The sequence below is a fragment of the Roseomonas gilardii subsp. gilardii genome (assembly GCF_023078375.1).
GTDB classification, from domain to species: domain Bacteria; phylum Pseudomonadota; class Alphaproteobacteria; order Acetobacterales; family Acetobacteraceae; genus Roseomonas; species Roseomonas gilardii.
The window spans coordinates 285,466-341,082 of the sequence record NZ_CP095554.1; the positions used below are offsets into that span (position 1 = coordinate 285,466).

A 55,617-nucleotide genomic window follows, 5' to 3' on the forward strand; every position below is an offset into this window, starting at 1 on the left:
GGCGCAGCGCGGTGCCGGGGCCCACGGCCTCCACCACGCCCGCGAATTCCATGCCCAGGCCAGGCCCGGCGAAACCGTCGCGCAGGGTTTCCTCCGGCAGCAGACCCTGGGCCCACATCAGGTCGCGGAAGTTCAGCCCGGCGGCCTCGACACGCACGGCGATCTCGCCCTGGACGAGTCCCTGGTCGAGCGGGGCATGCCGGTCCGGCGGCAGAGGTTCCCAGGCCAGGGTGCCGAGCTGCCCCGGCTGGCGCACGGCGAGGCGGGCCGGGGCGCCGGGCGGGTGCGGATCGGCGGCGCCGGGGCGCAGGCGCGGGGCACGGCGGGCAGCGGGCTCGATCAGCAGCTCGGGCTCCGCGCCCGGGGCGAGAAGTTCCGGCAGCAGGCGGGCCGCCGCCGCGCCTGGTTCCAGGGCGGTGTCCAGCAGGATGCGGCGCGGGGCGAGGTCCGGCATCTCGTTGGCCAGGGCGCGGGCGAAGGCGCGCAGGGCCTCGGCGGCCGGATGGGCCGGGCCACCGGCGATGACCAGGGTGAAGCGCCGGACCGCGCCCTGGGCCGCCTCGGCCAGCCGGGCCAGGGAAGCCAGGGTGGTGGGCAGGGCGGCCTCGCCGGGGGCGGCCAGGAGCAGCAGATCGGTCCCGCGCAGTTCGCGGGCCGGCAGGGCGGCGGAATCCTCCAGCCGCCCGCCGTCGCGGAGGGCGTCCGGCAGGGCGGCGGCGAGTTCCCCGGCGAGGACGTCGCGCAGCGGGGCGGCGCCGGCATCGGCCAGGAGCAGCAGGCGTGCGGTATCCTCCGCGGGCTGGCGTGGCGGCGCCAGATGGGGAGCGGGACGGGTGGCGAGCAGCAGCAGGGCGGGCCAGGGCGCGGCGCGCAGTGGCTCGGCCCGGCTGTGCCGCCATCCGGCCTCCGGGGCCAGGGCGGCGTGCCATTCCGCGGCATCCGGCAGGGGGCGGCCCGACCACCAGCCGGGCTCCTGCCCCAGGGCGAGGTCGAGCAGGCGGCCAGGCAGCGGCTCGACCAGGAGAAGGGTGCCGCCCTCGGCCAGAGCGGGGGCGAGGCGGGACAGGAGGCCAGTGCCGCAGCGGGCGCGCAGCGCGGCACCGATGCCGACCACCAGATCCGCCGCCACCGGGACGGGCTTCTCCGAGAGCGGGTCCCAGGCCAGGGCTTCCGGCGCCACATGCCCGCGTGCGTCCGGCAGGGCGCGACCCTCCCCCGCCACCAGCAGGGCGACGGTGCGGCCGGTCTCGGCCAGGGCGGCGAGCAGGTGGCGGGTCAGCGCGGCGCCGCCGAGGTCGAGCACGCGCAGCGGCCGGTCGGCGGGCCAGGCGGCGGCCAGCGCGGCGGCCGCGGCAGCCGCGGCCTCGGCCAGGCGGTCCTGGCCGCCGGCGAGGTCGGGCGGGGCCAGCGGCAGGGCGGGAACATGGCCGGCGAGGCTGTCCGGCAGGTGTTCCGCCGCCAAAGCGAGCCATGCGAGGTCATGCGCCAGGGAGGGCTGTTCGGCCAGGACGGACTGCCAGATCTCCTCGGGCGCAGGCATCTCCTCCTGCGGCAGCAGGCTCCAGCCGGTGCCGTCATGGCGGGCCAGCCCGTCCTCCGCCAGGGCCTGCCACAGCCTGCCCGCCAGGGGGTGGCCGGTGCGGAAGGCGCGAAGGAGCCGGTGGCGGGCGGGACGGACAGCGCGCGCTGCGCCAGGGCGGCGGCCCAGCCTTCGAGCAGCAGGGCGGATTCGCTGAGGTCCAGCCGTTCGTCGGCCCGCAGCGCGGCGGCGAGGGCGGCGGCCAGGGCCGGTTCCGGGGGCGGCAGGGAGGGATCGGCGACCGGCACATCCTCCAGCCGGAAGGCGCGCAGCGGGGCTTCCTCGCCGCGCGTGAGGCGCAGGCGCTGGAGGGTCACGCCCTGGGCGAAGGCCACCGCCTGGCCGGCGGCGTCGCGCAGCAGCAGGGTGGCCTCGGCGGAACGCTCGCCCAGGCTGGACAGGCGCAGTTCCGCGCTCTCCGCCGGGGCGGCGTCACGGCGGAAGACCAGGCGCTCGAAGCGGACGGGGACCAGGGCCTCGCCCTCCGGCAGCGCATCGGCGCGGGCCGGGAACTGCGGCGCCAGCAGGCCGATCAGCCCCTGCAACGCGCCATCGAGGCGGACGGGGTGGAGGTGGAAGCCCTCGTCGGGCGGGGCGGCCTCGGGCAAGGCGAGGCGGAGCACCGCCTGCCCATCCTCGGCGGCGACGGAGACGAGCGGGCGGAAGGCCGGGCCGTAATCCAGGCCGAGGCGGGCGGCGAACGCGGTGATCTCCGCCCCCGCCATCTCGTCCGGCGCGGCCAGGGCCAAAGCGGGGGTATCGGGCAGCGCGGCCTCCCCGGCCTCGCCCAGGCGGCCGCGGGCATGCAGCGTCCAGGCGGTCTCGGCGAGGCGGCGGCGGCTTTCCAGGGTAACGATGCCGTCATCGGCGAGGCGCAGGCGGACCTGCCGGGCCTCGCTGTCGGAGAGCGGCAGGGGGCGCAGGATCTGGAAGGTCGCGACCTCCAGCGCCGGGGCCTCCGGGAAACGCAGGGCGGCGGCGGCGAGCGCCATTTCCAGCATGGCGGCGCCGGGAAGAACCGGCTCCCCGCCCAGGCGGTGGTCGGCCAGCCAGGGTTCCAGCAGCGTGTCGAATTCGCGGCTCCAGAGCCGCGGCTCCGGGTCGCGTCGCTCGCCGAGCAGGGGGTGGTCGCGCGGCGCGTCGTGCAGGTGCTCGCTTTCCGCCGTCATGCCCAGCCAGTGGCGTTCCCGCGCGAAGGGCGTGAGGGGCAGGTCGCGGCGGGCCGGCCCCTGGAAGAGCATGCCGCCGCGCGGGTCGGCGCCGCGCGTGGTGGCGCGGTCGGCGATGGCGGGGATGGGGTCGCCGCCGGGAAAGGCCTCCGGGCGGTCGCGGCGGGACAGGCTGACGATCACCCCGGCGGTGAGGCCAGCGGCGCGGGCTCCCTCGCGCAGATAGGATTGCAGGACCGGGTTGGGGCCGATCTCCAGGAAGAGCCGGGCCCCCTGCCCCAGCGCCGCCGCCGTGGCCTCGGCGAAGCGCACGGGGGCGCGCAGGTTGCGCCACCAGTATTCCGCATCCGCCGCCCCGCCGGGCATCGGGGCGCCGGTGACGGTGGAGATGAAGGGGATGGCTCCGGGGCGCGGCGCCATGGTGCCGAGAGCACCGAGCAGGGCCTCACGCACCGGCTCCATGGCGGCGGAATGGAAGGCGTAGTCGAGGTCGAGCGGCACGCAGCTCGCGCGCTGGGCCTTGGCGAGTTCGGCCAGGCGGGCGATGGCCCCGGCGGGTCCGGCCACGGTGACGGCGCGGGGGGCGTTGCGGGCGGCGATCTCCAGGCCCGGCCCGGCCTCCGCCAGCAGCGGCGCGGCTTCCTCGGGCGGCAGGGCCAGGGCGGCCATGCGGCCCTGCCCGCGGGTGCGGTGCTGCGCGGCGGAGCGGGCCACCACGAGGCGCGCGGCCTGGTCCATGTCCAGGATGCCGGCGGCGAGCGCGGCGGCGGCCTCGCCGACCGAATGGCCGAACACCAGGGCGGGGCTCAGCCCCTCCCCCGCCAGGGCGCGCAGCAGGGCGGCCTGGATGGCGAAGAGCAGCGGCTGGGCGATGTCGGTGCCGGCGACCTCCGCCTCGGAGCCCCCTTCGGCGAGGCGGGCGGCGGGCGACCAGCCGAGCAGCGGTGCCAGGGCGGCATCGGCTTCCTCCAACCCGGCGCGCAGGGCGGGGCTGGCGGCCAGGGCCTCTCGCGCCATGCCGGGGAATTGCGAGCCGTTGCCGGAGAAGACGAAGGCGAGGCCGCCCGCCGGAATCGCGGGAGCGCCGGGGGCGGAGGCGATGGCGGGCGGGGGGGCCTGGCCCTCGGTGGCGGCGGGGTTGTCGCGGCCCTCCGTCCAGTCGGCCAGGGCGGCGGCGAGTTCCGCGGCGGTGCGTCCGCGCAGGGCGAGACGCTGCGGCTGCAGGTCGCGGTGCCGGGCGGCGCCGCGCAGCAGGGCGGGCAGGTCCCCGTCCGGGGTTTCCGCCAGGCGCTCCTGCCAGCGTCTGGCCAGGAGGCGCAGCGCGGCAGGGGAACGGGCGGAGAGCAGCAGGGGCGGCAGCGGCACGGCGGGTGCCGCGGCGGGGGCGGCCTGCCCTGCCTCCGGCGCTTCCGCCTCCACCGGCGCGGCGGCCAGGATCACCGAGGCATTGGTGCCGCCGAAGCCGAAGGAATTCACGCCCACCACCGGTGCCGGGTCCCCGCGCCGGCGGGCCGGGCGGCCGCCGAGGCGCAGCGGCTCCTCCGTCACCGGCACACGCAGGTTCAGCCGGTCGAAGGGGATGTTCGGGTTGGGGGCGGAGAAATGCAGGCTGGGCGGGATGGAGCGGCGCTCCAGCACCAGCATCGCCTTGAGCAGCCCGGCCATGCCGGAGGCGGGCTCAGTATGGCCGATATTGGTCTTCACCGACCCCACGGGCAGCGGCGCGCGGCGGCGCTTCGCGATGGCCTCGCCGATCGCCCAGGTCTCGATCGGGTCGCCCGCCTGGGTGCCCGTGCCATGCGCCTCGAAATAACCGAACTGCTCCGGCTCCACCCCGGCCTCGCGCATCACCCGGGCCATCAGCTCGGCCTGGGCCTCCCCGCTGGGCAGGGACAGGCCAATGGTGCGGCCAGCGCTGTTGACGCCGGAGGCGAGCAGCACGGCGCGCACCCGGTCGCCATCGGCCAGGGCGCGATCGAGCGGCTTCAGCAGCACCATGCCCGCGCCCTCGGCCCGGACATAGCCGTCGGCGGCGGCGTCGAAGGCGCGGCACCTGCCGGTGGGCGAGAGCATCGAGGCCCGGGAGAAGCCCATGAAGGCATAGGGCGAGAGCAGGAGCTGCACACCACCCACCAGCGCCATCTCGGCATCGCCATGGGCCAGGGCGCGCAGCGCGTGGTGCAGCGCCACCAGGGCGGAGGAGCAGGCCGTGTCCACCGTCTGGGCCGGGCCGCGCAGGTCGAAGACGTTGGTGAGCCGGTTGGCCAGGATCGACAGGGTGTTGCCGGTCATGAAGTAGCGGTCCGCCCCAGAGGGGTCGGAAAGCCGCAGCTCGGCATAGTCGGTGGAGGAGCCGCCGATCCAGACGCCGACCGGGCGCCCGGCCAGGCTGCTGGCGGGCAGACCGGAATCCTCGATGGCCTCGGCCGCGACCTCCAGCAGCAGGCGCTGCTGCGGGTCGGCCTCCGCGACCTCGCGCGGGGACAGGCCGAAGGCGCGCGCGTCGAAGCCGGCGACGTCGCCCAGATGCCCGGCGGCGAAGGTATAGGCCCGGCCGGGCTCGCCCTTGCGCGGATGATGGAAACGGCGCTGGGAGAAGCGGTCTTCCGGCAGGGTGGAGACCGCGTCGCGGCCTTCCGCCATCAGGCGCCAGAAGGATTCCAGGTCCGGCGCCCCGGGGAAGCGGCAGGCCGCCCCGACGATGGCGATCGGGACAACTTTTTGTTGCACTTTCCGCACACGGTTCTTTTGTGAGTTCTTCGCCACCGGCATTTCGCAATCTTACGTTGCGTATCCGTGGGTTGCGAGAGGAAGCGACGAAAATTTTCCGGGAGCGGAAGAGATTCCCGGGGCCATGGCGCGGCGCCAGCCGGACCAGCGGCGGAAACCCACGGGAGCCTGCGGGGCGGTGCCCTCGCCTCCAGGGCGGGGGCGGGTCACATGGTCCAGCATGGCATCCACCTGGCGGAAGTGGGAGTCCCATCCCGGCGGCCGCCAGTTCTGCAAGCGGGTGACCTGGGCGGCGCGGGCGGCGCTGCCGGGCCGGGCATAGTCCAGGATCGCGGCGCGCCAGCCGGCGCCGTCGAGCGGGTCGAGGTAATGCGGCACGGGGCCGCCGACCTCGCGCAGCGCGGGCAGGTCGGAGCAGATCGCCGGCACGCCGAGGGCCAGGGCCTCGGCCAGCGGCAGTCCATAGCCCTCCACGAAGGAGGGGAAGAGCAGCGCGCGGGCGCCACGCAGCAGCGCCGCCATCCGGGCGTCGGGCACCTGGCCGAGTTCCTCGACCGTCCCGCGCAGGACGGCGCTGCGCTCCAGGATGTCGATGATGTTCTCGTTCTCCCAGCCGCGGCGGCCGATGATCAGCAGGCGCGGCACCGGGCCGCCGAGGCCGGCGGTGCCGGCGCGGACGAAGTCGCGCCAGAGATGCAGCAGCAGCAGGTGGTTCTTGCGGGGCTCGATGGTGCCGATGGTGACGAAATAGGGGGCCGGGCCACCGGGCCGCTCGGCCAGGGCGGAAGCGTGGCGCATGGACCGCGCCCCGGCGCGCGGCAGCGCGGCGTCCGGGTTTCCTGCCTCCAGGGCGTCTCCCGGAGCCTCAGTGTCCGGGGCCTCGATCCCAAGGGGAGCGACGATCACGGGCGGGGGCGCCGGGCGGACGCGCAGATGGGGGGCCAGCACCTCGGCGGTGTCGGCGGAATTCACGATCACGCCGTCGGCGAGGCGGGCGGTGGTGTCGATTCGCCGCAGATGCCGCGCCGACTGCCCCGGGCGGGCATATTCCGGATAGGTCGCCGGGATCAGGTCGTGGATCAGCGGCACGAAAGCGCAGCCGCGGGCCCGCATCGCCTGGATCGGGCCGGGCCGTTCCAGCGCCCGGTGCGAAACCAGCAGGAAGGCGCGGCGCGCGCCGAGGCGGCCGAGATGGGGCGCCAACCGCCCGGCGCCGAGGCCCAGCCCGGCGAGCAGGCGCAGGCGAGAGGCGATCCTCTCGGCATCCCGCTGCGCCTCCCGCTGCATCCCATCCCGGAGTTCCCATTGGGTCTCCCATGGGGCCTCGCCGGGCGGGGCCTGGGATGGCCAGGAGGAGGGCGGCGGCGGGGCGGCGGGTGTGCCGCACCAGGAGATGGAGAGGGTGGCCACCAGCTCCTCCACCGCGCGGCGGGGCAGCACGGACCAGGCACCGGACAGGGCGCCGGCCACGAAGACGCAGCGCTCCTCCGGCATGGCGGCCCAGCGACGCGCATAGGCGAGCTCGACGCGGTCGATGCCTGAGGGCGCGACCTTGCGCCCGCGCGCGAGCAGGCGGGAGATGTCCAGCACCACGCCGGGAGCCGCATGGTTGGCCGTGCCGCTTTCCGTACGGGAGGGCTGGGCCGGGGACCATCGCCGGTCGAGAACCGATGGCGTGGCATCCATCTTGGCGCTCCTGTCGGTTCCAGGGCATGCACCGACCGGCCCATCCCCTTATGGCTGTGTTATAAACGTTAATTACAACCTTAAGGAAGTGTTTCTTCCGCGTTGCAATATGCCAGTTCCGTCATCCATGGCCATGCCGGCACCAGCGTTGCCGCCATCCTGGAGCCGGGGTTGTGGTGACACCAGCTCCATGAGAGGAAGACGGGCGTTTCATGCGGCGGCCCGCGTCCGGCGCGTGTGGCGAGGTGGTCCTTGCCGGGGCCGAATCAGGCTATGGTGTCGCCCGCCGCGTCCTCCACGCCGCATCTGGATGTTTCCGATGAACCCTCCTTCCCCGGCGGAGACCCGCCCTTGATCCGCGTCGCCTGCCGGCGGCATGGCGACGCCGCCGTGGCCGCGGAACGCTGCATCGCCGATCTCGGCGCGATGCGCCCCGCCTTCCTGCTGGTCTTCTGCGGCGGCAAGCTGGATGGGGAGGTGGTGCTGGCGGCGCTGCGGGCGGCCTATGGCGGCGTTCCGGTGGTGGGCGGCGCGGCGGCCGGGGCCATCGCGCGCGACGCCGTCGGCTATAGCGGGCTGGAACTGCTGGTGATCGCCTTCGGCGAAGGAGCTCCCGTGCCGGCGGTGGTGTCGGCGGAGTTGCAGCCCGACGAATACCGGGGCGGCCTGGCGCTGGGGGAGCGCATCCGCGCCGTGGCGTCCGAGAGTGCTAGCGTGCTGCTGCTCTTCGACAGCGTGGCCAGCCGGGCGCCGCTGCGCCTGCATCCGGCGAGCCTGATCGTGCGGGGGCTGCATGAGGGGCTGGGCGGCCACCGCATCCAGCTCGTCGGCGGCGGGCTGCTGACCGACATGAACCTGACCGATGCCTGGGTTTTCGACGGGGAGGCGGTGCGCAAGCACATCGCGCTGGCGCTGGTCTTCCCGCCGGAGGTGGCGATGGAGACGGCGATCCTGCATGGCTGCCGGCCCGTCAGCACCTTCATGGAGATCACGCGCATCGACGGCGCCGAGGTCTATGAGCTGGACGGGCAGCCGGCGCTGAGCGTGATCGAGCGGATGCTGGGCCTCTCGCTCGGCGCGGCACGGGGGCAGGAACTGTCGCTGATGGCGACGCTGGGGCAGAAGCAGGGCGATCCCTTCGGCGCCTATGACGAGAACGACTACGTCAACCGGCTGATCCTGCGGGCCAACCCGGACACCGGATCGGTGACGCTGTTCGAGCCGGATTTCGCGCGCGGCGCCCGGGTGCAGATCATGGGCCGCGACAATATGCTGATGCTCGATTCCGTGGAGCAGGGCGTGGCGGCGCTGCGGGATTCGCTGGCGGCGCCGGAGGCCCTGCTGGGCTTCTACATCGACTGCGCGGGCCGCGGCAGCGCGCGTTCCGGCTCGCCGGTCGAGGAAGCGGAGATGGTGCTGCGGGGCCTGCCGCCGGGCGTGCCCTTCGGCGGCTTCTATTCCGGCGTGGAGGTGGCGCCCTTCGACGGCTACAGCCGGCCGCTGGACTGGACCGGCGTGCTGGTCGTGCTGCGGCGGCGGACGACGTGAACGGGACCTTCCCGCCCCAGAATGCCGGCGCCGGCACAGGCCCTGGCACGGGAGCGGACGGGCAACTGGAGCGTGAGCTCGCCTATTACCGGCGCGAATGCAACGCGCTGGGAGCGCGGCTGCTGCGGCTGCAGGAGGAGCAGAGCCAGGCCTTCCGGGAGGCGCGGCGTTCCCGCACCGTGGCGAAGCTGATCCGCGAGGCCTATCGCCTGGCCGATCACGGCAGCGCGCCCGAGGATCTCGGCGAGCCGATGCTGGAGATCGTGGTGGACAACACGATCTGCGACCGCGCGGCGCTGTTGCAGGAGACCCCGCGCGGCAGCCAGCGCTTCCGGGTCACGCATTCGCTGGGCCTGCCACAAGGCCTCCCCCCGGCCGGCGCCCCCCCGCTGGGGGAGATCTTCATACCGGCGCCGCCGCCCTTCTTCTTCACCACCTCCCGCACCCGGCTGGAGCCGCCGGCCTATGAGCTGACGGGCATCCTGCGCCTGCCCTATGTGCTCTGGGCCTATGACGCCGCGACGGGGATGGCGCTGATCCTGGGCAACCAGTCGGAAAGCAATGTCAGCCGCCCCTTCGAGGAAGCCGACCAGGAGCTGATCGAGGGCGCGCTGTCCGTCTATATCGACGTGCTGCTGCGCAAGCGGTCCGAGGCGGAGCTGCGGCTGGCCAAGGCGCAGGCGGAGGAGGCAAGCTCCACGCGGTCGCGCTTCCTGGCGACGCTGACGCATGAGCTGCGCACGCCGCTGAATGCGATCATCGGTTTTTCCGAGATGATGGCGACCGGTTCCGGCTACGAGCCCACGGCGCATGAGCGGGGCGAGTACAACCGGCACATCCTGAACTCGGCCAAGCACCTGCTGGCGCTGATCAACGAGATCCTGGACTATTCCAGCCTGGCGCGCGGGCGCACGACGCTGGGCCGGCGCTGGCTGCCGCTGAACGATCTGCTGAAGGAGGTGGTGGGCGCCACGGCCGGCACCGCCGCCGAGCGGGAGGTCGAGGTGGCCTGCGACCTGCCGGAGGAGGTCTGGTGGATCCGGGTGGACCGGACACGGTTCCGGCAGATCCTGGACAACCTGCTCAGCAACGCCATGCGCTTCACCGCGCCAGGGGGCAGGGTGATGCTGGAGGCGAGCTGCCACGCGGGCGAGGGCCTCCGGCTGCGGGTGCGCGACAACGGCGTGGGCATCGCGCCGGAGGACATTCCGCGTGCGCTCGAACCTTTCCGGCAGGTGGGCGACCCGCTCAGCCGCTCCTCGACCGGAACCGGGCTGGGCCTGCCGATCGCCAAGGGGCTGGCCGAGGCGCATGGCGGTTCACTGCAGATCGAGAGCCAGCCCGGGGTCGGCACCACCATCACCGTGCAACTGCCCGCGGAGTGCGTCGCCGCAGGCGGGCCGCCGCAGGGCTGAGAGGCGGCCGCCGCTCCTGGCGTTTGGCCGCCGGGGGCAAGGCGCTGCCTCGCCCCCGAGACCCCCACTCCGCCGGGGACCGAAGCCGGTCCCCGAACCCCGGGCTTTCGTTGGCACTGGTGGTGGGGCCTGGCGCCTGATCTGTGGAGCAGGTGGATCGGCGGGGCTCCCGAAAAGAAAGACAACTTGTCCGCACTGATGGCATCGGCAGTCGCCGGAGAGCTATGCTCTCCGGCGCGATCCGGCCGCAGCAGGCGCCAACGAACGGGGTCCAGGGCGCGCAGCGTCCTGGCGGATAAGGGGGTCTGGGGGAAAAGGCGGAGCCTTGTCCCCCGGGACGGAGCGACGTCCACAGGGACACGCGGCTGGCGGGCGGATACGGCCCCCTGCCCGTCCAGAAGGTTCATGGCGCCGCTCAATGCACCAGGCCCGGAGGGGTGGCGGCGAGGGTGGCGAGGTTGCTGTCCACGGCGCGGAGCAGGCCCCAGTTCTCGGTGTAGCCGGCCGGGAAGCCGGGGGAGCCGGCATCGGAATCCTGCTGCCGCGCATGGGCATAGCTGGTCCACTTGCGGTTGGCCGGGCGGCGGTGGTGGAAGTCATGGCAGGGCGCGTCGCCGACCAGCACGAAGGCACGGGAGAAGACCGTGACGGTCAGCATGTTGGCCCACCACAGCGCCCAGGCCAGGATGCCGCGCAGGGTGTTGGCGCGGGCCTCCGGCGGCATGGCGCCGGGGAAGACGCCGGTGGTGGAGGCGCAGACGAAAGCCTTGCCGCGGGCGGCGATCAGTTCGGGCTCGGGGAAGCGGTGCTCGCAGAGGATGCGGAAGACGGTCGCGATCTGCAGCAGCACGGTGAGCGGCAGGACCCAGGCGACCAGGAACTCGGTCAGCGTGCCGGTGGCGGCGGCCAGGGAGAAGGCGGCGAGATAGGCCGAGCGGCTCATCCAGTTGTGCTGCCGGTCCTGGCCGAACATGGCAGCCTTGATCCGGCGGCGCAGGAAGCGGGCGTGGAAGAAGGGCGAGATCAGGTTGGTGACCACGCGGCGCCACAGCTCGCGCTTGCTCACGCCCGGTTCCAGCCGGCAGACGCCGAAGACGAAGCCGGTGAACTCGTCCTCGTCGGTCAGCATCTTGTTGGCGCTGTGATGCAGCATGTGCTCGCGCTGATAGTCCTCGAACCGGGCAAAGAGCAGCAGGCTGGACACCAGGCGGCCGATGGCGCGGTTGCGCTCCCGCGTCGAGAAGACGGTGCCATGCGAGCAGTGGTGGAAGACCACGACCTGATAGAGGCCAAGGCCGGAGGCGGTCGTGGTCAGCCCGACGAGGAGGAGCAGGGCGGAAAGCCAGAGCGGCATCGCCACGGCGATGGCGGCGGCGCTCAGCCCCGCGCCGATGAGCATGGCCAGCAGGCCGCCGGCCACGAAGGCGATCGGGGAGCGCTCGGGCGCTTCCTCGCCGGGGGCTGGCTTGGCGGTGATCAGGGTCAGCAGGGGCTGCAGGAAGGCCGGGAGGCGGGCCGCCATATGGGCGCGCGGGTCATCGCGCAGGAAGGTGGCGGTCTCCAGGCTCTGCGCGAGGCTGGGGCGGTCCAGGGACTGGCGGTTCGGGAGGAAGGACATGGTCTTTTTTCCTTTTCACTTTCTCAACGGAGATAGCCCGGTCCACTACATCGGAACGGGATGGTTATTTCATTACGCCTAAAATAGATCTTCTTCTCAATACTGAAGAAGTTCAAACTTATAGCCAACTCTTCGTGGTTGATTTATTAACTGATAAACACTTATTGCGTGCATATTTTTCTGCAACGCATTTTTTGACTCGCGGAAGTAGCAAGGTTCAGGTTCGACGCCACCGCCCTTGAACTTTCGGGCACGTAATCACCGTGACAGGCGATCTGGCGCATGGTGAGCATGCTTCGCAATTGGTTGTGAGAGAGGTGTGGAAAGGGATTCACCCTCTCACCGCACTCCCTTCCGACAACCGGACGGAATGTTCTGCACCGCTGGTTGTTTTCGAACCGGGACCATTCTCCGTTCGGCTGTGGAGGAAGGGTCGTGGGTCGCCCATGGGGATGAGGGGCGGAGGCCGAATCGGGATGGACGCCGCGTTGCCGGAGCCGGCTGGCCTTCGGCGCCGGCCCTTGCGGTCTATGACGTGGCCGGCTGCCCCGGCCGTTCCGCCGTGATGGCGCCGGGCGCAGCGCCTCCCGGCCACCATCCCGTGGGCACGAAGCGGCCGGCGCGATAGCGGGTGGGGACTGCCGCCCGGATCATGCCAGCGGCGCGGTGGGGGTCAGTGAGGTGCGTCTTCGCCCCGGTGGAGTCCGGCCGCCCGGACCCTCTGCCGGCGGGGCGCCCTTGCCCGGCCGCGGTCCTCCCCGGCATCGGCGCCGGCATCGCCGCGGGGGGACAGGGCCCGGCGGAGCATGATGTAGCCGAGCAGGCCCGCCACCAGGGAGGAGATGAGGACCGCGATCCTGGCCAGATCCTCGTACCGCGTGCCGCCGAAGGCGAGTTCCGAGATGAAGAGCGAGACGGTGAAGCCGATGCCGGCCAGGATGCCGAGGGCGGCGATCATGGACCAGCTCGTCCCTTCCGGCAGGCGGGCGAGGCCGGCGCGGCAGGCCAGCCAGGTGGCGCCGAGAAAGCCCACCGGCTTGCCCAGGAGCAGGCCCGCCGCGATGCCCAGGGCGACGGGGCTGGCCGCGGCGTCGCGCAGCAGGCCGGGCGAGATGGCGATCCCGGCATTGGACAGCGCGAAGAGCGGCAGGACCACGAAGGTGATCCAGGGATTGGCGATGGCCAGGACGCGCTCGGCGGCCTCATAGGTCGCATCCGAGAGCTCGCTGAGGGTGCCGAGGGCACGGGCCGCCTCCTCGTGGCCCTCCTGCTTGCGTTCCTGCGAATCGGATTCGATCTGGCGATAGGCGCGGCGGAACAGGCGCAGGGGGTTGCGCACCTTGTGGGCGAAGCTGCCGGGCGAGACGCGGGGGGCGGTGGGCACCAGGAAGCCCAGCGCGACACCGGCCAGGGTGGCGTGCACATGGGCCTGCTGCATCAGGAACCAGACAACCAGGCCAAGCAGCACATAGGGGACGCTGGAGATCACCCCGGTCCGGATCAGGCCCAGCACGGCGGCATAGGCAAGCAGAGCGCCCAGCAGCGGCCAGAGCCGGATATCCGGCGTATAGGCGAAGGCGATGACCAGCAGCCCGCCGATATCGTCCACCGCGGAGAAGGCCATCAGCAGGACGCGCAGGATGCGGGGCATGCGATGGCCGGCGAAGCCGAGGATGCCCAGGGCGAAGGCGGTGTCCATGGTGACGGGGATGCCCCAGCCGCGCTGCCCCTCCCCGCCCGCGTTGAGGGCGAGGTAGATGAGCACGGGCACGAGCAGGCCGCCGAGGGCGCCGAAGAAGGGGAAGGCGGCGGTGGCGCGTTCCGAGAGCAGGCCCTTGGTCAGCTCCCGCTTCACCTCGACGCCAATACCGAAGAAGAAGACCGGCAGCAGCGCCTCGTTCGCCCATTCGGCGAGGCTGTAGCGAAGCTCCGCCCCGCCGAAGGAGATGGCGAGAGGCGTTTGCCAGAAGGCGGCATAGGCCTCCGCCCAGGGGGAGTTCATCGCCAGGATGGCGACAGCCGTGGCGATCAGCAGAGGACCGCCAGCGACTTCCGGAGCGAAGAAGAGCGGCGCGATGTTCTGGAAGTAATGGCGCGCGAAGCGGGAGTGATGCGCGCGGGCCCGGAGTTTCCCGTGCAGGCGGGGCGGGATCTTGGGCAACCGGCTTCCTTCCTCCATCTGCCGCCATCCCGGCCAGGGATGTCCAGGGGGTGCAACGGCCCGGCCCGGCCAAGGTTCAGTGCGATGCCCGGACAAGGGTTTGCCGTTGCGCTGCCCCAGGGGAAAGGCGCTGCCTTTCCTCTGGACCCCCTATCCGCCAGGACGCCCAAGGGTCCCATGGGGCGCCCTGGACCCGGTTCGTTGGTTCCTGCTGCGGCCGGATCGCGCCGGAGAGCATGGCTCTCCGGCGACTGCGGGCACCACCAGCACGGGCAGGGTTTCCATCTTCTTCAGGAACCCCACTGATCCACCTGCTCCCAGGGATCGGGCTGCGGAACAACGGTAACCACAGGCACCAACGAAAGCCCGGGGGCCGGGGACCGGCTTCGGTCCCCCATCCTGGTCATGGGCGGAGTGGGTGTGGGAGAGGCAGCGCCTCTCCCACGGCGGGCTGCCACGCAGCGCCCCGCCGGAGCCGGCCGCGTCAGTTCCGCTGGCTGCTGAGGATCACGAGCCAGACGATGCCGCCGATGGTGGCGCCGATGCCCAGCAGCACGAAGACGGGCAGGCCGAGCCAGTGCGGGCCGTGCTGGCCCAGCAGGGGGGCGAGGCCGATGGCGAAGGCGCCGGTGACGACGGCGACGGCGACCTGGAGCGCCGCGTGCTCGATGCGGCGGCCGAGCTTCTCGAGCTGGACGACCTCCAGCCGGGCGGAGAAGCGGCCGTACTGCATCCGGCGCAGCACGGTGCGGAGGATGCCCGGCATGTCCTGCGCCAGCCCCTGCATCTCCAGCAGCGCCGTTTCCGTGCGGTTGCGGAGCGCGCGGGGCGTGTAGCGCTGGCGCATCACCTGTTCGACCATGGGGCGCATGGAGCCGACGAGGTCGAAGCCCGGCTCCATGCGGCGGACCACCCCCTCGGCCGTGACCAGGGCCTTGAAGCCCTGGGCGAGATCGGCGGGCAGGGCGAGCCCATGGTCGCGCATCAGCCCCATGAAGTCGGGGATGGCCTGGCTGAGCAGGAGCGGGCCGGCGCTGTGGCGGGAGACGAAGGCATCGGCGGCCTCGGCGACGGCGACCGGGTCCACCTCCGGCTGGCCGGCCCAGTCCAGCAGAACGTCGCTGACGCCGGCCGACTTGCCGCGGGCCAGGGCGGCGATGAGCGTCAGCACCTGGTCGCGGCGGCGGAGCGAGAGGCGGCCGATCGTGCCGAAGTCCAGCAGGGCGACGCGGTTGCCGCTCTGGCAGAGGACGTTGCCCGGATGCGGGTCGGCATGGAACAGCCCGTCCACCAGGGTCATGCGGAAGAAAGCCTCGGCGCCCCGGTGCGCGAGGATGGCGGTGTTCATCCCGGCAGCCTCCAGCGCCGCGCGGTCGCGCGGGTGCTGGCCCTCCAGATGGTCCTCCACCAGCAGCCTTTCGCTGGTGTATTCCCAGTGGATGGCGGGGAAGACGATCTCCGGCCGGTCCGCGAAGCCGGCGGCGATGGCTTCGGCGTTGCGGCCCTCATTGGCGAGGTCCAGTTCCTCCCGCATCGCGCCCAGGAGCTGGCGCAGGATCTCCCGCGCGCGGTAGCGGGCGAGGTCGGGCCATTCGGCCTCCAGCATCCCGATCAGGTGGGAGAGGAGGCGCAGATCGGCCTCCACCAGCGGGCGCAGGCCGGGGCGGCGGATCTTGACCACAACCTCCCGCCCGTCGCGCAGCGTGGCGCGGTGGACCTGGGCGATGGAGGCGGAGGCGAGTGGCAGGGGCTCGAAGCGGGCGAAGACCTCCTCCGGCGGGGCGCCCAGGTCTTCCTCGACCTGAGGGCGCAGCGCCTCGAAGGGCAGCGGGGGGACATGGCTGTGGAGCCGTTCCAGCTCCTCGATCCAGTCGGGCGGCAGGAGGTCGGCGCGGGAGGCCAGGACCTGGCCGAGCTTGATGAAGGTGGGGCCCAGCTCCTCCAGCGCGCGGCGCACGCGGGCGGGGAGCGAGAGGAGGCGCGCCTCGGCATCGGGCGGCTCCTGGCGCAGGCCGAGCTGGCGCAACAGGGCACGCAGGCCGGAACGCTGCACGAAGTCGTCCAGCCCGAAGCGGACCAGCACCGCGCCGATCTGCTGCAGGCGCCGGCGGTCCCGCGCGGCGACGAGGGCGGTCTGGAGCATCTAGGGCAGGCCGTGCCGGCGGGGGTCGCGGCCAAAGGCCCGGGCGGGTCCGGTCACGGGGCGGCGGTCTGGGCTTTGGCGTCCAGGGCGGCCCAGGGATTCTCCTTGAAGCGGGTCATGAAGGCGGCGTGGCGCTCCAGCTCCTCGGGCGTCGGGACGATCGGGCGGGGCGTGCGCGGGCCGGCGGGGCCGGTGGAGGCGACCAGCACGGGCCCCGTGGCCTGGGCTGCCAGGGCGAGGCCCGGCTGCTTGCCGCCCATCAGTTCCAGATAGACCTGGGAGAGCAGCTGCACGTCGAGCAGGGCGTTGTGCGAGGTGCGCATCGAGTTGTCGATGGCGAAGCGCCGGCACAGCGCATCCAGGCTGTTGGGCAGGCCGGGGAAGCGCGCCTTGGCGAGGGCCAGCGTGTCCACCATGCGGCGGCGGTCGATCACCGGCGCGCCGCAGCGGCGGAACTCGTGGTCCAGGAAGTTGAAGTCGAAGGGCGCGTTGTGCGCCACCACCGGATCATCCGCCAGGAAGTCCAGGAGCTCCGGCAGGATGGCGCCGAAGAGCGGCTTGCCGGCCAGCATCTCCCGCGTGAAGCCGTGGATGCGGGTGGCTTCCTCCGGCACGTCGCGCTGCGGGTCGATCAGCTTGTGGAACTCACGGCCGGTGGGCATGAAGTTCACCACCTCGATGGCCGCGACCTCCAGCACCCGGTCGCCGGTGGCGGGGTCGAGGCCGGTGGTCTCGGTGTCCAGGATCAGGGCTCGCATGGCCCTGCCCCTAGCACAGAGTGGCGGCGGGTGGCAGCGGCCGTGCCCCCTCCCCGGCCCCTGCCGGCGCATAGCGGCGCACCAGGGCGCGCACCGCCCGCTGGGCGGCGTGGCGCGACAGGCCGGTGTGGATGACGTGGTCGGCCAGGCGCCGCTTCTCGGCATCCGGCATCTGGCGGGCCAGGATGGCGGCGAGGCGTTCCGGCGTCATGCCCCGGCGGCGGAGCACACGGGCACGCTGCACGGCGGCGGGGGCGGACACGACGACGACCGCGTCCACGCGCCGCTGCCCGCCGCCTTCCAGCAGCAGGGGGATGTCCAGCACCGCGAGGCTGTGGCCCGCGCGGCGGGCGCGGGCGAGGAAGCGGCGTTCCTCGTCGCGGACCAGCGGATGGACGATGCGCTCGAGCCGGTTCATCGCCGCATCATCTCCGATCACCGCGCGGCGCAGGGCCTCCCGGTCCACCCGGCGGCCATGGGGGAGATCGCGCACCGTGCCGGGAAAGGTGGCCTCGATCGCGGCCAGGGCGCGCCCGCCCGGCCCCTGGAGGCGGTGGACCGTGGCATCGGCGTCGAAGACCGGCACGCCCAGGCGGCGGAAGGCATTGGCGGCGGTGGACTTGCCCATGCCAATGCTGCCGGTCAGGCCCAGGACCTTCATGCCGGATGCCCGCCGCGCCCGGGCTGGCGGGGGCGGATCGGGACGATGGGGCGCGATTCCCGGAGGAGATGCATGGCCCGCCCTAGGTGGCATCACCCCGGAAAGCTGGGAAGCCACCGGGACGATTTGTCACGGTGGCACCCCCTGTCTCAGCGCGGTTTTCAGCGCGGTGGGATATCCGCCGCGACATGGGCCCGGAGGGCGGCATCGACCTCCGGCATCACGCCGAACCAGGCCTCGAAGCCCGGGCGGCCCTGGTGGAGGAGCATGCCGAGCCCGTCCACGGCGCGCAGCCCGCGCGCCCGGGCGGCGGCGAGGAGGCGGGTTTCCAGCGGGACATAGACGATGTCGCAGACCACCGCGTCCTCCCGCATCGGGGAGAGGTCGATCTCCAGCGGCGGCTGCCCCCGCATGCCCAGCGGCGTGGTGTTCACCAGCAGGGCGCTTTCCGCCAGCGGCGGGGCGGCGGCGACCTCGATGCGGCCCTCGCCGGGGCGTTCCAGGTCGCGGGCCAGCTTCTCCGCCCGCCAGGTGGCGCGGTTGACCAGCACGACGCGCGGGCAGCCGGCCTTGAGCAGGGCGGCGGCGATGGCGCGCGCCGCGCCGCCGGCGCCGAGCAGGGTGACGATGCCGTCGGAGGGGCGCCAGCCGGGGGCCTGCTCCTCCATGCTGGCGAGGAAGCCCCAGCCATCGGTGTTGGAACCGATGATCAGCCCGCCCTGGAAGACCAGCGTGTTGACCGCCCCGGCGCGGTGGGCGGTGTCGTCCACCTCGTCGCAGCAGGCGAAGGCGGCTTCCTTGTGCGGGATGGTGACATTGGCGCCGGCGAAGCCCGCCAGGGTCAGGGCGCGGGCGACTTCCGGCAGGCGGCCGGGTTCCACCGGCAGGGGGATATAGGTGCCGTCGATGCCGTAGCGTTCCAGCCAGAAGCCGTGCAGGCGGGGCGAGCGGGAATGCGAGACGGGCCAGCCGAACACGCCGGCGACCTTCGACTTGCCGGTCAGCATGGGCCACTCCTTCTCCGCCGCGTCATCGCTGCTGGTCCTTCCTCCTTGTGCGGCGCCCTTCTTGGCATGCCGCGTGGCGAATGCCGAATCCCCGCTCCGGGTTGGGTGTGGCGCCCGGAGGGGCGCCTGGCCACCGGCGGCAGAGGAAGCTGCCTTGAAACCCCGCCCTCGAAACCCCTCCCCAGAAACCCCTCTGGCGTTGCCGGCCCGGGAATGCGACCAAGATCGCCTCCCGGACGGACTTCCCCTACGGGCTTCAGGGAATGGAAGGCATGACGCGCACGCTGAAGGTCGCGGTCCAGATGGACCCGATCGGTTCCATCGACATCAAGGGCGACAGCACCTTTGCCCTGATGCTGGAGGCCCAGAACCGGGGCCACCGGCTCTGGCACTACCACCCGCGCGACCTGGCGATGCATGCGGGGCGGGTGACGGCCTGGGCGCAGCCGGTGGAGGTACGGCGGGAGCCGGGCAACCACGCCACACTGGGGCCGGATGAGGAGATCGACCTGGGCGCGATGGACGTGGTGCTGATGCGCCAGGACCCGCCCTTCGACATGGCCTATATCACGGCCACGCATCTGCTCCAGCACATCCACCCGCGCACGCTGGTGGTGAACGACCCCTTCGAGGTGCGGAACGCGCCGGAGAAGCTCTACGTCCTGCAGTACACGGACCTGATGCCGGAAACGCTGGTCACCGCCGACCGCCGCCGCATCCTGAAGTTCCGCGAGGCGCATGGCGACATCATCCTCAAGCCGCTCTACGGCAATGGCGGCGCGGGGGTGTTCCATGTGCGGCCGGACGACCCGAACCTCGCCTCGCTGCTGGAGATGTTCACCGAGCGGTCGCGCGAGCCGCTGATGGTGCAGAAATACGTCCCCGCCGTGCGCAAGGGCGACAAGCGCATCATCCTGGTGGATGGCGAGGTGGGCGGCGCGATCAACCGCGTGCCGGCGGAGGGCGAGAGCCGTTCCAACATGCATGTCGGCGGCAAGGCGACGCAGACCACGCTGACCGACCGCGAGCGCGAGATCTGCGCCCGCATCGGCCCCGACCTGCGGGCGCGCGGGCTGATCTTCGTCGGCATCGACGTGATCGGCGACTACCTGACCGAGATCAACGTCACCTCCCCCACCGGGCTCCAGGAGATCGCGCGCTTCGACAACATCTTCCTGGAGAAGCAGATCTGGGAGGCGATCGAGGCGCGTGTGACGCCGCGCTGAGGCGCCCCGGCCGGGTGGCCCCCGAGCCGCCCGGCCCCGGTTATGTGTTGACCGGTAAAAATGAGTTTTTGCCCGCTCAACAAAGGGGAGCGGGCCGGTCTATACACGCGCCACGCAGAAGCGGCCCGTTCCGGACCCGCCCCTTCCCGCCGAGTGCCCCGGAACCTCTGCCGCCCAAGGAGGTCCCGAAAGTGAATCGCAGGCAGTTCCTGGCTGGCGCCACGGCGCTCGGCGCGGCGGGCGTCTTGTCGCGCCCCGCCCTGGCGCAATCCGATGCGCGCATCCTGCATTTCGTGCCGGAAAGCAACCTCGCCACGCCGGACCCGGTCTGGAACGTCACGCCCGTCACCCGCAACCACGGGATGATGGTGTGGGACATGCTCTACGGGCTGGATACGAATTTCGAGCCGCAGCCGCAGATGGCGGCGGGGCACGAGCTGTCCGGCGACCGGCTGACCTGGCGCTTCACGCTGCGCGACGGGCTGCTCTGGCATGATGGCGAGAAGGTGCGGTCCGCCGACTGCATCGCGAGCATCGTGCGCTGGTCGAAGCGGCGGCCGCTGGGGCAGAGGCTGCTGGCGCTGGCGGAGGAGATGAAGCCGCTCGACGACAAACGCTTCGAGATCCGGCTGAAACGACCCTTCGCGCAGATGACGCGCGCCTTCAGCGAATACTGCTTCATGATGCCGGAGCGGATCGCGAAGACCGACGCCTTCGCGCGCATCGAGGAATATGTCGGCAGCGGCCCCTATCGCTTCGAGGCGAAGGAGTGGGTGTCCGGCGCGCAGGCGGTCTATACCCGCTTCGACAAGTACCAGCCGCGCGACGAGGCGCCGAGCTTCATGGCCGGCGGCAAGCAGGTGCATTTCGACCGCGTGATCTGGCATGTGATGCCCGACCCGGCGACAGCGGCCGCCGCTCTGCAGAGCGGCGAGGTGGACTGGGTGCAGCAGCCGCAGTTCGACCTGCTGCCGATGCTGCGCGGATCGCGCAACGTGAAGGTGGCGGTGAACGACAAGGTCGGCGTCACCGGCATGCTGGCGCTGAACCAGCTCTACCCGCCCTTCGACAATGCGAAGATCCGGCAGGCGATCCTGGCCGCGGTGGACCAGAAGGAATTCGTGGCGGCGGCGGTGGGCGACGACCCCAGCATGTCGCGCGTGCCGGTCGGCGTCTTCCCGCCGGGCATGCCGATGGCCAGCGATGCGGGGCTGGAGGCGCTGACCGCCCCGCGCGACCTGGCGCGCAGCCGGAAGCTCATCGCCGAAAGTGGCTACAAGGGCGAGCCAGTGCTGGTGATGGGCGCGGTGGACAGCCCGGTGACGCAGGCTTTCGCCCAGGTGACGGCGGACCTGTTCAAGCAGCTCGGCCTGAATGTCGATTACGTCAGCATGGATCTGGGCACGCTGGTGCAGCGGCGCGCCAACAAGGCGTCGCCGGACAAGGGCGGGTGGAACGCCTTCACCACGACCTATGAGGGGCTGAGCATCTCTGACCCCGGCAACAACATCGCGCTGCGCGGCAACGGCCCGGATGCCTGGTTCGGCTGGCCGACCAGCCAGCCGCTGGAAAACCTGCGCGAGCAGTGGTTCGACGCCACGGACGAGGCCGGGCGCAAGCGCATCGCGGCGGAGATCCAGCGCACCGCTTTCCAGGAGGTGCCCTTCATCCCGCTGGGGCAGCTCTTCTACCCCACCGCCTGGCGCAGCAATGTCGAGGACATCCTGCCGGCCGCCTTCCCGGTGTTCTGGAACCTGCGGAAGAAGTGACATCTTCCACAGAGCGGTGAGAGTGTTTCCGGTGTGCCGCCAACCCACCAGCGCCGGAAGATCGGGATCTGGAGCCGATGCCGCACGGCTGGGATCGTCAAGGGATTCCGGCGCGGCGTGATCCGTGATTCCGCTGCTTAAGGACCGGAGCTGCGCGGACGGGTGCTGGCGGCGTGCGATGGTGGGGCGAGCGTGCGCGAGGTGGCGGAACGGCTGCTGGTCAGCCCGTCCTATGTCGTGAAGGTGCGGCAGCGGCGGGACGAAACGGGCGAGAAGGGGGCACGGCGGGGAACCGGACGGCCGCCTCCGAAGATCGCAGCGCATCCTGGTTCTCTGCGGGCGCGTGGCCGCACAGCCGGATGCGACGCTTGACGAGTTGCATGGCTGGTTGCTGGCCAAGCGCGGTGCGGCGGTCTCACCGATGACGGTCTGGCGGGCGTTGGCCGGGCTCGGGCTGGCGCTGAAAAAATCGGTCCGCGCGGCCGGGCAGGACCACCCGGACATAGCCGCGGCGCGCGCCACCTGGCGAGATGCAGCCCAGCCCCGACCCAGAACGCCTGGTCTTCATCGGCGAAACCTGGGCGAGTACGAACATGGCTCGCCGCAACGGGCGCGGACAGCGCGCCGCCGCCGTCCCGCCGGTCGTGCCGGATGGCACGATCAACGGCATGAGCTCAGACGAATGCCGCAACTGCATCGCCAACTGCGGCTATTCACGCCCACAGGAAAAGAGCTCTAGGACCGCTCCTCGTGGATCTCGAGGGCCTCGATGGCCCCTGCGCAGCCCTCCTGGCAGAAGAGTCGCGTTTCGAGACCCTCGACGTCATCGTCCAGTTCGAAGACCAGGGTGAGACTACCGTTCCAGCCGTTCAAGGTGGCCAGATCGATATCCTTCTGGGCCAGCATCCTCGTGCCTGCCTCCGCAGCAATCTCGAAACGTGCCTGCCCCCTAGCCGCGGCGTGGCGGAGAAACGCAGGAGGGCACGGTACCGACCAGCGGGCAAGGGTAGGTAGGGGCCGTAAAGCCCGTAACCCTCGCGCCCTGTCAGCCGGATCTGCCCTTGTATGCGCTGGCCAGCGATGGTTTGCAGCCTATGATCGGCCACATCCAATATGATTGGTTCAAACTGGCCTACCACGGCATCCCAGACCGTGATCCAGGGCACATCCTTCGAACGCCGGACGCTTCCCTTCAGGCCAGCACGGCGGAGAGCCTCGCGGAAATACGATTCCCGGAACCCGAGTTCCAACCATCCATTCTGGCGGATTGCCCAGAGCGACTCACCATCCGTCCGGATGCCCCAGGGGAGCGAAAAATCCGAGAAGATAGGCTCCGCCCCGAAATAGACGTGCCCCCCAGGCGCCAGCGCCTGCGGCAATGCACGCAGCAGGCGCATATGATCGGCGCAATGGTGGAAACACTCGAAGAAGACGATGGCATCGAACTGGCGCCCGGAACGCTCGACCCAGAGGAAGTCATCGTTGATCACTTCGACATCCAGTTCCAGGTTCTTGGCCCTCGCTTCGATCAGGGCGCAGAAGCGCGGTTCTATGTCGAGCGCGGTCACCTGGAAGCCGAGTTGCGCGAGGGCCATGGTCGTGTTGCCCCAGCCCGGGCCGACATCGAGGATCCGCGCCCCAGGCTTCAGGTCGATTCCCATCAGCAGGAAGGCAATCGCGGAGAGATGCTTTCCGGCGACGGCGGCACCGGATGTGTAGGGGAACGGCCTGAGGCGGGCAGCGTTCACATCGAAGACGCTTTCCTCGTTGCGTACGCTGTAGGAACGACCTGCGATGAATTCGTAGAGACCCATCTGCCAGCCGAGATAGCTTTCCGAGAAGGGATCGGCAGGGCCCTGCCGCGAGATGTCGAACTGGAAGGTGCTGAAGACCTGCCGCAGCGCATCGTCGGATATCTGAAGGGCGGCCTGACATTCCTGCAGCTTGGCGTCCAGGGCATCCAGCGTTTCGATTACCTGCATTGCCCAACCTCGTGATGGATCCTCGGCGATAATCTATCGACGGTTGCGATGCCGCACAAACCAGTCCATCGAAGCCGCTGCGCGAAAGTTCTCCCCGGCCCCCGGTCATCGCCTGACCGTGCAGTTCCCGATGGCATGGAGCGCCGAGGAACACTCCGCTGCCACCTCACTCCTTCCGCAGCGCCTCCCTCTTGTGCGCCGCCGCCGGGTGCGGATGTCACGGGAATGTCTTCCCGCGCCACCGGCGGGCATGGCAACAGCGGCGCCCTTTTCATGGAGGACCGGATGGACCCGGCAACGGCCACGAAGCGGTTGGGCGAGGCACCGGCCATCGATCCCAGCGCCAGCCTGCGCGACACGCGCCTCGGCCGCTATTGCGAGGTCGGGGCGCGCACGAAGCTCGCGGAATGCGTCTTCGGCGACTACAGCTATGTCGGGAACGACAGCGACATCATCTACGCCACGCTCGGCCGCTTCTGTTCCATCGCCGCGCAGGTGCGGATCAACCCCGGCAACCACCCGCTGGAGCGCGTGGCGCTGAACCACTTCACCTATCGCTCCGCCGCCTATGGCTTCGGCGAGGACGACACGGATTTCTTCGCCTGGCGGCGGGACCACCATGTCACGCTGGGCCATGACGTGTGGATCGGGCATGGCGCGGTGGTGCTGCCCGGCCTGCGCATCGGCAACGGCGCCGCCATCGGCGCCGGCGCGGTGGTGACGAAGGATGTGCCGCCCTTCGCCATCGTGGCCGGCGTGCCGGGGCGCGTGCTCCGCTTCCGCTTCCCGCCAGAGGTGATCGCGGCGCTGGAACGCATCGCTTGGTGGGACTGGCCGCACGAGGTGCTGGGCGCGCGGCTCGGCGATTTCCGCTCGCTCGGCGCGGGGGAATTCTGCCGGCGCTACGATCCGGCGTAGCACCTCATCGGGCCAGCCTCCCGGGGGAGAGGCTCCGCCTCTCGCCCCGGCCCCCTCTCCGCTGGGGACCGAAGCCCGTCCCCAGACCCCGGGCCTGAGTTGGCACTGGTGGTGGGCGTCAGCCTGACGCCCGATCCCTGGGAGCAGGTGGATCAGTGGGGCGCCCGAAAAGAAAGAATCCTTGTCCGCGCTTGTGGCGCCCATAGTCGCCGGAGAGCATGGCTCTCCGGCGCGATCAGATGTCCAACGGAAGCCAGCGACAGGGAGGTCCAGGAACCTCAGGTTCCTGGCGGATGGGGGTACGGGGGCGAAGGCGGAGCCTTCCCCCGGGGCCACAGGCGAAGCGCCCGCAGCCGAACCTGTCAGACAGCCCCCTCGGCGAAGATACGCGAGACGTCGCCCTGCCAGGGCCCCCGGGCGCGGGCCAGCCAGCGATCGGCCTGGGTCTGGCCGGTTTCCGCGATCTCCTCGACCGGGGCGAGGAACCTCTCCTCGCCGAGGCCGCGGGCGCGGAGGCCGTCGTGGGCGATGCGGACCGCGTCGCGCGCCACATCGCGCAGGGGGCGTCCGCCGATCCCGGCGCGCAGGCCGAGCTTCGGGACTTCGCTCCGCAGCCGGCGCATCTCCTCGACGCTCCAGCCGCGCACCAGGTCGAGCCCGGCCTTCTGCGCCGCATCGTCGTAGAGCAGGCCGGTCCAGAAGGCGGGATGGGCCACGATCATCGCCGGGCTGCCGACATCGGCGCCGCGCATCTCCAGGAAGCGCTTGAGGCGGACATCGGTGAAGACGGTGGTCACATGGTCCGCCCAGTCGCCCATGGTGGCCCGGACACCGGGATGGCCCGGCAGGCCGTGGCGGATGAAGTCGCGGAAGGTGGTGCTGGTGGCGTCCACGAAGGCACCCTCCCGCATCACGAAGTACATGGGCACGTCGAGGACGTATTCGGCGAAGCGCTCGAAGCCAAAGCCTTCCTCGAAGACCACCGGGGGGATGCCGGTGCGGTCGGGGTCGGTGCGGGTCCAGACCTCGCCGCGCAGGGTCAGGTAGTCGGTCGCCTTGCCCTCGCGGAAGGGGGAATTGGCCCAGAGGGCGGTGGAGAGGGGCTGCAGCGCCAGGGACAGGCGCAGCTTCTCCACCATGTCGGCCTCGTCGCCGAAATCCAGGTTGCTCTGCACGGTGCAGGTGCGAAGCATCATGTCGAGGCCGAGTTCGCCCACGCGCGGCATGTATTCCCGCATGATGGCGTAGCGCTGCTTGGGCATCCAGGGCATGGCGTCGCGGGTCGCCAGCGGGTGGAAGCCGACGGGCAGGAAGGCGATGCCGAGGGGGCCGGCGACCTCACGCAGTTCGGAAAGATGCGAGTCCAGCTCGGCCGCGGTGGCATGCAGGTCGGCCAGCGGGGCGCCGGACAGCTCGGTCTGCCCGCCCGGCTCCAGCGAGACGGAGGCGTTGTCCTTCACCAGGCCGATCGGGTTGCCGCGGTCCAGGATGGGCTCCCAGCCCCGGGCGGCCAGCCCTTCCAGGATGGCGCGGATGCCGCCCGGCTGGTCGTCATAGGCGGGGGGGTGCAGGTCGTCGCGGCGGAAGCCGAATTTCTCGTGCTCGGTGCCGATGCGCCAGTCCTGGCGCGGCTTGGACCCCTCCGAGAACCAGTCGGCGAGCTGCCGCACGGAGTGGATCGGCGTGGGGTCGGCCTCGCCGGGATTGGACATGCTTCGCTTGCCTATGCGCTCTCGGGCACGCGTGCCCTCAGTTACGACCCTCGGCCCAGTCGCCGCAGCAAGCCTGCAGCACCGCGAGCCCCGAGATTGCCGCCGTCTCCGCCCGCAGGATACGCGGGCCGAGGGCAACCGGCACAACAAAGGGACGCCGCCGCACTGCGTCAAGCTCCGCCGGCGCGAAGCCGCCTTCCGGCCCCACCAGCCAGCCGGGATCGGCGGCGGGGGGCGACTGCCGGAGGGCCTCCGGCAGGGGTGGCGCGGCACCGCGCTCCGCCCCCAGGAAGAGGGGAGCGGCGGGGTCCTGGCGCGCCCAGAGGTCGAGCGTCGCATGCAGGGGCAGCGGCTCGGCGATCTCCGGCACGTCCAGGCGCTCGCACTGCTCGGCGGCCTCGCGGGCGATCAGGCCCAGGCGGTCGCGGTTCACCTTGTCGGCCACGCAGCGGGCGGTGAGGACGGGCCGGATGGCCGAGACGCCGAGCTCGGTCGCCTTCTCCACCGTCCATTCCATCGCGTCGCGCTTCAGCAGGGCGAGGAGGAGGACGGGGCCGGCGGGGGGCGGCTGCGGGCGCAGGCGGCGGCGCAGGGCGAAGCGGGCGCTGTCCTTGCGGAGCGCGGCGATCCCGGCCTCGAACTCGCCGTCGCGGCCGTTGAACAGGAGGACCGTGTCCCCCACGCCCCGGCGCAGCACGGAGCCCAGGTAGCGGCCCTGGCCGGGCAGGGAATCGACCTCGGATTCCTCGGCCAGCGGGGCATCGATGAAGAGACGTGGGATGGACATGGCGCTTCAGGCGGGGAGAGTAGCATGCATGGCCGCCTATACCGATATCCGGGCCGAGGGCTGGGTCGCCCGCCTGCCCGCCGCCGCCCGCCCCTATGCCCTGCTCGCCCGGCTGGACCGGCCGATCGGCTCCTGGCTGCTGTTCCTGCCGGGGCTCTGGGCCTTCGCCGCCGTGGCGCCGGGATGGGTGGAGGGAATCCGCCTGACCCTGCTGTTCGGCCTCGGGGCGGTGGCGATGCGCGGGGCGGGCTGCGTGGTGAACGACCTGTGGGACCGCGACATCGACCGGAAGGTGGAGCGCACCGCCGGGCGGCCGCTGGCCTCGGGCGCGGTGACGCCACGGCAGGCGCTGGCCTGGCTGGCGGTGCTGTGCCTCGTGGGGCTTGGGGTGCTGCTGCAACTGAACGGACTGGCGATCCTGCTGGGCGTGCTGTCGCTGGTGCCGATCGCGCTGTACCCGCTGGCCAAGCGGGTGACGGACTGGCCGCAGGCCATGCTGGGCTTCGTCTTCTCCTGGGCGGCGCCGACCGGCTGGGCGGCCGCGACGGGCACGCTGCCGCCGGCCGCCTTCGTGCTCTGGCTTGCCGCCTTCTTCTGGATCCTGGGCTACGACACGATCTATGCGCACCAGGACCGGGAGGATGACGCCATCGTCGGCATCGGCTCCTCCGCCCTGACGCTGGGGGAGCGGACCCGGCCCTTCCTGGTGGTGTGCTACGGTCTGGTGCTGGCGTTGCTGGTGGCGGCGGGGCTGCTGGCGGGGCTGCGCTGGCCCTTCCTGCTCGCCATGGTGCTGCCGGCGGTGCTGCTGGCGCGGCAGGTGCTGACGCTGCGGCTGGACGATCCGGGGCATTGCCTGGCCCTGTTCAAGTCGAACCGCGAGGTCGGGCTGGCCATCGCCCTGGCCTTCCTCCTCGGGCGGCCATAGAGCCTTCGCCCCGGAGGGGCTGATCCGCGCCCGCGCCCGGTGCCGCCCCGCGGTGATCTGCTCTAAGCCTCCTGCCAGGGGAGCTTCCCCCGGCAGGACGATCCCGGAAGGGCGGTGGGGATGGCGGTGACGGACAAGCCTTCGGCGGAGGATTTCATCCGCGCTCAGACCGCCCTCGCCCGCCCGGCCCTGGTGCCGGAGGTGGAGCTCTATCTCGCCACCGAGATCACGCCGATCTGGAAGGCAACCGAGACCTGGCTGGCGGCGGAAGGGGTGGAGCCGCCCTTCTGGGCCTTCGCCTGGCCGGGCAGCCAGGCCCTGGCGCGGCTGGTGCTGGACGAGCCCGCCCGCGTGGCGGGGCGCCGGGTGCTGGATTTCGCCGCCGGGGGCGGTCTGGCCGCCATCGCCTGCCACAGGGCCGGGGCCGCCCTGGTGGAGGCGGCGGAGCTCGACCCCCTGGCCTGCGCCGCCATCCGGCTGAACGCGCGGCACAACGGGGCGGATTCGGTGCGGGAGTTCTGCGGCGACGTGGTGGGCGCGCCGGGGCGCTGGGATGTCATCCTGGCGGGCGATGTCTGCTACGAGGCACCGATGACCCGGCATATCCTGCCGTGGCTGCGCGGCCTCGCCGCGGGCGGGGCAGAGGTCTGGCTGGCCGATCCGGGCCGGGCCTATCTGCCGCGCGAGGCCCTGGCGCCCGGACCGCGCTACACCGTGCCGGTGACGCGGGAGCTGGAGGACCGCGACACGCGGGAGGTCACGGTCTGGCGCGTGCTGCCGCCCGGGTGAGCCACTCGTGAGCCCCCCATGGGCTACTCGACCTGCCGCTTCTCCAGCTTCCGCGCCAGGGTACGGCGATGGAGGCCGAGGCGGCGGGCGGATTCGGAGACGTTGAACCCGGTTTCCGCCAGGGTCTGGTGGATGCGCTCCCATTCCAGGGTCTTGATCGAGGTCGGGCGCTGGCTGAGCGGCGTCTTGACGTTGCCGGCGGCCTTGCCGAAGGCTTCCTCGATGTCGTCGGTGTTGGAGGGCTTGGCGAGGTAGTGGCAGGCCCCGAGCTTGATGGCCTCCACCGCCGTGGCGATGCTGGCGAAGCCGGTGAGGACCACGATCAGCATCTCCGGATCATGCTCGTGCAGGACCTGGACGCAGGCGAGGCCGGAGGCGCCGGAGAGCTTCAGGTCCACCACGGCATAATGCGGCGTGCGGGTCTGGAGAAGCTCCTCCATCTCCTCCAGCCCGGCCGCGACCAGGACCTCGTAGCCACGGCGCTCGAAGGAACGGCGCAGGGTGCGGGAGAAGCTGGCATCGTCCTCGACGATCAGCAGAAGGCGCTCATCGGGCATCATCGTCTTGCTCCTCCGGCTCCTCGCCGATGGCGATGGCGGCCAGGGGCAGGGTCAGGGTCACGGTGGCCCCCCGCCCTGGCCGGTTGCAGGCGGTGACGGTGCCGCCCAGCTTGCGGGCGACATTGACCACGAGGAAAAGGCCCAGCCCGCCGCCGGTGCGGCCCTTGGTGGAGCGGTAGGGGCTGCCGAACTCGGCCAGCATCCCCGGGGCGAAGCCGGGGCCGTCGTCGCTCACCTCCAGCAGCAGGTCGTCGCCATCGCGCAAGGCGGTGAGGTGCACCGCGGGCGAGGGCGCCTCCTGCGCATTGACCAGGAGGTTGGCCAGGACCTGCTTCAGCGCCGGATCGGCCACGATCGGGATGTCCTCCGCCAGCTCGTTGCGGAAGGTGAGGCCGAAGCCGGGATGGGCAAGCTCCCATTCATGGAGGAAATCCTCCAGGAAGGCGCCGATGGTGGTGAGCGCCGGGGCCTCCCCCTCGCCTCCCCGGCGGACAGGAGGATGCCGCCGATGATCGACTTGCAGCGGTCGATGGCGGCCTGCATCTCCTCGATCTCCCCCTGCAGGTCCGGCATCTCCCGCAGCGCGGGCATGCGCTGCCAGTCGCCCAGGATGACGGAGACGGTGGCGAGCGGCGTGCTGAGCTCGTGCGCGGCGCCGGAGGCGAGCAGGCCCATGCGGATGATGTGCTCCTCCTCCACCGCCTGCTGCCGCATATGGGCGAGATGGGCGTCCCGGTCCCGCAGATTGCCGCTGATGCGGGTGGTGAAGACCATCAGCAGCACGGCGACCAGGATGAAGCAGACCAGCAGCCCGTAGAGGTGCAGGGTGAAGAGGTCCGCGCCCAGGCTGTCCGGCAGGAGCAACGGGCGGTAGTCCAGGGTCAGGCCGAGGAAGCAGGCGATGGCGATGGCCACCACGGCCCAGGCGCCATGCTGTTCCAGCAGCACCGCCGCCAGCGTGACCTGAAGCAGGTAGAGGGAAACGAAGGGATTGGTCATCCCGCCGCTCAGGTAGAGTTGCACCGTCAGGGCGGCCACGTCGAAGGCCAGGACCAGGAAGAGCTCCAGCCCCCCGACAGGGGTGCTCAGGCGCAACCGGAGCAGGCTCAGGAGGTTCAGCGCGATCAGCGCGGCCACCACCAGGGCCATCTGCCGCAGTGGCAGGTCGATGCCCAGCCCGTAGCGGACGGTGCCGATGGTCAGCACCTGTCCCACCACCGCCACCCAGCGGAGCTGGACGAGCTGGAGCATATTCTTGCTGCCGGTCTCGTCCCGCGAAAGCGGGGCTGGGCCGGAGTGAGCGGGCCGCGGGATGCCTGCATCGGGCCTTCCGCCTCGGGCCGGGCCCGCCGGCGGCGCCGGACCGGGGTGCGCTCCGCTGTGCTCGGGGATGGCATCCGCCCGTCCTACCCCCGGGCGCCCCTTGCGGCGAGGGGGACTCGGCCGGGCGCGGGTCAGGTCTGCGATACAGGGCGGGTTCCGCGCCGATCCGGAAGCGGCCACGAAACGACGCGGCCGGCGGCGGTCAGGCCCGTCGCCGGACCCGCCATTCCTCCCGCGCGACATAGGCGATGGCGGCGGCCACCATCAGCGCCAGGGCATACCAGGTGATCGCATAGACCAGATGGTTGTTCGGGAAGCGGATCACCGTCAGCCCGCCGACCGGCAGCCCACCCGGGTTGGGGGTGGAGTCGGCATCGATGAAATAGGGCGCGACCGGCCCCTGGAGGCCACGGGCGGCGGCGATGGCGGCCACGTCGCGGGAATACCAGCGCCCCTCCGCCGGGACGTTGCTGCGCAGGAAGCTGCCACCGGGTTCGGTGATGCGGAGCAGGCCCGTGACCGTGACGGGGCCGGTCACCTGCCCTTCCGCGCGGCTGGCCGGGTCGCGCCGGTCGCCCGGGACGAAGCCACGGTTGACCAGGACGGTGAAGCCCGACTCGCCCTGGAGCGGGGTGAGCACCCAGAAGCCGGGGCCCAGGTTGGTGTTGGCCTGGGCCAGCGTTTCCCGGTCGTGAAGGAAGCGGCCGGCGATCCGGACATGCCGGTATTCGTCCCGCGCGGCGGTGACGCCCGGCCAGGCATCCGGTCCGGGCGGAGCGGCGGGCGGGGCCTGGACGCGGCTCTCGACCCGCTGGATCAGGTCGAGCTTCCAGGCGCGGCGCTCGACCTGCCAGGTGCCCAGCGCCACCAGCCCGGCAAAGGCCAGCAGCGCCAGGATGCCCATCAGGAACAGGCGGGCCGCGGAATGGCGTTGCCAGACCTCCCCGGCCTCTTCCGGGCCATGGCCCCGTGGTTCAGTCCCCATGGATGAAGGCAGGCCCTGGCCTCAGGGCATGTTCTTCATGTCATGGATGCTCATGGGCATCATGTTGTTGTTCAGGTGGTACATGACCCAGAGCGAGCCCGAGAGGGTGATGACGACCAGAACGATCGTGAAGATCAGTGCCAGCATGGTCCAGCCGCCCTCGGAGCGGGAGTTCATGTGCAGGAAGTAGATCATGTGCACGATGACCTGGACCGCCCCCAGCCCCATGACCGCCATGGCGGTCACCCGGGGATCGGCGAAGACATCGCCCATCACCAGCCAGAAGGGGATGGCGGTGAGGATGACCGACAGGACGAAGCCGGTCAGATACCCGCCATAGGTACCGTGATAGCCGCTGTCGTGATGGGCGTCATGGCCATGGCCGCCATGACCATGGTCATGACCCTGCTGGTGCGCGGTTGCGTGCGAGCTCATTGCAGCACCCCGAGGAGATAGACGAAGGAGAAGACGCCGATCCAGATGACGTCCAGGAAGTGCCAGAACAGGCTGAGGCACATCAGGCGGCGCTGGTTCGCCTCATGCAGGCCGAAGCGGGCCACCTGCACCATGAGGGTGAGCAGCCAGATGATGCCCACCGTGACGTGCAGCCCGTGCGTGCCGACCAGCGTGAAGAAGGAGGACAGGAAGGCGCTGCGCTGCGGCCCCGCCCCTTCCGAGATCAGGTGGTGGAACTCATAGAGCTCCAGCCCGAGGAAGGCGGCGCCGAACAGGCCGGTGACGAGCAGCCAGAACAGCACCGCGCCCTTCTGCTGCTTCATCATCGCCAGCATGGCGAAGCCATAGGTGATGGAGGAGAACAGCAGCATCGCGGTGTTGAGCGCCACCAGCGGCAGGTCGAACAGCTCCGCCGGCGTGGGGCCGGCGGCAAAGCTGCGGCCCAGCACGCCATAGGTGGCGAAGAGCACCGCGAAGATGAGGCAGTCGCTCATCAGGTAGATCCAGAAGCCCAGCATGGTGCTGGCCCCCGGATGCGCGTGCTCCTCCTCGGTGACGTAGAAGGAGACCTTCTCCCCGATGGGGTTCCCCAGGGCGGGATGCAGGGAATGCGAGCTCATGCGCCGGTCACTCCCCCGCCGCCATGGAGGCCAGGCGGGCCTGTTCCGTCCGCGCCACAACATCCGCCGGGATGTAGAAGTCGCGCTTGTAGTTGAAGGTGTGGGCGATGGCGGCGACCAGGATGGCCACGAAGCTCAGTGCCGCCAGCCACCACATGTACCAGATCATCGCGAAGCCGAAGACCAGCGAGAAGCCGGCCAGGATGATCCCGGCGCCGGTGCCCTTGGGCATGTGGATCGGGCGGTAGCCGCTCTGCGGGTGCTCGTGGCCGCGCTGCTTCATGTCCCACCACGCGTCATGGCTGTGGATGACCGGGGTGAAGGCGAAGTTGTACTCCGGCGGGGGCGAGGAGGTCGCCCATTCCAGGGTACGGCCGTTCCAGGGATCGCCGGTCAGGTCGCGCAGCTGCTCGCGCTTCATGAAGCTCACCACCAGCTGGATGATGAAGCTCAGGATGCCGATCGCGATCAGGAAGGCGCCGAAGGCGGCGATGATGAACCAGATCTGCAGCGAGGGGTCGTCGAAGTGGTTGACGCGGCGGGTCACGCCCATCAGCCCCAGGACGTAGAGCGGCATGAAGGCGAAGTAGAAGCCGATCAGCCAGAACCAGAAGGACATCTTGCCCCAGAAGGGATCGAGCTTGAAGCCGAAAGCCTTGGGGAACCAGTAGGTGATGCCGGCCAGCATGCCGAAGACCACGCCGCCGATGATGACGTTGTGGAAGTGGGCAATCAGGAACAGCGTGTTGTGGAACTGGAAGTCGGCCGGGGGAATGGCGAGCATCACGCCCGTCATGCCGCCGATGGTGAAGGTGACCATGAAGCCCACGGTCCACATCATCGGCACCTCGAACCGGATGCGGCCGCGGTACATGGTGAAGAGCCAGTTGAACAGCTTGGCACCCGTCGGGATCGAGATGATCATCGTCGTGATGCCGAAGAAGGAGTTCACGCTGGCGCCGGAGCCCATGGTGAAGAAGTGGTGCAGCCAGACCAGGTAGGACAGGATGGTGATCACCACCGTGGCGTAGACCATGGAGGTGTAGCCGAAGAGGCGCTTCGAGCAGAAGGTGGAGACCACCTCCGAGAACACGCCGAAGGCCGGCAGGATCAGGATGTAGACCTCAGGATGGCCCCAGATCCAGATGAGGTTGACATACATCATGGGGTTGCCGCCGAGGTCGGCGGTGAAGAAGTTCGTCCCCACATAGCGGTCGAGCGAGAGCAGGGCGAGCACCGCGGTCAGCACCGGGAAGGCCGCGACGATCAGCACGTTGGTGCAGAGCGCGGTCCAGGTGAAGACCGGCAGCTTCATCATGGTCATGCCCGGCGCGCGCATCTTCACGATGGTCGCGATCAGGTTGACGCCCGATAGCAACGTGCCGATGCCCGCGATCTGCAAGGCCCATATGTAGTAGTCCACCCCGACCCCGGGATTGGCCTCGTAGCCGGAGAGCGGCGGATAGGCGAGCCAGCCGGTCTGGGCGAATTCGCCGATGAACAGCGACATCATCACCAGGACGGCGCCGGCCGTGGTCATCCAGAAGCTGAAGTTGTTCAGGAAGGGGAAGGCCACGTCCCGGGCACCGATCTGCAGCGGCACCACGAAGTTCATCAGGCCCGTCACCAGCGGCATGGCCATGAAGAAGATCATGATCACGCCATGGGCGGTGAAGACCTGGTCGTAGTGGTGCGGCGGCAGATAGCCCTCGGAGCCGTTGAAGGCGATGGCCTGCTGGGTCCGCATCATGACCGCGTCGGCGAAGCCACGCAGCAGCATGATGATGGCCAGGATCACGTACATGACCCCGATCTTCTTGTGGTCCACCGAGGTGAACCATTCCTTCCAGAGATAGCCCCAGAGGCGGAAATAGGTGAGCGCGCCGAGCACGGCGAGACCGCCGATGGCCACGCCGATGAAGGTCACGATCAGGATGGGTTCGTGATACGGAATCGATTCGAGCGAGAGCCGCCCGAACACGAGTGTCGCGAGGTCCGTGCTGGAGGACATGGGTCTACTCTGTCACTTCGTGATCGAAGGCCGGACCCTGGAAGGTCCGGCCGGTTTCACGGGCCACCGAGGCTCCTCCGAAGCCAGAGGGGCAGGCACCCGGTGGGATGGGTCGGCCGCCGGCGGGAAGCCGGCGGCGGGGGCGGGGATCAATTCGCGGCCTCGGCCTGGGCGCGACCATAGGGGTCGGCGGGGGTGCAGAGAGCCATCACGTAGCGCTGGCGGGGCGCGTTGCGGTCGGCCTCCCGGCTTTCCGCGGCGCCGCTGCGCGATGCCGCCGGACGGCTGGCCACGTTGAAGGTGCCTGCCGGGCCGAGCCCGCCATTGGCGTCGATGCGCATCATCTGGCTCTGGCACATCCGGCTGGTGTCGACGCAGCGGTCCAGGATGGCGGCGAAGAGCTCAGGATCGACGGTGCGGAAGCGGCGCACCGGCTCCTTCTGGCTGGGTCGCTCCAGCTGCAGATAGACGGCGCGGGTCAGGTCCTCGCTCGAGGTCTTGGCCTCCACCACCCAGCGGCCGAATTCCTCCTGGCTCATGCCCTTGAACTGGAAGTGCATGTCGGAGAAGCCGGCGCCGCTGTAGTTGGCCGAGAAGCCCTGGTAGCTGCCGGGCTTGTTGATCACCGCGTGCAGCTTCGTCTCCATGCCGGGCATGGAGTAGATCTGCCCCGCCAGGGCCGGGATGGAGAAGGAGTTCATCAGGGCCGAGGAGGTGATCCGGAAGTTGATCGGCACGTCCACCGGGGCGGCCACCTCGTTGACCGTGGCGATCCCCTGCTCCGGGTAGATGAAGAGCCACTTCCAGTCGAGGGACACGACCTGGATCTCCAGGGGCTTCATGTCCTCCGTCACCGGCCGTTCCGCGTCGATGCGCGCCAGCGGGCGGAAGGGGTCGAGCAGATGGGTGCTGACCCAGGTTATGGCGCCCAGCGCGATGATGATCGCCAGGGGCATGGCCCAGATGACCACCTCCAGGGCCGTGGAATGGTACCATTCCGGATCGTACTTCGCCTTGGAGTTCGAGGCGCGGTAGCGCCAGGCGAAGATCAGGGTCAGCAGGATCACCGGGACGATGATCAACAGCATCAGGAAGGTGGAGATCACGATCAGGTCACGCTGCTGGACAGCAACATCACCCGACGGATTCAGGACCACCATTTTGCAGCCGGACAGCAGCGCGGCCAGCGCCACCAGGGGCAGGGTACGCAGGATCTTGGAGGGCATGCCACTCGATCGTGAAACTATGGTGCGATGCACAGCTTCTACGGAAGGACGGGCGCCGGAGGGATTGGACATTTTGTCCAATGGACGGTGGCTCGCCACGTATGCTGAGCTCTGCGACAATGCCTATAGGCTTGGGATCGAATCGGCAATCTTTCCGTGACGGAGACTGTCAACCCGCCGTGAGGATGCCAGGATACCCAGGCCGGCAAGTCGGAACGGGGAGGGTGGAATCTTGGTAGCGGTCACAGAAAGGCGCGGCATCCCGAACTCGACGGAACTGGAACGGGATGCCCGGCGGGTCCATGAGGATGATCACGCCGTCTCCCCCGCGGAGATCGCGCTCGGCGTCGTTATCGGGCGCATGTCGGAGTTCTTCGACTTCTTCACCTATGCCCTCGCGTCGGTTCTGATCTTTCCCCGATTCTTCTTTCCGGACACCGATCCCACCTCGGCGATGCTGGCCTCCTTCGCCATCTTCTCCCTGGCCTTTATCGCCCGGCCGATCGGCTCATTCATCTTCATGGCCGTGGATCGCACCTATGGCCGGGGGGTGAAGCTGACCATCGCCCTTTTCCTGCTGGGCGGCGCCACCGCCGCGATCAGCTTCCTGCCCAGCTATGCCGAGAAGGGCGCCGCGGCTGTGGTGTCGCTGGCGGTGTTCCGCTTCTGCCAGGGCCTGGCCCTGGGAGGCGCCTGGGATGGCCTGGCCTCGCTCCTCTCGCTCAACGCGCCGCAGAACAAGCGTGGCTGGTATGCGATGATGCCACAGTTGGGGGCTCCCCTGGGCTTCATCCTGGCCGGCGCGCTCTTCGCCTTCCTCGCCACCACCTTGCCGGAGGCGGATTTCCAGGAATGGGGCTGGCGCTACCCCTTCTTCGTGGCCTTTGCCATCAACGTGGTGGCCCTCTTCGCCCGCCTGCGCCTCGTGGCCACGCGGGAATTCTCCTCCCTGCTGGAGCGTGAGGAGCTGGAGGCCGTCCGGGTCACGGAGATGCTGCGCGCGAACGGTCGCAACGTGCTGATCGGCGCCTTCGTGCCGCTCGACTGCTTCGCCCTGTTCCATCTGGTGACGGTCTTCCCACTGGCCTGGATCGTGCTGCACACGGACCGGAACGCGGGGAACTTCATCCTGGTGCAGATGCTGGGGGCCGCCCTCTGCGCGGTCACCGTGGTCATCTCCGGCCTCCTGGCCGACCGGATCGGGCGGCGGAAGCTGCTGGGGATCGGCGCCGTGCTGATCGGTGCCTTCAGCTTCATCGCCCCCTTCCTGCTGGGTGGCGGACGGAGCGGGGAGGAGACCTTCGTGCTGCTGGGCTTCGGCCTGCTGGGCCTGGCTTTCGGCCAGGCCAGCGGTGCCGTCGCCTCGAATTTCGAGCGCCGCTACCGCTACACGGGCTCGGCCATCACCTCGGACATCGCCTGGCTGATTGGCGCGGGCTTCGCGCCGCTGGTGGTGCTGGCCCTGTCCAACTGGTTCGGGCTGGCGGCGGTGGGCGCCTATCTTCTGTCCGGCGCGGTCTGCACCGTGGTCGCCCTGGCCACCAACCGACAGTTTGAGACGCGCGACCGGTAGGCCGGAACGGGGCCCCGTCCTGGGTCCCACCCCCCACTCGGCAGAAGATGAAAAACCCTCGGGAGAACCGTTCTCCCGGGGGTCCTTTTCTGTTCTGCCCGCGGACATGCGCCTCAGCGAATCGGGCTCGGAAACAGATAGAAAAAGGGGGAAGCAAAGCGGGAATGGTGGAGCTGAGGGGAATACCTCGGCCCTTCCGGATCAATATCTTAGCCCGGAAACCGCCTCTCCGCAGTCCCATGCAATCTCAACGGCTTACCCGGCCGCTGTAAACCGCAGATCCTCGCCAGACCACCGCGATGGGCAACGGAATACCACACTCAGCGCGGGTGCGGTAGCGGATTTGCTGGCGCAGCAGATCGAGACCCTGGCCAGGGAGCTGATCGGCACCGATCCCACCAGCCGCCGGCCCGGCACGCTCCGCTTCCGTTCGCGCGGCAGCCTCGCGGTGGCGACCGCCGGCGCCGAGCGCGGGAGCTGGTACGACCATGAGGCCGGTGACGGCGGCGATGCCCTGGCGCTGGTCGCGCACCTGCGCCGCTGCTCCATGGGCGAGGCCTATGCCTGGGCGCTGGAATGGCTCGGCATGGCGCGCGGTGCCCAGATACCGCAGCAGCGCCCCCTCCCTGCCGCCAAACCCCTGACCGCGGTGCGGACCCCTGACACCATCGACCTCGCGCGGCGCCTCTGGAGCGAGGCGGGGGCGGCGCCGGGGACGCTGGTGGAGGCCTATCTCGCTTCGCGCGGCCTGACGCTGCCCTGGGACGCGCCGCTACGCTTCCATCCGAGATGCCCGCGCGGTGGCGATCGGCTCCCCGCCATGCTGGCGTTGATGACGGACCCGGCCACGGCCGAGCCCTGCGGCGTGCATCGGACCTTCCTGGCCCCGGACGGGCGCGGCAAGGCGCCGGGGCAAGCGAAGATGATGGCGGGCCATGCCGGCGTCATCCGCCTGGTGCCGGATGAGGAGGTGCATGACGGCCTCGGCCTGGCCGAGGGGATCGAGACGGCGCTGGCGGTGATGCAGCGGATCGGCTGGCGCCCGGTCTGGGCCGCCACCAGCGCCGGCGGCATCGCCCGCTTTCCCGTCCTGTCCGGCATCGCCGCGCTGACGATCTTCGCCGATGCGGACGATGGCGGGGCCGGGATGGAGGCGGCCCGGAAGTGCGGGGAGGCCTGGAGCGCCGCGGCGGAGGTGCGCATCCTGGCCGCGCCGCCCGGTGAAGACTTCGATGACGCCTCGCGGAGGGCTGCCTGATGGACGGGCTGCCCCCCTCCCCCGAACAGGCCCTGGAAGCCGCCGGCGCCATCGTTACCCGCTTCGTGCCGAAGCCGGTCGGCCGGTTCCAGGTGCGGTCCTTCAACCAGTGCCGGGTGGATCACGCCAGCCGCTACCTGATCAAGGGCATCCTGGCGCCGCGCGACTTCGGGCTGATCTTCGGGCAACCCGGCTGCGGCAAGAGCCTGGTGGGGCCCCTGCTCTGCCACGCGGTGGCGGAGGGCCGGCGGGTCTTCGGCCGGCGGACCCGCAAGAGCCGGGTGCTCTACATCGCCGCCGAGGCCGGTGCCGACATGGAGGTGCGGTTCTGCGCCATGCGGGAGCGGTATGGCGACGTGGAGGGCCTGGACCTGATCGCGGTGCCGATCGACCTGCAGGACCAGAACAGCGGGGATCTCGAATACCTGCTGGCCGAGATCGCCCGGCTCAAGCCCGACCTGATCGTGGTGGACACCATCGCCGCAGCCTTCCCCGGCCTGGAGGAGAACGAGGCGCGGGACATGGGCCGGGCGGTGCGCATCCTGCGCAGCCTGACCGAGCCGTCCGGCGCGGCCGTGCTGGCGATCCACCACGCGCCGAAGGAAGGCAACACGCCGCGCGGCTGGGGCGGCCTGAACGGCGATGCGGACGTGACCATGCGTGTGGAAGGGCAGGACGATCAGCCCCGCAGCGTCACCTTCGGCAAGAACCGGAACGGCCCGAGCGGGCACGCCTTCACCTTCGGGCTGGAGCTGGTGGAGCTGGGCGAGGACCAGGACGGCGACCCGATCCGCCGGCCGGTGGCGGTGGAGCTGGACGAAGAGGACCGGCAGAAGCCGCGCGGCAAGCCGCTCAACGACAACCAGATGGGGTGGCTGCGGGACCTTCAGAGCCTCTTCGCCACGCCGGATCTGGCCGTGATCCGAGCCCCTGCTCCGGACGCGCGTGGGGTGCCGACCCTCACGCGAGATCAGCTCCGCGTGGGATTGCGTGAGGCGGGAAGGTTCGAGTTGGACCGAAACGGGAACCTGACGGAGAAAGACCGCGGCAAGCTCCGGGACATGCTCAATGCACTGAAAGATAAGGGAAAAATTGGCCTGTCTGCCGATCTGGTTTGGCTCCTATGACGGGCGACACCAGGCCACGTGTGACGCGTGTGATTTGCGTGAGAAACCGCGTGAGAAGTTTTCCGGGGTCCGCGTGTGATGCGTGTGACGCGTGTGGTCCCCCTTTAGGGGGGACCACACGCGTCACACGCGACGTTCGCCCCGCCATTCCGGCACTTGGAAGAGATGGCCGAGAGGGTGAGGAGGTTGAGCCCGAGCCATCGCGATCCTGAACGGTTCCACGAAGAGAAGTCCGAGCTGGCGGCCGAGCTGCGGCGCCTGGCGCGGCAGTGGAAGGCGGCGTGACCAGGGCGGGTCACGCCCCGCGACCCGCCCGCTCCCCCTCCCGGGGAGCGGGAGCCCTCCCCCTCCGGGTCCCTCTCCCGATCCGGGGCAATGCCGGTGGCAAAGGTGCACGAGTTGCCTAGGTACGACCCCGCCCTAGGGGGTTCCGCTTCCGCTTCGCGGAGAATGGCGGATAGCCGCCAGTTTTCGCCCCTCGGAGGGCCGTTCTAGCCGCGCGAGACAGGCGGAGGGGTTCCGTTTCGGGATGGCTGGCCCGGCCTGGGGGTTCCGGTTGATAGCGGCAACTCTGGACTTTCGGTGATCGTTCCTCCAATGTGCCGAAACCGCCGGACAGATGCCGTGTCCGTGCGGGGCTTGGCCAGGCCCACGCATCCATATGACAGGTATGACGGAAACCCCGATCCGCTTTCGCCCCAACCTCCGCAAGGCTTTGGAGGTCGTGCTATGGTGCGCCAGCAAGCGCGGCTCAGCCGACTTCCATACTGTGCTGAAGGTGCTGTTCGGTGCTGAGATCCAGCACCTGAACGCGTGGGGACGCCCGATCGTGGGGGATACCTTCCACGCCATGCAGTTCGGGCCGGTCGCTGTGGGCACTTACGAACTCATGAAGCGCGAACCTCTCGCGCTAGAGGCTCTCGGTGATCCAGATCCCCCCTTCAAGGTGAAGGGCTACACTGTGACCCCGCTTAGAGCCCCGGATCTGGAAGCCTTTTCCCAGAGTGAGCTTGACGCTCTGGAAGCTGGCTGGGTCGAGTTCGGTCACCTGCCTTTCATGAGCCGAACCGAGGTATCTCATCAGCATCCTGCATGGCAGCGCGCTTGGGATATCGGCCGCAACCGCATGGATTGGGCTGATTTCCTGGAAGGGGAAAACGCTACTCCTGAGGCCAGGGACGATTTGGCGGAAGTGGGGCTGGCGCTGCGACTGTGATCCTCCTGCGGCCTGGCGATGTAGTTGCGATCTTCGATGGCACGACCCGGCCGCCGAAGACCAAGCGCATAATTGCGGTCTCAGTTGGCGAAGGTTGGTTCCTGCGCATCAACACGAGATCAATCTGGCGGCCTCATCTGTCCATGACGGTACGCGCCAATCCCGGCTGTATCGAGCATGACAGCTTCATCGAGCTTCGCGGCCTTCTGGATATGGACATGGCCGGTCTAGCGGAGATGTTGGATCGTCAGGAAGCTGCGGTAATTGGCCGAATTAGCGCGGGAACAGCTCGCTCCATCATCCAGGCGGTGCAGACAACCCCGACCTTTCGTGCAACGGAAGCAGCTCGTATCGCCGAAGATCTGCGCATTTTAGCGGGTATTCCATAGCGGGAATTCCCGCTTTCGGGGGAAGGACAGGAGATAGCCGGATTTCCGGCTATCTGGTCAGTTCCGCCAAGTCTGCTTGAACTCCTGATCGAACCACATTTCAGCAATGTGGAGGGGCCCCATGGTCGCCCTGAATGTCAGGTAGTGCGAGTAGCCCTTCTCACTGAGCCATGATCTGAAATCGGAAAAGCTCGGCTGATCCGTCGGCGGTTCAACGATGCCGCATTCCTGCGCCCACTCGTGGCATAGGTGGCGGATCGCGCGTTCCGCTTCGTCCTTCTTCATGTCCGATCCCCCGGCAGCGCCTTGTCGATCAGCCGCCGCACCGCCTCCGGCCGGGTCGGCGCATCGTCCTGCTGAGCAATCCAGGCATCCAGGCGCGCGAGGGCGAGCGGCTGGAGGCGGACCCCTATTAGGGTCCCGGTCTGCGCCGGGCGCTTTTTCGTGTTATCACGAGCTGACGGTTCCATGCGCTGGTGATAACACGAAACGGCCGAGCAAGGAAGGTTGAAGCTCCCTGCCCGGCCTGACCACAACCGCTCACATCAGGAGCAGGCAATGGCTACCCGCGCCCATAGCACACTCGTGCCTAGAAGAAGACAGCCCCTCCCCACCGCAGGGAGGGTTCACGCCCAGGCGGGCGAAGTGCCATCAGAACACTTGGCTGATTTCCCACACCTTTTCCCCCAGAAGGGGGAAAACCTCCTGCTGCCGGTACTCCTCACCATGGGGCTTACCGATCCTGGCTTTCCGGTATCGCGTCGCGCTGACGCAAAACTCCGCCATCAGCTCCACGTCATCATCGAGCGTGCGCTGGCGCTGCTGGATGCCCTCGACGGCGATCCGGACCTGGAGCCGGAGGCGATCGAGGCGGAGGACGATGAGGCCAGCAACCAGCCGGTGACGCTGGCCCCGGCATGGGTCCGCCCGGTGGCGATCCGCTCGGCGCGTGGAGGGCACGCGTGATGGCCGGTATCACCAGAAGATCCATCGCCCAACTCGCGGCCGGCACGGCGGCGGTGAGCTTCGCCGGGACGCCAGCACATGCCGTCCCGCACCCCGATGCCGAGGTGCTGCGCCTTTGCGCCGAGTGGCACACCGCCAAGGCGGCCGGTGACGCCCTCTATACCCAGGTGAAGAGCCTGGAGGACGAGCGGCGGCTGGAAGACGAGATCGACGCCGCCACCGATTGGCTGATCGGGGTGGAGAAGGGCCTGAAGACCCTGCCCGCGCGCACCCTGGAAGGGGTGAAAGCCAAGGCGAGCGTGGCTCGGCGCCTGGGGAATTCCGACCGGATGGCCCATGCCGTCATCGCCGACCTCCTGGCCCTGGGGGATGTGGCGTGATGGCAAGCGCGGACAGAAGAGCGAGCCACGGCGGCCCGGCACGCCTGGCGCAGGACCTGCCCGCCCTCTGGGCACAATACGATGCCGCCCCCCTCCGGATGGACGCGATCAACGTAGCCTACGAGGCCATCGACGGCCAGGAGAACACCATCCTGGCTGCGGAGCCCCGGACTTTCGCCGACATCGTGGCAGTGCTGCTGATCAGCACGAGCCGCCTCTACGCCATGAGCAGCAGCGTGATCGATGATGACGATGGCCCCGCCCTGGAGATGCTGGGGGATGTGCAGGCGCGGGCGGTCCGCCTGCTGGCGGATCTGACGGGGTGTGACCTCCGGTCATTCGCCGCCACCAAATACACCCGGCACGGGGTGGCAGCGCAGGACGGCCCGGCGCCCTGATCGAGCGGAAGGCGCATGTAGCGTTCTACATTGACGATCTTTGGGTAGAATGTTATCTGTAGGTAGGATTCTACCATTGGATGCCACACATGCCCAAGATCGATAGCCTGCTGGAGCGCACGTACGGGTCGCCAGAGGTCATCATTGCCACCGGCACCCCGGCGGCGCGCTTCCAGCAACGCTTCAAGGAAAGCGACCTTCTCGACGTGCTTTCGCCTGGCGTGCGGATCGGAGGACGCCGTCAGTTCCATCTCTCAGATATCTACTTGCTGCGGTTGGTGGAGGCCCTGGCGGGCCAAAACCGCCTCGACGTGAAGCCGGCCATCGCCATCCTGCGCGAGTTGCTGGGGCACGACCTGGGGGGCACCTACGACTACCGCGCCTTGTTCGGCGAAACGCTGAGCAAGGACGAGTTCTCCAAGATCCACGTGTTGCGCCACCGGCACCCCAGTGAATGGCCCGCGGAATGGCACGACCGGAACGACAGGAATGCCCAGCCGAAAGATTTCCCCGCGCAGCACTGGCTTGTGGCGCGCAAGTACCCGTTCGGCTGGCGAACGGCGGTCGGACGAGACGTTTCCGGCGCCATCGGCTCTCTCCCACACCCCGCCCCCGGGAGCGAGGGTGAGCCGGACAGCTCGTTGGCCATCATCGTCAACATGACCGCCGAGCTGTCCCGCGTCGATAACGCGCTGGCTGAGATGAGCGACGATTGATGCCAGCCTTGGACGACATTCAGGCCCGCGTCAGCATCGGCGAGATGCTGCTGATCGGTGATGTCGGAACGGACATCACCTTCAAGGGTATCGAAGCCGCACTGCGCCCGTTTGCGAATGCCGGACGCCTGACACTGCGCATCAACAGCCCCGGCGGCTCCCTGGTCGAGGCCAATGCCATCTACAATTCCTTGCGCCGCCATCCAGCCCGCAAGACGGTGGTCGTGGAAGGTATCGCCGCGTCGGCCGCTTCCCTGATCGCCATGGTCGGGGATGAAATCGTGATGCCGGCCAATGCCTTTCTGATGCTGCACCATCCCCGCGTCATGACCGGAGGAACCTCTGCCGACCTGCATGCGCAGGCCGACGTGCTCGCTCGTATGGAGGAAGCCTGCATCGCGATCTACGCGCAGCGCAGTCGGCAGACGCCGGAGCGAGTGCGCGAACTAATGGACGCTGAAACCTGGTTGACGTCACAGGAAGCCGTTGCTCTGGGCTTCGCGGACCGCATTGAGGCGCCCCTTGAAGCACAGGCGCATTTCGACCTTTCCCGCTTCACCAATGTGCCGAATGGCCTCGCCAAGGCGGGCGCTTCGGCTGCCGTGAACCATCCGGCCGCTGCCCCCTCCAAAGACGAGACCCATATGACCAAGGAAGCCCAGGAACCGATCGGCTCCATCGCCGATCTTCGCCATCTCGCTGTCAACACGCTCGGACTGAGCGACAGCGATGTGCTGAACATCGCCACCAGCCGGCCCCAGGCGGAATGGCGTGAGGCCATGATGGACGCCAAAGCGGCGCGCTCGCCGGCCCGCCCCGCCGGCATCATCAGCCCCACGCTCGACAACCCGCAGACCCGTATGCAGGCGATGACGGGCGCCCTGTCTGCACGGATGGGCGGCAAGCTCCCCACCTCCTCCGATCCGGCTCAGGCTTTCATGGCGATGCCGGTCGTAGAGATGGCGCGGGAGCTGCTGGAGACACGCGGTGTCGCCGCGCGCCGCATGTCGCGAGATCAGGTGATCGATGCCACCATGAGCTTCGGCGCCCACACCACCAGCGATTTTCCCAACCTCCTGACCAACGCCGGCAATCGCGTTCTGGCAGATGCCTACACGGCGAACACCTCGCCCATCCGATCGGCTCTCTGCCGCGTGCGGGACGTGCCCGACTTCCGCAAGGTGACCAATGTGCGGCTCGGCGAGTTCCCTGTACTGGACAAGATCCCGGAGCACGCCTCCGTCCCGTTCGGATCGGTCGGAGAGGTCGCCGAAGGCTACAAGGTGGACACCCACGCCAAGCAGTTCGGGCTGACCCGCGAGGCGCTGGTGAACGATGACCTGGGCGCTTTCTCGAACATGGCCACCTGGGCCGGTAGCGCGGTCGCCGAAACCGAGGCGCGTGTTCTGGTAGCGCTGCTGACCGCAAACAGTGGCGCGGGGCCGACCATGAGCGACGGCAAGGCCCTGTTCCATGCCGACCACGGCAATGTCGCTGGGGCGGCTGGAGTCCTGGAACTGAACACCCTGAGCACGGGTCGCACCGCCATGCGCCGCGCCAAGGGGTTGGACGGCACCACCAGCATTGCCGTTGCGGCGAAGTACCTGCTCGTTGCCCCGGAGAACGAGACCAAGGCTGAGCAGATCCTGCTCTCGGCTTTCCTGACCAGCCCCACCGACAGCAGCGTGGTCCAGTTCAACCCCATGGTCTCGAAGATGGAGCTGCTGGTGGAGCCACGGCTGACCGCGCTGCCCTGGTATCTCTTCGCCGATCCCGCGCTGGGGGCCGTCTTCGAGGTGGCATATCTGGCGGGAAGCAACCGCGCTCCTGAGTTCAAGACCTTCGAGGCGGCCGATTTCCTGGGCTATCGCTTCCGGGTGGTGCATGACTTCGGCGCCGGCGTGGTCGGCTGGCGCGGCGCCTACCGCAACGCGGGGGCCTGACCATGGCCGAGGCGGATCGGAACCTGACAGCACAGGACATCCTGGCGACGATCCGCCCGGCTGACCTGATGCGCGCTGTGGCCTTGCTGGATCGCGCCGCGCTCCGCTCCACGCGGCAGTTGCTCAACCTTCCTCCTGACGTGCCCAGCAATGTGCGCGGCAAGATCCGAGGGCGGGCCAACCGTGCGCGCGAAAGCGCCACGATGCTGCGTCGGCTGGCGATGGCCATGGAGGAAACGGCGGAGACTGCATGAAGGGCGCCACCGCCATCCCCTACTGGCCGCGCATCCTCCGCCGGGAGAATGCCGCGGCCTATCTCGGCCTGTCCGCGTCCCTCTTCGACCGCGAGGTGGCGGAGGGCCGCCTGCCGCCCCCGGTGACCATCTGCGCCACCGTGAAGGGCTGGGACCGCCACACCCTGGACGCCTGGATTGACGAGCGCAGCGCCGCGCAGGATGCGCCGGCCAACGATTGGGACGCCTGATCCGTGACCGAGTTCCGCCTCCGCTACGTCCACCGGGTGATGAAGAAGGGCCGCGCCTACCACTACTTCCGGCGGCCGGGCGCCCCGAGCCTGACACTCCCCGGCCTGCCCGGCTCCCGCGAGTTCATGCGGGCCTACCAGGATGCCCTGGACAGCAAGCCGGCGGCGATCGGCGAGGACCGGGCGGCGCCTGGCACGATGGCGGCCGTGGCGGCGTCCTGGTACGGCTCGCACCGCTACAAGAGCCTGCGCCCCGTCTCCCAGCGCACCTACCGGCGCCTGCTGGAGGGCTTCCTGAAGAAGCACGGCGCGAAGAAGGTCGCCACCATAGAGCCGCGGCACCTCCTGGCCATCCTGGACGAGCACAGCGGCACGCCGGCGCAGGCCAACGCCCTGCTCAACGTCCTGCGCCTCCTGCTGCAATTCGCCTTCGAGCGGGGCTTGCGGCGGGACAACCCGGCCCGGGACGTGAAGCGCCTGCGCTACAAGAAGAAGCCCTACGCGACCTGGAGCAAGGCGGATATCGCGGCCTTCGAGGCGCGCTGGCCGCTCGGCACCCGTGCCCACCTCGCCCTGGCACTGCTGCTCTACACCGGGCAGCGCCGCAGCGACGTGATCCGGATGGGGCCGCAGCACATCCAGGAAGGCGGCGTGGAGGTCGTGCAGGGCAAGACGGGGGCCAAGCTGACCATCCCCATGCACGCGGCCCTGAGCGAGGCCATCGCGGCCCATGGCGGCACCGGCGCGACCTTCCTGATGACCCAGGCAGGCGAGCCGTTCACGGGGACGGGGCTCTACAACTGGTTCACCGAGTGCGCGGACAAGGCAGGGCTCCGTGAGGGCCTGTCGCCTCACGGCCTGCGCAAGGCTGCCGCGCGTCGGCTGGCGGAGGCGGGCTGCACCCCGCACCAGATCGCGGCCATCACGGGTCACCAGACCCTGGCCGAAGTGGAGAGGTACACGAGGGAGGCGAACCAGAAGCATCTGGCGAAGGCGGCCGTGACCCATCTGGGCCGGCCTCAACTGACCGTAACGTGAACAGCGATTGGAAACCGATGGCAGTCGGTTTCCAATCAATGGAGAAATCTAATGCAAGATCATAGCGCTAAGCGGGTAGGTGGTGGAGCTGAGGGGAATCGAACCCCTGACCTCCTCATTGCGAACGAGGCGCTCTCCCATCTGAGCTACAGCCCCATGCCCGCTAAGGCGAGGCGGCTTATCCATCACGACAGGGCCGCCGTCAAGCACCCCTCGCGCTTGCTCCGCGTGCCATGGCCCCATACACCCTGCCTCGGCACCTCGGCGCGCGGCCGATACGCAATCAACACCGGGAAGGCGACCTATGGCGGCATTGTTCTGGCTCGTGGATCAGATCATCGGGATTTACATCTGGGTCCTGATCGCCGCAGCCGTCTTCAGCATGCTGACCGCCTTCGGCGTCCTCGACACGCGGACCCGGCTGGTCTGGGCGATCGGCGATTTCCTTTACCGGATCACAGAGCCGGCCCTGGCACCGATCCGGCGCTTCCTGCCGAATCTGGGAGGGATCGACGTTTCCCCGGTCATCCTGATCCTGGTCCTGCAGGCCCTGCGGATCTTCATCGCCACCACGCTCTGGCGCCTGGCCTTCTAGGGCGGATTCCCTTCGCCTTGGCCCAGCCCAGCCGCCCTCCCAGCCGCTCTGGCTCTTCGATGGGAAAGCACCTCGACCCGAGGGGTATGCCTGCGCATGACGGGGGCCGGGAGCCGGTGGCGTGAGCGGGACCGGCGCCTCCTCCCCCCTCGCGTGGCGGCCTGTGCCGAAGGGGCTGGAACTTCGGGTGCGGGCGCAGCCCAAGGCGCGGAAACCCGGCATCACCGGAGTGGTGGAAGGCGCGGACGGACCGCGCCTGCGGGTGGCCGTCTCCCCGGCGCCTGAGGATGGCCGCGCGACCCGTGCGGTGGTGGAGGCGCTAGCCGAGGCCCTGCGGGTGCCGCCCTCCGCCATCACCTTGCTGGCAGGCGCGGCCTCGCGCGAGAAGACCTTCCGAATCGAGGGCGAGGCGGGGAGCCTCGCCGCAATATTGGAGCAATGGGCATGACTGCCACGATCCTCGACGGCAAGGCGCTGGCGGCACGCCGGCGCGCGGCGCTGGCGGAGCGTGTGGCCGGGCTCGGCTTCCGCCCCGGCCTGCGCGTGGTGCGGGTGGGCGAGGACCCGGCCAGCGGCGTGTATGTGCGCAACAAGGACCGGGCGGCGAAGGAGGCCGGGTTCGACAGCGCCACGCTGCAACTGGCGGAGGCCACGACCGAGGCGGAGCTGCTGGCGCTGGTGCGGCGGCTGAACGACGACCCGGCGGTGGACGGGATCCTGGTACAGCTTCCCCTGCCCGCGCATATCCGCACGGATGCCGTGCTGGACGCGGTCGATCCGGCCAAGGATGTGGATGGGTTCCATCCGGTGAACCAGGGCGCGCTGGCGCTGGGGCGGCCGGGGCTGGCGCCCTGCACGCCGCGCGGCGTGATGCTGCTGCTGGAGGAGGCGAAGGTCTCCCCGAGCGGGGCGCGGGCGGTGGTGGTCGGGCGCAGCACCATCGTGGGCAAGCCGGTGGCGGCACTGCTGCTGGCGGCCAATGCCACGGTGACGGTGGCGCATTCGCGGACCCGCGACCTGGCGAGCGAGTGCCGGCGGGCGGAGATCATCGTCGCGGCGGTGGGCCGGGCGCAACTGGTGCGCGGCGACTGGGTGGCCAACGGGGCCACGGTGATCGATGTCGGCATCAACCGTGGGGCGGATGGCAAGCTGGTGGGCGATGTCGCCTTCGGTGAGGTGGTGGGCCATGCCGGGGCGGTCACGCCCGTGCCGGGCGGGGTCGGGCCGATGACCATCGCCTGCCTGCTGGAGAACACGCTGGACGCGGCGCTGGCCCGGCGCGGAGGCTGACGGCGCGCGGGATGCGCGCCATCGATGCGCTGCTGGCGGGCTGCTTCGTCCTGATCTGGGGCGCGGCCTTCAATGCCGCAAAGGTCGTGGTGTCGGACTGGCCGCCGCTCTGGGCGCTGGCGGTGCGCTTCACGCTGACGGCGCCGTTGCTGCTGGGGCTGATGCTGCTGCGGCGGCATCACCTGCCGCGCGGGGCGGACCTGTTGCGGGTGACGGGGATGGGGCTGCTCGGCACGGGCGGCTATCTGGCGCTGTCCTGGTCGGCGGCGACGCATGTGGCCTCGGGGATCACGGCGCTGATCTCGGCGTGCTCGCCGCTCTTCGTGGCGATGGGCGAGGTGCTGTTCCTCGGGCAGCGGCTGGGGCCGATGGCCTGGGGCGGGCTGGGGCTCGGCTGGCTGGGCGTGGCGGTGCTGGGGATCGGGCGCGCGGGGGCCGGGCTCGGGGCTGGCGAGGGGCTGGGCTTCGCGCTGGCGCTGTGCGGAGCGCTGGCGCAGGGGGCGGGCATCCTGCTCTTCGCGCCGGCGCGGGGGCGGGTGGATCTCTGGGCGGCGAGCTTCGGGCAGTCGGCGGTGAGCGCGGGGCTGCTGGTCCTGGCGGGGGTGCTGGAGGGGGCGCCGCCGGTGGCGATCGCGCCGGCCACAGCGCTGGCGCTGGGCTACTGTATCCTGCTGTCCGGGGTGATCGGCTATGGCATCATGTTCGCGCTGTTCCAGCGGCTGCCGGCTTCCACGGTGACGGCGCTGCAGCTTCTCGCGCCGCCGGTCGCGGTGCTGCTGGGCTGGGGCTTCCTGGGGGAGCGGCTGGGGTGGAGCGATCTGGCCGGCGGGGCGGTGACGCTGACCGGACTGCTGTTGCTGCTGCGCGCGCGGGTGCGGCCGGCGGGGCGGGGCTGAGCGCCCGCCCGGGGCGAAGGGTTGCGTGCGGGCGGGGGCGTTCATGCTTCGTTAAACATGAGGGCATAGGAACGGGGCATCGCCAGGAGGGCAGGTTGAGATCCTTCGAGAGGATCGGCCATGCCCGATTCCGCCTGGCGTTCGCCGTGCCAGTTCCCGTTGCAGGCATGCCGCCCGACGTGGCGGCCGCCGGGCTGGTGGTTGCCGCATTGGGCGTGGCGGCTGCTGATGATGGCGATCGCCTTCGTGTGGCTGCCCAACGGGGGCTGGAAGCTGGCGATCATGGGCGGCCTGGCGCTGTGGCCGGTGGTGAACCGGGCTGTCGTGCTGCTGGCCCAGGGCTGGGTGCGGCGGCTGGGTCCGCCGGACCCGGATGGGTGGCAGGGGTGGTAAAGGGCGCCCTGCCCCGTGTCATGCCGCCGCGCGGGAGATATGGGGCGCGATCGGTCCAATAGTCCCGCGCGTGAGGCCGGGCCGCGAAAGCCGGGGCTTTCGCGGCCCGGGATCAGAGGGCGCCGCCCTTGCGGCCGGCCATGGCGCCGAGGCGCAGGCGGAGGGCGTTCAGCTTGATGAAGCCCTGGGCGTCGAACTGGTCGTAGGCGCCCTGGTCTTCCTCGAAGGTCACATGCTTCATCGAGTAGAGGCTGTTGGGCGAGCGGCGGCCGGTGACGATGGTGTTGCCCTTGTAGAGCTTCAGGCGGACCTCGCCGCTGACGCTATGCTGGGACTGGTCCACCAGGGCCTGGAGCATGCGGCGTTCCGGCGAGAACCAGAAGCCGTTGTAGACCAGCTCGGCATAGCGGGGCATCAGGCTGTCCTTGAGGTGGGCGGCCTCGCGGTCCAGGGTGATGCTCTCCATCGCGCGGTGGGCGACGTAGAGAATGGTGCCGCCCGGGGTCTCGTAGCAGCCGCGGGACTTCATGCCGACGAAGCGGTTTTCCACGAGGTCGAGGCGGCCGATGCCGTTCTCCTTGCCGAGCGCGTTCAGCCTCGTGAGCATCGCGGCCGGGGAGAGGGCCTCGCCGTTGATGGCGACGGGGTTGCCCTGGTCGAAGGTGATGGTGATTTCCGTCACCTTGTCGGGGGCGTCCATGGGGCTGATGGTGCGCTGCCAGACGACCTCGGGGGGCTCGTCCCAGGGTTCCTCCAGGACCTTACCCTCGCTCGACGAGTGCAGGAGGTTGGCGTCCACGCTGAAGGGGGCCTCGCCGCGCTTGTCCTTGGCGATGGGGATCTGGTGCTGCTCGGCGAACTCGATGAGCTTCGTGCGGCTGGTGAGGTCCCATTCGCGCCAGGGGGCGATGACCTTCACGTCGGGCTTGAGGGCGTAGTAGGCGATCTCGAACCGGACCTGGTCGTTGCCCTTGCCGGTGGCGCCGTGGGAGACGGCGTCGGCGCCCATCTGTTCCGCGATCTCGATCTGGCGCTTGGCGATCAGGGGGCGGGCGATGGAGGTGCCGAGGAGGTACATGCCCTCGTAGAGCGCGTTCATGCGGAACATCGGGAAAACGAAGTCGCGGACGAACTCCTCCCGGAGATCATCCATGAAGATGTTCTCTTCCTTGATGCCCAGGAGCTTCGCCTTGTCGCGGGCCGGGCCGAGTTCCTCACCCTGTCCCAGATCGGCGGTGAAGGTGATGACCTCCGCCCCATAGGTCGTCTGGAGCCATTTCAGGATGACCGAGGTGTCGAGGCCGCCCGAATAGGCCAGCACAACCTTCTTCACGTCCTTCACACGCATTTCGCCGCCGGTCCTTGCTGAATGGGAATGCGAGGGCCGGTTTAGGCCCGTGCGGTGCGGCGGGGCAAGGCCGCGCGGGGCGCGGTTCATGGCCAGGAGAGGCGGACGGAGCGGGGGATGCGGCGGCGGCCGCCGGCGGTGCGGGCGATGGCCATCAGGGAGCGGAGGTTTTCGCGCGTCAGCGGCAGGGTGCGGAGCAGGCGGGCGACGGTTTCGGACAAAAGGGGATCGGGGAGCAGCCAGGGGGGCGCGGGGAGCGCCGCGCGGAGGCCGAGGCGGCGGATCAGGATGAGAAGGGGCATGCCGCCGAGGCGCGCGGCGAGGCGGGCGGCGCGGCAGATGGCGTGTTGCAGCAGGCGGAGGGGGTGGGAGGGGGGTGCATCCGCCAGAGCGCGGAGGAGGCGGTGCCAGAGGCCGGCATGGGTGAGGCGACGGAAGAAACGGGCGACGGTGTCGGGGCGGCCGTAGTGCGACGGGAGGGAAGCCCAAGGGGCGCCGGGGGTGGCGGCGTGGTGGAAGATGGCCTCCATCCGCGTGCGGAGGGAGGCGGTGCGGCGGCCCTGGGGGGCGAGAGGGGGAGGTGCGGAGCGAGGGCGGTCCAGGCGGGGTCGGAGAGGGTGGGGGGCATATGCAAACCTAGAAGCAACGCAAAATCCATACAGGAATTAAGTCCTATAATCAACAAAAATTAATCATTGCGGATTCGATTCTACGACTCAGAATTTATAAGATCATGTGTGCCCATTCCCAGGAGGAAAACATGCGTCTCAGAGTATTATTTATGACAATAATGTCGCTTGGGTACATTACTCCAAGATCGGCACATGCTGAATCTTTGATTTCAGCTTGTGCTAACGCAATAACATATACAACCATTGCAACGGCAGATGACTTGGCATTACAATACGCTTATCTTAAAATGAAAGTGGATAATTCCACATCATCGAACAATCCAGGGGGTGGAATAACGGTACCTATCTACGGCGTACCATTTACCCTTGGATACCAAGATGCTGTTTCGAGAACAAGAGATTTGTCTCAAACACTTGGTATTAATTGGGATATGCAAAAATCGTCAGCATATTTGGCGCGGTATGTCTCCGCTTCAAGTAATGAAGCGTTCAAGGATTGTGTATCGAAAGTGATATCAAGCAATCCACCTATTGCAATCGAAGTCCTTCAAGCAACAGAATCATTCGTCAGCTTAAAATTTCATATTGGCAAACAGCCAGCAGCAACCGCCCCATTAATTTTTAATGTCCAGTCAAATGGTAATTTCGCGCGCGGTTTACAGCGGGAGTGGACTGTTGCTGGCGGTGAACCGACGATCATCATTTCGCGCAGAAATCTTGCTACAGATTTAATGGTGTCAGCCCAGGTTGTCAATCAAGGAAGGGAATTGGGCAGCGAGGATATTGTCTTTCCACCATTCATTTCTACAACAACCAATTCAAAGCAAAATATCCGATACTCCAATCCAAGTCAGGCATCTTGCGGCAACCAGAGTGGACGTGCTCAAGAAGGATGGGGTGATCGGGTCAGTTTAAGTGCTGAAGAGGGCGAAATTTTTGATATTGCACGCATATCAGACGAAACTGTTTCGATGAAGAACGGCCGGGCAGACAAACCTTTTAGCAATACCGAATATCACATGGATATTATCGTAAAAGATCAACGGTTTATAGTTGCCGCCGCGTGGTGCAAACGGTGGAGTGATGAGCTTTATCAATGGACAGGTCGAATCAAAGTTCCATCCATAACCTATAGTTATGTAACGCAAGCCCCTGTCAACAATGGAGTTGATACAAATCAGATGTTTCCTGCCGCACAACTTAATTGATAAATGACACAAACCTCGAGGGCGTCCTTGTTTTCAAAGTATCACATAGAAAAGAATTGCAAGGTTGATTAAAGGGCACACTTTAATTTGGGTGAATCTAGGCAATCTGTTCAAGTTCAATTATTTAATTCTATTCTACACTTATTGTTTTGTCTAACGGGAGGTCCAGGAACCTCAGGTTCCTGGCGGATGGGGGTTCGGGGGCAAGGCGGAGCCTTCCCCCGAGGACGGCGCGAGGCCGGAACACCCCCTCCCCTCCCCCAGCGCAACACGCCCCAGCCTCAATCCAGCGGATCAAACGGAAACCCCACCGGCAGCAGGGCGCCACGATGGGCGGCGATGGTGCTGTCCAGGAAGGCGACGGCGGCGCGGAGGCGCGGGCTGCGGCGCAGGTCCTCGTGGAAGAGAAGCCAGAGGGGGAGCGGCGTCATGGCGCGGGGGGCGGGCAGGCGGCGCAGGCCAGGGTCGGATTCGCCGGAGAAGCAGGAGAGGAGGGTGGCGCCGAGGCCGGTGCGGGCGGCCTCCTGCAAGGCGTGCATGGAGTTGGCGCGGAGGATGATGCGCTCCGGCGGGATGAGGTCGGCCAGGTGGCGGTGGATGGCGGCGTGGCTGACGCTGTCGCCATAGGCGAGGAAGGGCTGGTCCTCGAAGGGGCGTGGGTCGTGGGCGGCGGCGTAGAAGGCGAAGGCGAGGCTGCCGAGGCGGCGGGCGACGATGCCGGGGGTGTCGGGGCGGGAAAGGCGGAGGGCGAGGTCGGCCTCTCTGCGTGAGAGGTCGAAGGCGCGGGCGTCGCCGACGAGTTCGACCTGGAGGCCGGGGTTCTGGGCCAGGAAGGGGGCGAGGCTGGGGGCGAGGAGCGACGTGGCGAGGTGGGGGGTGGTGGTAAGGCGGATGGTGCCGGTGAGGCCGGTGGGGGCGCCGTCGAGGCGGCGGAGGAGGCTGGTGACCTCGGCCTCCATGCGTTCGGCGGCGGCGAGGAGCTGTTCGCCGGTGGGGGTGGGGGTGAAGCCGTCCGGGGTGCGGGTGAAGAGGGGGGTGTCGAGGCCGCGTTCGAGGGATTCGAGGCGGCGGGCGATGGTGGTGTGATCGACGCCGAGGCTGCGGGCGGCGGCGGAGAGGGTGCCGCCGCGGCGCAGGGCGAGGAGGGTGCGGAGGCGGTCCCAGTCCGCGAGGGCGCGGTCGGGGCGGGGCGGCTGGGCGGGCGGGGATGGTGCGGGCGGGGGTGTGCGTTTCTGCGCGGGCATTGTGGGAAGAGGCACGTTTCCTGTGCGGCTGTCCACGACCATGGTGTGGGGTGTGTGAGACAGCAATGGAGCGGTCCGATGGCACAGGTGCCGGTTTGGTTACGGGGCGGGGCGATGCTGGCGGGGACGGCGGTGGCCTGGGGCGGGATGTTCGCGGTGACGAAGCCGCTGATGGGGGTGGTGGACCCGTTCACGCTGACGCTGTTGCGGTACGGGGTGACGGCGCCGGTGTTCCTGGCGCTGCTGGTGCTGGTGGAAGGTGTGGGTGCGCTGCGGCTGGAGGGGCGCGGGTGGCGGCTGTGGTGGCTGGGGACGCTGGGGTTTGCCGGGTTCGGGGTGCTGGCTTTCCTGGGGCTGCGGGTGGCGCAGCCGGAGCATGCGGCGGTGATCCCGGCGACGATGCCTTTGATCGCGGTGGCGGTGGCGGCGTGGCGGGCGCGGCGGTGGCCGGCGGGGCGGGTGCTGCTGGCGGTGGCGCTGGGGCTGGCGGGGGTGGTGCTGGTGGTGACGCGTGGGGCGCCGCTGGCGCTGGTGCATGGCGGGGCCGGGCGCGGGGAGGCGCTGATCTTCGTGGGGGCGTCGTTGTGGGTGTTCTACACGCTGGGGGCGGCGGCTTTCCCGGGGTGGTCGGGGCTGCGGTACACGGCGCTGAGCTGTTCGCTGGGGGTGGTGAGCATCCTGGCGCTGGACGTGGCGGCGTTTGCCGGCGGCTGGGCGCGGTGGCCGGGGGTGCGGTGATGGCGGGGGCCTGGCCGG

At 69.4% G+C, this 55,617-nt stretch carries 54 protein-coding genes and 1 tRNA gene (2 of these 55 cut by a window edge); 29 read left to right on the plus strand and 26 right to left on the minus strand.

What is annotated here, in order from left to right; translation table 11 throughout:
• From MVG78_RS01320 to MVG78_RS01330, 3 genes are all read right to left on the minus strand, one after another.
• Nucleotides 1-454: the 5' end (the start) of a type I polyketide synthase gene (locus tag MVG78_RS01320; RefSeq protein ID WP_345892868.1), read on the minus strand. Its footprint begins 2,009 nt before the window's first position; only the first 454 of its 2,463 coding nucleotides appear in the window; it begins with the start codon at nt 452-454; its stop codon lies beyond the left edge, outside the window.
• An 821-nt stretch (nt 455-1,275) separates the two neighbouring features.
• The gene (locus MVG78_RS01325) at nt 1,276-5,478 is read right to left on the minus strand and encodes a type I polyketide synthase (protein ID WP_247557569.1); all 4,203 of its coding nucleotides are present in this window, start codon (nt 5,476-5,478) and stop codon (nt 1,276-1,278) included.
• A gap of 51 nt (nt 5,479-5,529) precedes the next feature.
• Nucleotides 5,530-7,164 carry a glycosyltransferase family 4 protein gene (locus MVG78_RS01330; RefSeq protein ID WP_247557571.1) on the minus strand — a complete coding sequence of 545 codons (1,635 nt, stop codon included), beginning with the start codon at nt 7,162-7,164 and terminating at the stop codon, nt 5,530-5,532.
• A gap of 351 nt (nt 7,165-7,515) precedes the next feature.
• Here MVG78_RS01330 and MVG78_RS01335 point away from each other — a divergent pair, with 351 nt between their 5' ends.
• Nucleotides 7,516-8,712 (plus strand): FIST signal transduction protein, encoded by a 1,197-nt coding sequence (locus MVG78_RS01335; protein ID WP_247557573.1) that lies wholly within the window; start codon nt 7,516-7,518, stop codon nt 8,710-8,712.
• Nucleotides 8,709-10,127: a sensor histidine kinase gene (locus MVG78_RS01340; protein ID WP_247557574.1), complete on the plus strand. Its 1,419-nt coding sequence runs from the start codon at nt 8,709-8,711 to the stop codon at nt 10,125-10,127. Before MVG78_RS01335 ends, MVG78_RS01340 begins: the two co-directional genes overlap by 4 nt.
• Nucleotides 10,128-10,542: 415 nt before the next feature.
• Here MVG78_RS01340 and MVG78_RS01345 read toward each other — a convergent pair whose 3' ends face one another.
• The 6 genes from MVG78_RS01345 to MVG78_RS01370 all read right to left on the minus strand — a co-directional run bounded on the left by MVG78_RS01345 (nt 10,543) and on the right by MVG78_RS01370 (nt 18,475).
• A complete protein-coding gene (locus MVG78_RS01345; RefSeq protein WP_247557576.1) occupies nt 10,543-11,745 on the minus strand; it encodes a fatty acid desaturase in 1,203 nt (400 codons plus the stop codon).
• Nucleotides 11,746-12,418: 673 nt separating this feature from the next.
• Entirely contained in the window at nt 12,419-13,906 is a 1,488-nt protein-coding gene (gene nhaA, locus MVG78_RS01350) for a Na+/H+ antiporter NhaA (protein ID WP_247557577.1), read from the minus strand.
• Nucleotides 13,907-14,390: 484 nt separating this feature from the next.
• Nucleotides 14,391-16,049, minus strand: coding sequence for an ABC1 kinase family protein (locus MVG78_RS01355; RefSeq protein ID WP_247557578.1), 1,659 nt, complete (start codon nt 16,047-16,049; stop codon nt 14,391-14,393).
• 53 nt (nt 16,050-16,102) lie between these two features.
• Nucleotides 16,103-16,807, minus strand: a complete 705-nt coding sequence (gene dnaQ / locus MVG78_RS01360) for a DNA polymerase III subunit epsilon (protein ID WP_247557580.1) — start codon at nt 16,805-16,807, stop codon at nt 16,103-16,105.
• Between the two features lie 10 nt (nt 16,808-16,817).
• The gene (gene coaE / locus MVG78_RS01365; protein ID WP_247557582.1) at nt 16,818-17,468 is read right to left on the minus strand and encodes a dephospho-CoA kinase; all 651 of its coding nucleotides are present in this window, start codon (nt 17,466-17,468) and stop codon (nt 16,818-16,820) included.
• Nucleotides 17,469-17,629: 161 nt separating this feature from the next.
• Nucleotides 17,630-18,475 carry a shikimate dehydrogenase gene (locus MVG78_RS01370; RefSeq protein WP_247557585.1) on the minus strand — a complete coding sequence of 282 codons (846 nt, stop codon included), beginning with the start codon at nt 18,473-18,475 and terminating at the stop codon, nt 17,630-17,632.
• Nucleotides 18,476-18,747: 272 nt separating this feature from the next.
• Here MVG78_RS01370 and gshB point away from each other — a divergent pair, with 272 nt between their 5' ends.
• The 3 genes from gshB to MVG78_RS21890 all read left to right on the plus strand — a co-directional run bounded on the left by gshB (nt 18,748) and on the right by MVG78_RS21890 (nt 21,842).
• Entirely contained in the window at nt 18,748-19,701 is a 954-nt protein-coding gene (gene gshB, locus MVG78_RS01375; RefSeq protein WP_247557587.1) for a glutathione synthase, read from the plus strand.
• A gap of 191 nt (nt 19,702-19,892) precedes the next feature.
• Complete coding sequence (locus MVG78_RS01380) at nt 19,893-21,470, plus strand: ABC transporter substrate-binding protein (protein WP_247557589.1); 1,578 nt, start codon at nt 19,893-19,895, stop codon at nt 21,468-21,470.
• A gap of 201 nt (nt 21,471-21,671) precedes the next feature.
• Nucleotides 21,672-21,842, plus strand: a complete 171-nt coding sequence (locus MVG78_RS21890) for a hypothetical protein (RefSeq protein ID WP_428480789.1) — start codon at nt 21,672-21,674, stop codon at nt 21,840-21,842.
• A 363-nt stretch (nt 21,843-22,205) separates the two neighbouring features.
• Here the strand turns inward: MVG78_RS21890 and MVG78_RS01385 are convergent, their stop codons facing one another.
• Nucleotides 22,206-22,376 carry a hypothetical protein gene (locus tag MVG78_RS01385; protein WP_247557591.1) on the minus strand — a complete coding sequence of 57 codons (171 nt, stop codon included), beginning with the start codon at nt 22,374-22,376 and terminating at the stop codon, nt 22,206-22,208.
• Nucleotides 22,340-23,452, minus strand: coding sequence for a class I SAM-dependent methyltransferase (locus tag MVG78_RS01390; RefSeq protein WP_247557593.1), 1,113 nt, complete (start codon nt 23,450-23,452; stop codon nt 22,340-22,342). The genes MVG78_RS01385 and MVG78_RS01390 overlap by 37 nt, the downstream gene beginning before the upstream one ends.
• A gap of 225 nt (nt 23,453-23,677) precedes the next feature.
• Here MVG78_RS01390 and MVG78_RS01395 point away from each other — a divergent pair, with 225 nt between their 5' ends.
• Nucleotides 23,678-24,370, plus strand: a complete 693-nt coding sequence (locus tag MVG78_RS01395) for an LbetaH domain-containing protein (protein WP_428480723.1) — start codon at nt 23,678-23,680, stop codon at nt 24,368-24,370.
• A 362-nt stretch (nt 24,371-24,732) separates the two neighbouring features.
• Here the strand turns inward: MVG78_RS01395 and MVG78_RS01400 are convergent, their stop codons facing one another.
• Together MVG78_RS01400 and MVG78_RS01405 are read right to left on the minus strand one after the other, a co-directional pair.
• Entirely contained in the window at nt 24,733-26,082 is a 1,350-nt protein-coding gene (locus MVG78_RS01400) for a glutamate--cysteine ligase (protein WP_247557595.1), read from the minus strand.
• A 37-nt stretch (nt 26,083-26,119) separates the two neighbouring features.
• Entirely contained in the window at nt 26,120-26,869 is a 750-nt protein-coding gene (locus MVG78_RS01405) for a 16S rRNA (uracil(1498)-N(3))-methyltransferase (RefSeq protein ID WP_247557596.1), read from the minus strand.
• A gap of 28 nt (nt 26,870-26,897) precedes the next feature.
• On the opposite strand from MVG78_RS01405, the gene ubiA reads away from it, so the two are divergent.
• Together ubiA and MVG78_RS01415 are read left to right on the plus strand one after the other, a co-directional pair.
• Nucleotides 26,898-27,797: a 4-hydroxybenzoate octaprenyltransferase gene (gene ubiA / locus MVG78_RS01410; RefSeq protein ID WP_247557597.1), complete on the plus strand. Its 900-nt coding sequence runs from the start codon at nt 26,898-26,900 to the stop codon at nt 27,795-27,797.
• Between the two features lie 120 nt (nt 27,798-27,917).
• Nucleotides 27,918-28,586, plus strand: a complete 669-nt coding sequence (locus MVG78_RS01415) for a class I SAM-dependent methyltransferase (protein ID WP_247557599.1) — start codon at nt 27,918-27,920, stop codon at nt 28,584-28,586.
• Between the two features lie 23 nt (nt 28,587-28,609).
• On the opposite strand, the gene MVG78_RS01420 is transcribed toward MVG78_RS01415, so the two are convergent.
• The 8 genes from MVG78_RS01420 to cyoA all read right to left on the minus strand — a co-directional run bounded on the left by MVG78_RS01420 (nt 28,610) and on the right by cyoA (nt 35,767).
• A complete protein-coding gene (locus MVG78_RS01420) occupies nt 28,610-29,146 on the minus strand; it encodes a response regulator transcription factor (protein WP_428480724.1) in 537 nt (178 codons plus the stop codon).
• Nucleotides 29,133-29,498 (minus strand): ATP-binding protein, encoded by a 366-nt coding sequence (locus tag MVG78_RS01425; protein WP_247557601.1) that lies wholly within the window; start codon nt 29,496-29,498, stop codon nt 29,133-29,135. The genes MVG78_RS01420 and MVG78_RS01425 overlap by 14 nt, the downstream gene beginning before the upstream one ends.
• Nucleotides 29,480-30,397 carry an ActS/PrrB/RegB family redox-sensitive histidine kinase gene (locus tag MVG78_RS01430; RefSeq protein WP_247557603.1) on the minus strand — a complete coding sequence of 306 codons (918 nt, stop codon included), beginning with the start codon at nt 30,395-30,397 and terminating at the stop codon, nt 29,480-29,482. The genes MVG78_RS01425 and MVG78_RS01430 overlap by 19 nt, the downstream gene beginning before the upstream one ends.
• Nucleotides 30,398-30,671: 274 nt before the next feature.
• Nucleotides 30,672-31,454 (minus strand): SURF1 family protein, encoded by a 783-nt coding sequence (locus MVG78_RS01435; protein WP_247557605.1) that lies wholly within the window; start codon nt 31,452-31,454, stop codon nt 30,672-30,674.
• A gap of 21 nt (nt 31,455-31,475) precedes the next feature.
• Nucleotides 31,476-31,889 (minus strand): cytochrome o ubiquinol oxidase subunit IV, encoded by a 414-nt coding sequence (gene cyoD / locus MVG78_RS01440; protein WP_247557607.1) that lies wholly within the window; start codon nt 31,887-31,889, stop codon nt 31,476-31,478.
• A complete protein-coding gene (gene cyoC, locus MVG78_RS01445; RefSeq protein WP_247557608.1) occupies nt 31,886-32,530 on the minus strand; it encodes a cytochrome o ubiquinol oxidase subunit III in 645 nt (214 codons plus the stop codon). Before cyoC ends, cyoD begins: the two co-directional genes overlap by 4 nt.
• Before the next feature lie 7 nt (nt 32,531-32,537).
• Complete coding sequence (gene cyoB, locus MVG78_RS01450) at nt 32,538-34,511, minus strand: cytochrome o ubiquinol oxidase subunit I (protein ID WP_428480790.1); 1,974 nt, start codon at nt 34,509-34,511, stop codon at nt 32,538-32,540.
• A 179-nt stretch (nt 34,512-34,690) separates the two neighbouring features.
• Nucleotides 34,691-35,767 carry a ubiquinol oxidase subunit II gene (gene cyoA / locus MVG78_RS01455; RefSeq protein ID WP_247557612.1) on the minus strand — a complete coding sequence of 359 codons (1,077 nt, stop codon included), beginning with the start codon at nt 35,765-35,767 and terminating at the stop codon, nt 34,691-34,693.
• Between the two features lie 232 nt (nt 35,768-35,999).
• On the opposite strand from cyoA, the gene MVG78_RS01460 reads away from it, so the two are divergent.
• The 5 genes from MVG78_RS01460 to MVG78_RS01480 all read left to right on the plus strand — a co-directional run bounded on the left by MVG78_RS01460 (nt 36,000) and on the right by MVG78_RS01480 (nt 41,330).
• On the plus strand, nt 36,000-37,340 hold the full coding sequence (locus MVG78_RS01460) for an MFS transporter (protein ID WP_247557614.1): 1,341 nt from the start codon (nt 36,000-36,002) through the stop codon (nt 37,338-37,340).
• Nucleotides 37,341-37,683: 343 nt separating this feature from the next.
• The gene (locus tag MVG78_RS01465) at nt 37,684-38,598 is read left to right on the plus strand and encodes a DUF7146 domain-containing protein (protein WP_247557616.1); all 915 of its coding nucleotides are present in this window, start codon (nt 37,684-37,686) and stop codon (nt 38,596-38,598) included.
• Nucleotides 38,598-39,725: an AAA family ATPase gene (locus MVG78_RS01470; protein WP_247557618.1), complete on the plus strand. Its 1,128-nt coding sequence runs from the start codon at nt 38,598-38,600 to the stop codon at nt 39,723-39,725. The genes MVG78_RS01465 and MVG78_RS01470 overlap by 1 nt, the downstream gene beginning before the upstream one ends.
• Nucleotides 39,726-40,395: 670 nt before the next feature.
• Nucleotides 40,396-40,941 (plus strand): Panacea domain-containing protein, encoded by a 546-nt coding sequence (locus MVG78_RS01475; RefSeq protein WP_247557620.1) that lies wholly within the window; start codon nt 40,396-40,398, stop codon nt 40,939-40,941.
• Nucleotides 40,938-41,330 carry a hypothetical protein gene (locus tag MVG78_RS01480; RefSeq protein ID WP_247557622.1) on the plus strand — a complete coding sequence of 131 codons (393 nt, stop codon included), beginning with the start codon at nt 40,938-40,940 and terminating at the stop codon, nt 41,328-41,330. Before MVG78_RS01475 ends, MVG78_RS01480 begins: the two co-directional genes overlap by 4 nt.
• Before the next feature lie 57 nt (nt 41,331-41,387).
• Here the strand turns inward: MVG78_RS01480 and MVG78_RS01485 are convergent, their stop codons facing one another.
• Nucleotides 41,388-41,615: a hypothetical protein gene (locus MVG78_RS01485; protein WP_247557624.1), complete on the minus strand. Its 228-nt coding sequence runs from the start codon at nt 41,613-41,615 to the stop codon at nt 41,388-41,390.
• A gap of 441 nt (nt 41,616-42,056) precedes the next feature.
• Between MVG78_RS01485 and MVG78_RS01490 the strand changes: the two genes are divergently transcribed.
• The 8 genes from MVG78_RS01490 (at nt 42,057) to MVG78_RS01525 (ending at nt 47,255) form a co-directional block, all read left to right on the plus strand.
• Nucleotides 42,057-42,296, plus strand: coding sequence for a hypothetical protein (locus MVG78_RS01490; protein WP_247557626.1), 240 nt, complete (start codon nt 42,057-42,059; stop codon nt 42,294-42,296).
• The gene (locus MVG78_RS01495; RefSeq protein WP_247557628.1) at nt 42,296-42,676 is read left to right on the plus strand and encodes a hypothetical protein; all 381 of its coding nucleotides are present in this window, start codon (nt 42,296-42,298) and stop codon (nt 42,674-42,676) included. Before MVG78_RS01490 ends, MVG78_RS01495 begins: the two co-directional genes overlap by 1 nt.
• Nucleotides 42,676-43,074, plus strand: coding sequence for a hypothetical protein (locus MVG78_RS01500; RefSeq protein ID WP_247557630.1), 399 nt, complete (start codon nt 42,676-42,678; stop codon nt 43,072-43,074). Before MVG78_RS01495 ends, MVG78_RS01500 begins: the two co-directional genes overlap by 1 nt.
• 89 nt (nt 43,075-43,163) lie before the next feature.
• Nucleotides 43,164-43,790, plus strand: a complete 627-nt coding sequence (locus MVG78_RS01505; protein ID WP_247557632.1) for a hypothetical protein — start codon at nt 43,164-43,166, stop codon at nt 43,788-43,790.
• 8 nt (nt 43,791-43,798) lie between these two features.
• The gene (locus MVG78_RS01510; protein WP_247557634.1) at nt 43,799-45,733 is read left to right on the plus strand and encodes a head maturation protease, ClpP-related; all 1,935 of its coding nucleotides are present in this window, start codon (nt 43,799-43,801) and stop codon (nt 45,731-45,733) included.
• A gap of 2 nt (nt 45,734-45,735) precedes the next feature.
• Nucleotides 45,736-45,987, plus strand: a complete 252-nt coding sequence (locus tag MVG78_RS01515) for a hypothetical protein (protein WP_247557636.1) — start codon at nt 45,736-45,738, stop codon at nt 45,985-45,987.
• Nucleotides 45,984-46,217 (plus strand): helix-turn-helix transcriptional regulator, encoded by a 234-nt coding sequence (locus MVG78_RS01520; protein WP_247557638.1) that lies wholly within the window; start codon nt 45,984-45,986, stop codon nt 46,215-46,217. The genes MVG78_RS01515 and MVG78_RS01520 overlap by 4 nt, the downstream gene beginning before the upstream one ends.
• A gap of 3 nt (nt 46,218-46,220) precedes the next feature.
• On the plus strand, nt 46,221-47,255 hold the full coding sequence (locus MVG78_RS01525) for a site-specific integrase (RefSeq protein WP_247557640.1): 1,035 nt from the start codon (nt 46,221-46,223) through the stop codon (nt 47,253-47,255).
• Nucleotides 47,256-47,335: 80 nt separating this feature from the next.
• Here MVG78_RS01525 and MVG78_RS01530 read toward each other — a convergent pair.
• Nucleotides 47,336-47,411 (minus strand) — tRNA-Ala (locus tag MVG78_RS01530).
• 148 nt (nt 47,412-47,559) lie between these two features.
• On the opposite strand from MVG78_RS01530, the gene MVG78_RS01535 reads away from it, so the two are divergent.
• The 5 genes from MVG78_RS01535 (at nt 47,560) to MVG78_RS01555 (ending at nt 50,429) form a co-directional block, all read left to right on the plus strand.
• Nucleotides 47,560-47,850 carry a YggT family protein gene (locus MVG78_RS01535; RefSeq protein WP_247557642.1) on the plus strand — a complete coding sequence of 97 codons (291 nt, stop codon included), beginning with the start codon at nt 47,560-47,562 and terminating at the stop codon, nt 47,848-47,850.
• Between the two features lie 121 nt (nt 47,851-47,971).
• The gene (locus MVG78_RS01540; RefSeq protein ID WP_247557644.1) at nt 47,972-48,298 is read left to right on the plus strand and encodes a DUF167 domain-containing protein; all 327 of its coding nucleotides are present in this window, start codon (nt 47,972-47,974) and stop codon (nt 48,296-48,298) included.
• A complete protein-coding gene (gene folD, locus MVG78_RS01545; protein ID WP_247557646.1) occupies nt 48,295-49,140 on the plus strand; it encodes a bifunctional methylenetetrahydrofolate dehydrogenase/methenyltetrahydrofolate cyclohydrolase FolD in 846 nt (281 codons plus the stop codon). Before MVG78_RS01540 ends, folD begins: the two co-directional genes overlap by 4 nt.
• 11 nt (nt 49,141-49,151) lie before the next feature.
• Entirely contained in the window at nt 49,152-50,036 is an 885-nt protein-coding gene (locus MVG78_RS01550) for a DMT family transporter (protein ID WP_247557648.1), read from the plus strand.
• A 120-nt stretch (nt 50,037-50,156) separates the two neighbouring features.
• Nucleotides 50,157-50,429 (plus strand): hypothetical protein, encoded by a 273-nt coding sequence (locus MVG78_RS01555; RefSeq protein ID WP_247557650.1) that lies wholly within the window; start codon nt 50,157-50,159, stop codon nt 50,427-50,429.
• A 112-nt stretch (nt 50,430-50,541) separates the two neighbouring features.
• Here the strand turns inward: MVG78_RS01555 and MVG78_RS01560 are convergent, their stop codons facing one another.
• Both MVG78_RS01560 and MVG78_RS01565 read right to left on the minus strand, forming a co-directional pair.
• Entirely contained in the window at nt 50,542-51,777 is a 1,236-nt protein-coding gene (locus tag MVG78_RS01560; protein ID WP_247557652.1) for an argininosuccinate synthase, read from the minus strand.
• Between the two features lie 86 nt (nt 51,778-51,863).
• Nucleotides 51,864-52,307, minus strand: a complete 444-nt coding sequence (locus MVG78_RS01565; RefSeq protein WP_247557654.1) for a transposase — start codon at nt 52,305-52,307, stop codon at nt 51,864-51,866.
• A gap of 230 nt (nt 52,308-52,537) precedes the next feature.
• Here MVG78_RS01565 and MVG78_RS01570 point away from each other — a divergent pair, with 230 nt between their 5' ends.
• Nucleotides 52,538-53,617 carry a hypothetical protein gene (locus MVG78_RS01570; RefSeq protein ID WP_247557656.1) on the plus strand — a complete coding sequence of 360 codons (1,080 nt, stop codon included), beginning with the start codon at nt 52,538-52,540 and terminating at the stop codon, nt 53,615-53,617.
• Between the two features lie 281 nt (nt 53,618-53,898).
• Here the strand turns inward: MVG78_RS01570 and MVG78_RS01575 are convergent, their stop codons facing one another.
• Nucleotides 53,899-54,876 carry a LysR family transcriptional regulator gene (locus MVG78_RS01575; RefSeq protein WP_247557658.1) on the minus strand — a complete coding sequence of 326 codons (978 nt, stop codon included), beginning with the start codon at nt 54,874-54,876 and terminating at the stop codon, nt 53,899-53,901.
• A gap of 63 nt (nt 54,877-54,939) precedes the next feature.
• On the opposite strand from MVG78_RS01575, the gene MVG78_RS21445 reads away from it, so the two are divergent.
• Nucleotides 54,940-55,599, plus strand: a complete 660-nt coding sequence (locus tag MVG78_RS21445; protein ID WP_282615035.1) for a DMT family transporter — start codon at nt 54,940-54,942, stop codon at nt 55,597-55,599.
• Nucleotides 55,599-55,617, plus strand: the 5' end (the start) of a protein-coding gene (locus MVG78_RS01585; RefSeq protein ID WP_247560567.1) for a hypothetical protein. The gene runs 299 nt beyond the window's last position; only the first 19 of its 318 coding nucleotides appear in the window; it begins with the start codon at nt 55,599-55,601; the stop codon falls past the right edge of the window. The genes MVG78_RS21445 and MVG78_RS01585 overlap by 1 nt, the downstream gene beginning before the upstream one ends.

Excerpts from the sequence above, each read along its gene's own strand:
- MVG78_RS01430 (WP_247557603.1), bottom strand. The coding sequence starts at position 30,397 with ATGCTCCAGCTCGTCCAGCTCCGCTGGGTGGCGGTGGTGGGACAGGTG.
- dnaQ (WP_247557580.1), bottom strand. The coding sequence starts at position 16,807 with ATGCGAGCCCTGATCCTGGACACCGAGACCACCGGCCTCGACCCCGCC.
- MVG78_RS01550 (WP_247557648.1), top strand. The coding sequence starts at position 49,152 with ATGCGCGCCATCGATGCGCTGCTGGCGGGCTGCTTCGTCCTGATCTGG.
- MVG78_RS01390 (WP_247557593.1), bottom strand. The coding sequence starts at position 23,452 with ATGCAGGTAATCGAAACGCTGGATGCCCTGGACGCCAAGCTGCAGGAA.
- MVG78_RS01490 (WP_247557626.1), top strand. The coding sequence starts at position 42,057 with ATGGGGCTTACCGATCCTGGCTTTCCGGTATCGCGTCGCGCTGACGCA.
- MVG78_RS01420 (WP_428480724.1), bottom strand. The coding sequence starts at position 29,146 with ATGATGCCCGATGAGCGCCTTCTGCTGATCGTCGAGGACGATGCCAGC.
- MVG78_RS01485 (WP_247557624.1), bottom strand. The coding sequence starts at position 41,615 with ATGAAGAAGGACGAAGCGGAACGCGCGATCCGCCACCTATGCCACGAG.
- MVG78_RS01520 (WP_247557638.1), top strand. The coding sequence starts at position 45,984 with ATGAAGGGCGCCACCGCCATCCCCTACTGGCCGCGCATCCTCCGCCGG.
- coaE (WP_247557582.1), bottom strand. The coding sequence starts at position 17,468 with ATGAAGGTCCTGGGCCTGACCGGCAGCATTGGCATGGGCAAGTCCACC.
- MVG78_RS01555 (WP_247557650.1), top strand. The coding sequence starts at position 50,157 with ATGCCCGATTCCGCCTGGCGTTCGCCGTGCCAGTTCCCGTTGCAGGCA.
- MVG78_RS01435 (WP_247557605.1), bottom strand. The coding sequence starts at position 31,454 with ATGGGGACTGAACCACGGGGCCATGGCCCGGAAGAGGCCGGGGAGGTC.
- cyoD (WP_247557607.1), bottom strand. The coding sequence starts at position 31,889 with ATGAGCTCGCACGCAACCGCGCACCAGCAGGGTCATGACCATGGTCAT.
- MVG78_RS01395 (WP_428480723.1), top strand. The coding sequence starts at position 23,678 with ATGTCTTCCCGCGCCACCGGCGGGCATGGCAACAGCGGCGCCCTTTTC.
- MVG78_RS01400 (WP_247557595.1), bottom strand. The coding sequence starts at position 26,082 with ATGTCCAATCCCGGCGAGGCCGACCCCACGCCGATCCACTCCGTGCGG.
- MVG78_RS01535 (WP_247557642.1), top strand. The coding sequence starts at position 47,560 with ATGGCGGCATTGTTCTGGCTCGTGGATCAGATCATCGGGATTTACATC.
- MVG78_RS01415 (WP_247557599.1), top strand. The coding sequence starts at position 27,918 with ATGGCGGTGACGGACAAGCCTTCGGCGGAGGATTTCATCCGCGCTCAG.
- MVG78_RS01405 (WP_247557596.1), bottom strand. The coding sequence starts at position 26,869 with ATGTCCATCCCACGTCTCTTCATCGATGCCCCGCTGGCCGAGGAATCC.
- MVG78_RS01370 (WP_247557585.1), bottom strand. The coding sequence starts at position 18,475 with ATGCTGACCGGCAAGTCGAAGGTCGCCGGCGTGTTCGGCTGGCCCGTC.
- MVG78_RS01560 (WP_247557652.1), bottom strand. The coding sequence starts at position 51,777 with ATGCGTGTGAAGGACGTGAAGAAGGTTGTGCTGGCCTATTCGGGCGGC.
- MVG78_RS01330 (WP_247557571.1), bottom strand. The coding sequence starts at position 7,164 with ATGGATGCCACGCCATCGGTTCTCGACCGGCGATGGTCCCCGGCCCAG.
- MVG78_RS01355 (WP_247557578.1), bottom strand. The coding sequence starts at position 16,049 with ATGCTCCAGACCGCCCTCGTCGCCGCGCGGGACCGCCGGCGCCTGCAG.
- MVG78_RS01475 (WP_247557620.1), top strand. The coding sequence starts at position 40,396 with ATGACGGAAACCCCGATCCGCTTTCGCCCCAACCTCCGCAAGGCTTTG.
- MVG78_RS01515 (WP_247557636.1), top strand. The coding sequence starts at position 45,736 with ATGGCCGAGGCGGATCGGAACCTGACAGCACAGGACATCCTGGCGACG.
- cyoC (WP_247557608.1), bottom strand. The coding sequence starts at position 32,530 with ATGAGCTCGCATTCCCTGCATCCCGCCCTGGGGAACCCCATCGGGGAG.
- MVG78_RS01570 (WP_247557656.1), top strand. The coding sequence starts at position 52,538 with ATGCGTCTCAGAGTATTATTTATGACAATAATGTCGCTTGGGTACATT.
- folD (WP_247557646.1), top strand. The coding sequence starts at position 48,295 with ATGACTGCCACGATCCTCGACGGCAAGGCGCTGGCGGCACGCCGGCGC.
- MVG78_RS01505 (WP_247557632.1), top strand. The coding sequence starts at position 43,164 with ATGCCCAAGATCGATAGCCTGCTGGAGCGCACGTACGGGTCGCCAGAG.
- MVG78_RS01470 (WP_247557618.1), top strand. The coding sequence starts at position 38,598 with ATGGACGGGCTGCCCCCCTCCCCCGAACAGGCCCTGGAAGCCGCCGGC.
- MVG78_RS01495 (WP_247557628.1), top strand. The coding sequence starts at position 42,296 with ATGGCCGGTATCACCAGAAGATCCATCGCCCAACTCGCGGCCGGCACG.
- gshB (WP_247557587.1), top strand. The coding sequence starts at position 18,748 with ATGACGCGCACGCTGAAGGTCGCGGTCCAGATGGACCCGATCGGTTCC.
- ubiA (WP_247557597.1), top strand. The coding sequence starts at position 26,898 with ATGGCCGCCTATACCGATATCCGGGCCGAGGGCTGGGTCGCCCGCCTG.
- MVG78_RS01565 (WP_247557654.1), bottom strand. The coding sequence starts at position 52,307 with ATGGAGGCCATCTTCCACCACGCCGCCACCCCCGGCGCCCCTTGGGCT.
- cyoA (WP_247557612.1), bottom strand. The coding sequence starts at position 35,767 with ATGCCCTCCAAGATCCTGCGTACCCTGCCCCTGGTGGCGCTGGCCGCG.
- MVG78_RS01345 (WP_247557576.1), bottom strand. The coding sequence starts at position 11,745 with ATGTCCTTCCTCCCGAACCGCCAGTCCCTGGACCGCCCCAGCCTCGCG.
- MVG78_RS01385 (WP_247557591.1), bottom strand. The coding sequence starts at position 22,376 with ATGCTGGCCCAGAAGGATATCGATCTGGCCACCTTGAACGGCTGGAAC.
- MVG78_RS21445 (WP_282615035.1), top strand. The coding sequence starts at position 54,940 with ATGGCACAGGTGCCGGTTTGGTTACGGGGCGGGGCGATGCTGGCGGGG.
- MVG78_RS01500 (WP_247557630.1), top strand. The coding sequence starts at position 42,676 with ATGGCAAGCGCGGACAGAAGAGCGAGCCACGGCGGCCCGGCACGCCTG.